Origin of the sequence: Stenotrophomonas sp. TWI602, assembly GCF_039674045.1 — a bacterium.
In the GTDB taxonomy this organism is placed as follows: domain Bacteria; phylum Pseudomonadota; class Gammaproteobacteria; order Xanthomonadales; family Xanthomonadaceae; genus Stenotrophomonas.
Genome location: NZ_JBDJMT010000008.1, coordinates 56,021 through 112,639, shown reverse-complemented (window position 1 = coordinate 112,639; position 56,619 = coordinate 56,021). Strand labels below are relative to the sequence as shown.

Annotated in this window: 52 protein-coding genes (2 of these 52 only partly in view); 12 read left to right on the top strand and 40 right to left on the bottom strand. The window is 67.0% G+C overall.

Annotated features, from left to right (window positions below; translation table 11 throughout):
* A protein-coding gene (locus tag ABE483_RS10380) for a family 20 glycosylhydrolase (RefSeq protein WP_346481622.1) crosses the window boundary here: on the top strand, positions 1-2,292 show its 3' portion. Its footprint begins 45 nt before the window's first position; 2,292 of the gene's 2,337 nt are visible here — the last part of the coding sequence; the start codon falls outside the window, past its left edge; the stop codon is at positions 2,290-2,292.
* Between the two features lie 65 nt (positions 2,293-2,357).
* On the opposite strand, the gene ABE483_RS10375 is transcribed toward ABE483_RS10380, so the two are convergent.
* Both ABE483_RS10375 and ABE483_RS10370 read right to left on the bottom strand, forming a co-directional pair.
* The gene (locus tag ABE483_RS10375) at positions 2,358-2,747 is read right to left on the bottom strand and encodes a VanZ family protein (protein ID WP_313219577.1); all 390 of its coding nucleotides are present in this window, start codon (positions 2,745-2,747) and stop codon (positions 2,358-2,360) included.
* 1 nt (position 2,748) lies between these two features.
* On the bottom strand, positions 2,749-3,933 hold the full coding sequence (locus ABE483_RS10370; protein ID WP_313211609.1) for a class I SAM-dependent methyltransferase: 1,185 nt from the start codon (positions 3,931-3,933) through the stop codon (positions 2,749-2,751).
* 56 nt (positions 3,934-3,989) lie between these two features.
* Between ABE483_RS10370 and ABE483_RS10365 the strand changes: the two genes are divergently transcribed.
* Positions 3,990-4,727 carry a pteridine reductase gene (locus ABE483_RS10365; protein WP_313211608.1) on the top strand — a complete coding sequence of 246 codons (738 nt, stop codon included), beginning with the start codon at positions 3,990-3,992 and terminating at the stop codon, positions 4,725-4,727.
* Positions 4,728-4,792: 65 nt separating this feature from the next.
* On the opposite strand, the gene folK is transcribed toward ABE483_RS10365, so the two are convergent.
* Positions 4,793-5,284 (bottom strand): 2-amino-4-hydroxy-6-hydroxymethyldihydropteridine diphosphokinase, encoded by a 492-nt coding sequence (gene folK / locus ABE483_RS10360; RefSeq protein ID WP_313211607.1) that lies wholly within the window; start codon positions 5,282-5,284, stop codon positions 4,793-4,795.
* Between the two features lie 84 nt (positions 5,285-5,368).
* Here folK and ABE483_RS10355 point away from each other — a divergent pair, with 84 nt between their 5' ends.
* Complete coding sequence (locus tag ABE483_RS10355; RefSeq protein WP_152152276.1) at positions 5,369-6,103, top strand: 20S proteasome subunit A/B; 735 nt, start codon at positions 5,369-5,371, stop codon at positions 6,101-6,103.
* Here ABE483_RS10355 and ABE483_RS10350 read toward each other — a convergent pair whose 3' ends face one another.
* The 4 genes from ABE483_RS10350 to ABE483_RS10335 form a co-directional block, all read right to left on the bottom strand.
* On the bottom strand, positions 6,104-7,618 hold the full coding sequence (locus ABE483_RS10350; RefSeq protein ID WP_313211606.1) for an ATP-binding protein: 1,515 nt from the start codon (positions 7,616-7,618) through the stop codon (positions 6,104-6,106).
* 4 nt (positions 7,619-7,622) lie between these two features.
* On the bottom strand, positions 7,623-8,063 hold the full coding sequence (locus ABE483_RS10345) for a response regulator (protein WP_313211605.1): 441 nt from the start codon (positions 8,061-8,063) through the stop codon (positions 7,623-7,625).
* Positions 8,060-9,880, bottom strand: coding sequence for an ATP-binding protein (locus ABE483_RS10340; RefSeq protein ID WP_313211604.1), 1,821 nt, complete (start codon positions 9,878-9,880; stop codon positions 8,060-8,062). Before ABE483_RS10340 ends, ABE483_RS10345 begins: the two co-directional genes overlap by 4 nt.
* A gap of 181 nt (positions 9,881-10,061) precedes the next feature.
* Positions 10,062-10,433, bottom strand: coding sequence for a BON domain-containing protein (locus tag ABE483_RS10335; protein WP_313211603.1), 372 nt, complete (start codon positions 10,431-10,433; stop codon positions 10,062-10,064).
* Between the two features lie 170 nt (positions 10,434-10,603).
* Here ABE483_RS10335 and ABE483_RS10330 point away from each other — a divergent pair, with 170 nt between their 5' ends.
* A complete protein-coding gene (locus tag ABE483_RS10330) occupies positions 10,604-11,644 on the top strand; it encodes an oxidoreductase (RefSeq protein WP_346481621.1) in 1,041 nt (346 codons plus the stop codon).
* Positions 11,645-11,729: 85 nt separating this feature from the next.
* Here ABE483_RS10330 and gnd read toward each other — a convergent pair whose 3' ends face one another.
* The 7 genes from gnd to ABE483_RS10295 all read right to left on the bottom strand — a co-directional run bounded on the left by gnd (position 11,730) and on the right by ABE483_RS10295 (position 19,122).
* Complete coding sequence (gene gnd, locus ABE483_RS10325) at positions 11,730-12,632, bottom strand: phosphogluconate dehydrogenase (NAD(+)-dependent, decarboxylating) (protein ID WP_313211600.1); 903 nt, start codon at positions 12,630-12,632, stop codon at positions 11,730-11,732.
* 3 nt (positions 12,633-12,635) lie between these two features.
* The gene (locus tag ABE483_RS10320) at positions 12,636-13,916 is read right to left on the bottom strand and encodes a hypothetical protein (protein ID WP_346481620.1); all 1,281 of its coding nucleotides are present in this window, start codon (positions 13,914-13,916) and stop codon (positions 12,636-12,638) included.
* Positions 13,917-13,938: 22 nt separating this feature from the next.
* Complete coding sequence (locus ABE483_RS10315) at positions 13,939-14,571, bottom strand: DUF2242 domain-containing protein (protein ID WP_313219574.1); 633 nt, start codon at positions 14,569-14,571, stop codon at positions 13,939-13,941.
* Positions 14,572-14,699: 128 nt separating this feature from the next.
* On the bottom strand, positions 14,700-16,877 hold the full coding sequence (locus ABE483_RS10310) for a carboxy terminal-processing peptidase (protein WP_313211597.1): 2,178 nt from the start codon (positions 16,875-16,877) through the stop codon (positions 14,700-14,702).
* 239 nt (positions 16,878-17,116) lie between these two features.
* On the bottom strand, positions 17,117-18,130 hold the full coding sequence (gene lipA / locus ABE483_RS10305) for a lipoyl synthase (RefSeq protein ID WP_313211596.1): 1,014 nt from the start codon (positions 18,128-18,130) through the stop codon (positions 17,117-17,119).
* 18 nt (positions 18,131-18,148) lie between these two features.
* Positions 18,149-18,856, bottom strand: a complete 708-nt coding sequence (gene lipB, locus ABE483_RS10300; protein WP_313211595.1) for a lipoyl(octanoyl) transferase LipB — start codon at positions 18,854-18,856, stop codon at positions 18,149-18,151.
* The gene (locus ABE483_RS10295) at positions 18,844-19,122 is read right to left on the bottom strand and encodes a DUF493 family protein (protein WP_121041243.1); all 279 of its coding nucleotides are present in this window, start codon (positions 19,120-19,122) and stop codon (positions 18,844-18,846) included. Before ABE483_RS10295 ends, lipB begins: the two co-directional genes overlap by 13 nt.
* Before the next feature lie 193 nt (positions 19,123-19,315).
* Here ABE483_RS10295 and ABE483_RS10290 point away from each other — a divergent pair, with 193 nt between their 5' ends.
* On the top strand, positions 19,316-20,380 hold the full coding sequence (locus ABE483_RS10290) for a lipid A deacylase LpxR family protein (protein WP_176988173.1): 1,065 nt from the start codon (positions 19,316-19,318) through the stop codon (positions 20,378-20,380).
* 155 nt (positions 20,381-20,535) lie between these two features.
* Here the strand turns inward: ABE483_RS10290 and ABE483_RS10285 are convergent, their stop codons facing one another.
* The 9 genes from ABE483_RS10285 to ABE483_RS10245 all read right to left on the bottom strand — a co-directional run bounded on the left by ABE483_RS10285 (position 20,536) and on the right by ABE483_RS10245 (position 32,118).
* Positions 20,536-21,753 (bottom strand): D-alanyl-D-alanine carboxypeptidase family protein, encoded by a 1,218-nt coding sequence (locus tag ABE483_RS10285; RefSeq protein ID WP_152152282.1) that lies wholly within the window; start codon positions 21,751-21,753, stop codon positions 20,536-20,538.
* Between the two features lie 105 nt (positions 21,754-21,858).
* Complete coding sequence (locus ABE483_RS10280) at positions 21,859-23,178, bottom strand: septal ring lytic transglycosylase RlpA family protein (protein ID WP_313219571.1); 1,320 nt, start codon at positions 23,176-23,178, stop codon at positions 21,859-21,861.
* Complete coding sequence (gene mltB, locus ABE483_RS10275; RefSeq protein ID WP_346463484.1) at positions 23,175-24,320, bottom strand: lytic murein transglycosylase B; 1,146 nt, start codon at positions 24,318-24,320, stop codon at positions 23,175-23,177. Before mltB ends, ABE483_RS10280 begins: the two co-directional genes overlap by 4 nt.
* A 601-nt stretch (positions 24,321-24,921) precedes the next feature.
* Complete coding sequence (rodA, locus tag ABE483_RS10270; RefSeq protein ID WP_313219570.1) at positions 24,922-26,022, bottom strand: rod shape-determining protein RodA; 1,101 nt, start codon at positions 26,020-26,022, stop codon at positions 24,922-24,924.
* 166 nt (positions 26,023-26,188) lie between these two features.
* A complete protein-coding gene (rodA, locus tag ABE483_RS10265; protein WP_313213001.1) occupies positions 26,189-27,301 on the bottom strand; it encodes a rod shape-determining protein RodA in 1,113 nt (370 codons plus the stop codon).
* Entirely contained in the window at positions 27,298-29,358 is a 2,061-nt protein-coding gene (gene mrdA / locus ABE483_RS10260; protein ID WP_313212999.1) for a penicillin-binding protein 2, read from the bottom strand. The genes rodA (ABE483_RS10265) and mrdA overlap by 4 nt, the downstream gene beginning before the upstream one ends.
* A gap of 1 nt (position 29,359) precedes the next feature.
* A complete protein-coding gene (gene mreD, locus ABE483_RS10255; protein WP_019186042.1) occupies positions 29,360-29,845 on the bottom strand; it encodes a rod shape-determining protein MreD in 486 nt (161 codons plus the stop codon).
* Positions 29,842-30,915 carry a rod shape-determining protein MreC gene (gene mreC / locus ABE483_RS10250; RefSeq protein ID WP_346481619.1) on the bottom strand — a complete coding sequence of 358 codons (1,074 nt, stop codon included), beginning with the start codon at positions 30,913-30,915 and terminating at the stop codon, positions 29,842-29,844. The genes mreD and mreC overlap by 4 nt, the downstream gene beginning before the upstream one ends.
* A gap of 156 nt (positions 30,916-31,071) precedes the next feature.
* The gene (locus ABE483_RS10245; protein ID WP_019186044.1) at positions 31,072-32,118 is read right to left on the bottom strand and encodes a rod shape-determining protein; all 1,047 of its coding nucleotides are present in this window, start codon (positions 32,116-32,118) and stop codon (positions 31,072-31,074) included.
* Between the two features lie 275 nt (positions 32,119-32,393).
* Here ABE483_RS10245 and ABE483_RS10240 point away from each other — a divergent pair, with 275 nt between their 5' ends.
* Positions 32,394-33,332: a carbohydrate kinase family protein gene (locus tag ABE483_RS10240; RefSeq protein ID WP_346463486.1), complete on the top strand. Its 939-nt coding sequence runs from the start codon at positions 32,394-32,396 to the stop codon at positions 33,330-33,332.
* 219 nt (positions 33,333-33,551) lie between these two features.
* Here the strand turns inward: ABE483_RS10240 and ABE483_RS10235 are convergent, their stop codons facing one another.
* The 3 genes from ABE483_RS10235 to ABE483_RS10225 form a co-directional block, all read right to left on the bottom strand.
* The gene (locus ABE483_RS10235) at positions 33,552-34,172 is read right to left on the bottom strand and encodes an HAD family hydrolase (protein ID WP_313219569.1); all 621 of its coding nucleotides are present in this window, start codon (positions 34,170-34,172) and stop codon (positions 33,552-33,554) included.
* Positions 34,160-34,891, bottom strand: a complete 732-nt coding sequence (locus ABE483_RS10230; protein WP_313212991.1) for a hypothetical protein — start codon at positions 34,889-34,891, stop codon at positions 34,160-34,162. Before ABE483_RS10230 ends, ABE483_RS10235 begins: the two co-directional genes overlap by 13 nt.
* 94 nt (positions 34,892-34,985) lie before the next feature.
* On the bottom strand, positions 34,986-36,032 hold the full coding sequence (locus tag ABE483_RS10225) for an MBL fold metallo-hydrolase (protein ID WP_313212989.1): 1,047 nt from the start codon (positions 36,030-36,032) through the stop codon (positions 34,986-34,988).
* Positions 36,033-36,164: 132 nt separating this feature from the next.
* On the opposite strand from ABE483_RS10225, the gene ABE483_RS10220 reads away from it, so the two are divergent.
* A complete protein-coding gene (locus tag ABE483_RS10220; RefSeq protein WP_102789389.1) occupies positions 36,165-36,785 on the top strand; it encodes a TetR/AcrR family transcriptional regulator in 621 nt (206 codons plus the stop codon).
* Positions 36,786-36,856: 71 nt separating this feature from the next.
* On the opposite strand, the gene ABE483_RS10215 is transcribed toward ABE483_RS10220, so the two are convergent.
* The 3 genes from ABE483_RS10215 to ubiE all read right to left on the bottom strand — a co-directional run bounded on the left by ABE483_RS10215 (position 36,857) and on the right by ubiE (position 40,576).
* The gene (locus tag ABE483_RS10215; RefSeq protein WP_346481618.1) at positions 36,857-38,797 is read right to left on the bottom strand and encodes a M1 family metallopeptidase; all 1,941 of its coding nucleotides are present in this window, start codon (positions 38,795-38,797) and stop codon (positions 36,857-36,859) included.
* An 82-nt stretch (positions 38,798-38,879) separates the two neighbouring features.
* Positions 38,880-39,746, bottom strand: coding sequence for a GGDEF domain-containing protein (locus ABE483_RS10210; protein WP_346481617.1), 867 nt, complete (start codon positions 39,744-39,746; stop codon positions 38,880-38,882).
* 68 nt (positions 39,747-39,814) lie between these two features.
* The gene (ubiE, locus tag ABE483_RS10205) at positions 39,815-40,576 is read right to left on the bottom strand and encodes a bifunctional demethylmenaquinone methyltransferase/2-methoxy-6-polyprenyl-1,4-benzoquinol methylase UbiE (protein WP_070471930.1); all 762 of its coding nucleotides are present in this window, start codon (positions 40,574-40,576) and stop codon (positions 39,815-39,817) included.
* Between the two features lie 79 nt (positions 40,577-40,655).
* Here ubiE and ABE483_RS10200 point away from each other — a divergent pair, with 79 nt between their 5' ends.
* The 4 genes from ABE483_RS10200 to ABE483_RS10185 all read left to right on the top strand — a co-directional run bounded on the left by ABE483_RS10200 (position 40,656) and on the right by ABE483_RS10185 (position 42,534).
* Complete coding sequence (locus ABE483_RS10200) at positions 40,656-41,108, top strand: nucleoside deaminase (RefSeq protein WP_019186053.1); 453 nt, start codon at positions 40,656-40,658, stop codon at positions 41,106-41,108.
* Positions 41,109-41,364: 256 nt separating this feature from the next.
* On the top strand, positions 41,365-41,643 hold the full coding sequence (locus ABE483_RS10195) for a hypothetical protein (protein ID WP_313212399.1): 279 nt from the start codon (positions 41,365-41,367) through the stop codon (positions 41,641-41,643).
* Between the two features lie 62 nt (positions 41,644-41,705).
* Positions 41,706-42,038, top strand: coding sequence for a hypothetical protein (locus tag ABE483_RS10190; RefSeq protein ID WP_313212400.1), 333 nt, complete (start codon positions 41,706-41,708; stop codon positions 42,036-42,038).
* A 76-nt stretch (positions 42,039-42,114) separates the two neighbouring features.
* The gene (locus ABE483_RS10185) at positions 42,115-42,534 is read left to right on the top strand and encodes a low affinity iron permease family protein (protein WP_313212401.1); all 420 of its coding nucleotides are present in this window, start codon (positions 42,115-42,117) and stop codon (positions 42,532-42,534) included.
* Between the two features lie 42 nt (positions 42,535-42,576).
* On the opposite strand, the gene ABE483_RS10180 is transcribed toward ABE483_RS10185, so the two are convergent.
* Genes ABE483_RS10180 through smeD form a run of 3 tightly spaced genes read right to left on the bottom strand, consistent with a single transcriptional unit; the run spans position 42,577 to position 48,307 of the window.
* Positions 42,577-43,977, bottom strand: a complete 1,401-nt coding sequence (locus ABE483_RS10180) for an efflux transporter outer membrane subunit (RefSeq protein WP_313219561.1) — start codon at positions 43,975-43,977, stop codon at positions 42,577-42,579.
* Positions 43,970-47,116, bottom strand: a complete 3,147-nt coding sequence (smeE, locus tag ABE483_RS10175) for a multidrug efflux RND transporter permease subunit SmeE (protein WP_313219560.1) — start codon at positions 47,114-47,116, stop codon at positions 43,970-43,972. The genes ABE483_RS10180 and smeE overlap by 8 nt, the downstream gene beginning before the upstream one ends.
* 12 nt (positions 47,117-47,128) lie before the next feature.
* Positions 47,129-48,307: a multidrug efflux RND transporter periplasmic adaptor subunit SmeD gene (gene smeD / locus ABE483_RS10170; RefSeq protein ID WP_123730148.1), complete on the bottom strand. Its 1,179-nt coding sequence runs from the start codon at positions 48,305-48,307 to the stop codon at positions 47,129-47,131.
* A gap of 231 nt (positions 48,308-48,538) precedes the next feature.
* Here smeD and ABE483_RS10165 point away from each other — a divergent pair, with 231 nt between their 5' ends.
* Complete coding sequence (locus tag ABE483_RS10165) at positions 48,539-49,207, top strand: TetR family transcriptional regulator (protein ID WP_313212404.1); 669 nt, start codon at positions 48,539-48,541, stop codon at positions 49,205-49,207.
* A gap of 61 nt (positions 49,208-49,268) precedes the next feature.
* Here ABE483_RS10165 and hslU read toward each other — a convergent pair whose 3' ends face one another.
* From hslU to ABE483_RS10125, 8 genes are all read right to left on the bottom strand, one after another.
* On the bottom strand, positions 49,269-50,642 hold the full coding sequence (gene hslU / locus ABE483_RS10160) for an ATP-dependent protease ATPase subunit HslU (protein WP_121039962.1): 1,374 nt from the start codon (positions 50,640-50,642) through the stop codon (positions 49,269-49,271).
* A 148-nt stretch (positions 50,643-50,790) separates the two neighbouring features.
* Positions 50,791-51,342 carry an ATP-dependent protease subunit HslV gene (gene hslV, locus ABE483_RS10155; protein ID WP_019183676.1) on the bottom strand — a complete coding sequence of 184 codons (552 nt, stop codon included), beginning with the start codon at positions 51,340-51,342 and terminating at the stop codon, positions 50,791-50,793.
* Between the two features lie 91 nt (positions 51,343-51,433).
* Positions 51,434-52,324: a tyrosine recombinase XerC gene (gene xerC / locus ABE483_RS10150; protein ID WP_346481616.1), complete on the bottom strand. Its 891-nt coding sequence runs from the start codon at positions 52,322-52,324 to the stop codon at positions 51,434-51,436.
* Positions 52,325-52,346: 22 nt separating this feature from the next.
* On the bottom strand, positions 52,347-53,024 hold the full coding sequence (locus tag ABE483_RS10145) for a DUF484 family protein (RefSeq protein WP_346463495.1): 678 nt from the start codon (positions 53,022-53,024) through the stop codon (positions 52,347-52,349).
* A complete protein-coding gene (gene dapF / locus ABE483_RS10140) occupies positions 53,021-53,875 on the bottom strand; it encodes a diaminopimelate epimerase (RefSeq protein WP_346481615.1) in 855 nt (284 codons plus the stop codon). Before dapF ends, ABE483_RS10145 begins: the two co-directional genes overlap by 4 nt.
* Entirely contained in the window at positions 53,868-54,113 is a 246-nt protein-coding gene (locus ABE483_RS10135; protein WP_019183672.1) for a lipoprotein, read from the bottom strand. The genes dapF and ABE483_RS10135 overlap by 8 nt, the downstream gene beginning before the upstream one ends.
* A gap of 155 nt (positions 54,114-54,268) precedes the next feature.
* Entirely contained in the window at positions 54,269-54,706 is a 438-nt protein-coding gene (locus ABE483_RS10130; protein ID WP_346481614.1) for a YbaN family protein, read from the bottom strand.
* A 112-nt stretch (positions 54,707-54,818) separates the two neighbouring features.
* On the bottom strand, positions 54,819-56,619 hold the 3' portion of the coding sequence (locus ABE483_RS10125; RefSeq protein WP_346466711.1) for a S9 family peptidase. The gene runs 317 nt beyond the window's last position; 1,801 of the gene's 2,118 nt are visible here — the last part of the coding sequence; the start codon falls outside the window, past its right edge; the stop codon is at positions 54,819-54,821.

The window sequence follows — 56,619 nt, the reverse complement described above, 5'->3', positions numbered from 1 at the left end:
GCACTGGCGCTCTCCCTCGCACCGCTGGCCCAGGCTGCCGACGCACAGGCACCGGCTGGCCCGAAGGCCCTGCCCGGTTCGCTGATGCTGATCCCCGCGCCCGCCAAGGTCGATCGCATCGACGGCGCCGGGTACACCGTGACCGCCGCCACGCCGGTCCGTGCACAGGGCCAGGCCGCCCAGCGCGTCGCCACGCAGTTCGCCACCCTGCTGCGCGACAGCGGCGGCCCGGCGGTAACGGTCAGCGAAGGACGCGGCAAGGACGGCATCCGCTTCGTGCTCGATGCCACGCTCAAGACCGGTACCGAGGGCTACCAGCTGCGTTCGGACGCGCGTGGCGCGACCGTGCAGGCCGCCACCGAAGCCGGCCTGTTCTACGGTGCGGCCACGCTCTCGCAGCTGCTCACCGGCGGCAGCGATGGCAAACTCCCGGCGCTGCGTATCGACGATGCGCCCCGTTTCAGCTGGCGCGGCCTGATGCTCGATTCGGCCCGCCACTTCCAGAGCCTGGATGAGATCAAGCAGGTCCTCGATGCGATGGCCGAGCAGAAGCTCAACACCTTCCATTGGCATCTCACCGATGACCAGGGCTGGCGCATGGAGATCAAGCGCTACCCGAAACTGACCGGCATCGGCAGCTGCCGCATTCCGGCCGGCGATGGCGGCCGTGACCCGGTCACCGGCGCCGAGCGCCCGTACTGCGGCTTCTATACGCAGGACCAGATCCGTGAGGTGATCGCGTATGCCGCCGCGCGCCATATCCAGGTCATTCCTGAAATCGACGTGCCCGGCCACGCCACCGCAGCGATCGCGGCCTACCCGGAACTCGGCACGATCGACACCCCACTCAAGCCGCTGAGCGAATGGGGCGTTTTCCCGAACCTGTTCAACACCGACGACAGCACCCTCGAGTTCCTCGAGAACGTGCTGGAAGAAGTCATCGCGTTGTTCCCGGCCACGTACGTGCACGTGGGTGGCGACGAAGCGGTCAAGGACCAGTGGGAGGCCTCCGCACGGGTGCAGGCACGCATGCGCGACGTGGGCGCCGGCGATGAGATGGAAATGCAGAGCCACATCATCAAGCGCCTGGAGACCTTCCTGGAACAACACGACCGGCGCCTGATCGGCTGGGATGAAATCCTCGAGGGCGGGCTGCCGCCGGAAGCCACGGTGATGTCCTGGCGCGGCACCGAGGGCGGCCTCAAGGCCGCCAGCGAGGGCCACGACGTGGTCATGTCGCCGGTGACCGACATGTACATGGACTACCTGCAGACCAACTCACCGAACGAACCGCCGGGCCGCCCGGCGACGATTCCGCTGGCACGTGTGTACGGCTTCGAGCCGGTGCCGGACGCGCTGGCCAAGGACAAGCAGCACCACATCCTCGGCCTGCAGGCCAACATGTTCACCGAGCACACGCGCAGCTACGCGCGTCTGCAGCACAACCTGTTCCCGCGCCTGGCCGCGGTGGCCGAGACCGGCTGGTCGCCGCGCGAGCGCCGCGACTATGCGGATTTCCTGGCGCGCCTGCCAGCGCAGCTGCAGCGTTACCAGGCGATGGGCATCGCGTATGCGCAGACGCCGTTCCAGGTGGAGCTGGACAGCACGGACGACCGCGCCGCCAGCACCGCGACGCTGGCCCTGCGCACCGCGCTCGGCTACGACATCCATTACAGCGTGGATGGCAGCGCGGTCACCGCGCAGTCACCGCGCTACACCGCCCCGCTGCAGCAGCCGCTGCCGGTGGCGCTGCAGGCGGCCACGTTCTTCAACGGCCAGGCGTTGGCCAAGGCGGCCAGCCGCTTCGATGTCACCGCCGCGTCGCTGCTGTCGCGGACCGACGAACATCTCGCGCAGTGCCCGGGCGAAGGCCAGTTGCTGCTGCGCCTGGAAGACGACGGCCCGGCCGATGGCGAGCGCGCGATCTTCAACGTGGACATCTTCAACCCGTGCTGGTTGTGGAAAGACGCGGACGTGGAGGGCATCGCCAAACTGCGCGTGCGGGCCGGGCAGATCCCGTACTACTTCCAGCTGGCCCACGACGAGCCGAACCGCCGCTTCGCGCCCAGGCGCAGCGCACACGGGGAGATGGACATCCTCGGCGGGCAGTGCGATGGCAAACCGCTGGCCAGCGTCACGCTGCCGGCCGCGCCGGGCGCCGATGGCTTCATCACGCTGGAGGCGGCATTGCCGCGGTCGCTGAAGGGTACGCAGAACCTGTGCGTGCGCTTCACCGGCGATACCCGGCCGACGATGTGGGTGCTGGATGAGATGACGCTGTTGCCGCGCTAATTCGGGCACCGGGGTGCCGGCCAGCGGCCGGCACTACCGGTCGTGCGTCGCCGACGTCACACCCATCAACCGCGCAGGCGCACCAGCAGATCGCGCAACGGGGTGAACACGATCGCCAGGCCGGCCAGCACGCCAACGCTGTTGGCCAGCGCATCCATGGGGTCGGCCATGCGGTTGACAGTCAAGGCGCCCTGCGCGAATTCGATGCCGATGCCCAGCGCGACCAGGCCGACCGCGGCCCAGACCAGCGCCGCACGCCGCTGGTAGATCTGCACGGCGGAGGCGGCCAGCAGGAAATAGGCGAGGAAATGCTCGACCTTGTCGCTGTTCTCCGGCAATGCGAGCGGCGGCGGCGGAATCAGGCAGACCACGATCGTGCCCAATACCGCCCCCCACCACAGCGCCAGCCAGAACCGCGGCCAGCGCAGCGGCTTCAACAGATCCGGGGCCGCCACGTTACAGCCGCCAGGTCAGATCGCCGAGTTCGAAGGCGGGTTCGAAATCGACATCACGCTGGAAGCCCATCACCTGGAAGCGCTCGCCCATCTCGGTCGGCAGGGTCAGCTTTTTCACCTGATCGCGCAGGCGCACGCGGCCGATCTCGTCGGTGCGCGCATCGGCTTTCTCCAGCAGCGTATCCAGCCCGTTCCCGAGCAGGAAACTGGCCTGCGTGCAGTAACCGGCCAGTTCGAATCCGGCACCGGTGCCCGACTCGGCCAACGCGGTGAAATCCACCGAGGCAGTCAGGTCCTGCAGGCCCGGCCAGCGGTACAGATCGTTGTGCACGTGATGGCGATAGAACGCGCGCACCGTGCCGTCGTCGCGGTCGTCCTGGTAATACTCGTTGCGCGGGTAGCCGTAATCGACGAACAGCATCGCGCCGCGCTTCAGGCCGCCGGCGATCGCCTGGATCCAGTACGGCAGCTGCGGCAGCAGTTCGGAACGGTAACCATCGGCGAAGGGCTTCTCGCGGTAGTGCTCGACATGCCGCACCGCTGCGGTGAGCATCGCATCGGCCGGCTGCGCGCCGCGCACGAAGGCGCCCTGTGCATCCAGCTCGACGGTTTCCTCGTACACCATGCCATCGCGCGCGAGGAAGCGCGGCGTCGGCAAGGCATCGATCACTTCATTGGCGAAGACCATGCCGTCCCAGTCGTCATCGAACGGGCCGTCCAGCCACTCCACCAGGGCGAACACGGGCGGGATCAGCGCCTTTTCCAGGCGCTCGCGCTGGCGCTCGCGCAGGTCCGCGCTGGGCTCCAGGATCGCGTAGCGCTCAGGCAGCGCGTCCAGTTCCAGCATGCGCTTGAGCAGCACTTCGGCGAACGCGCCGCTGCCGCCCCCCACTTCCATGAAACGCGCTTCCGGGCCGAGCTGCTGCATCACCGGGGCGATCGCATTGGCCAGCGTGGCGGCGAACAGCGCGCCGATTTCCGGCGAGGTGGTGAAATCGCCGGCGGCACCGAACTTGCTGGCACCGGCGCTGTAATAGCCCCAACCGGGGGTGTACAGGCTCAGCTCCATGAAACGGGAGAACGGCATCGCGCCGCCGTTGGCGAGGATTTCAGCACGCAGCGCCGCGGCCAGCTCGTCGCTGTGGGCCAGGGCGTCGGATTCGGGGGTGGGCAGTGGGGAATGCATGGCGCGGGCGATTGCGGTGACAATGCACAGCATAGCCTGAGCAGGGAGTACCCCCGATGACCGATACCGCGCCCGTGGCGCTGATCACCGGCAGCGCGCGCCGGATCGGCGCGGCCATCGCCCGCCAGTTCCACGCCTGTGGCTGGTCGGTGGTGCTGCACGCCCACACCTCCACGACCGAGCTGCAGCAGATGGCCTTCGACATGGACATGCTGCGCCCGGGCAGCGTGCTGGCGCTGCAGGCGGATCTGCGCGATGCCGATGCCCTGCCCGATCTGATCGACCAGACCGTGGCCCAGTTCGGCCGTCTGGACAGCCTGGTCAACAATGCCTCCAACTTCTACCCCACCCTGCTCGGCCAGATCACCGCCGCGCAATGGGACGACCTGTTCGCAGTCAACGCCCGCGCGCCGCTGCTGCTGGCCCAGGCCGCCGCGCCGCACCTGCGCCGCCAGCAGGGCAGCATCGTCAACCTGACCGATCTGCACGGTACCCAGCCGATGCGTGACCACCCGGTGTACGCCGCCGCCAAGGCAGCCCTGGAAATGGTCACCCGCTCGCTGGCGCTGGAACTGGCGCCCAAGGTACGGGTCAACGCGGTCGCCCCTGGCGCCATCCTGTGGCCGGAACAGGGCAAGGACGATTTCGCCCAGCAGGCGCTGCTGGCGCGCACGCCGCTGGCCCGTACCGGCACGGTGGAGGAGATCGCCGAGGCGGTGTACTGGCTGGCCACCGAGGCCGCGTTCGTCACCGGGCACACGCTGCGCGTGGATGGTGGGCGGACGTTGTCGTAGGCGGCCACCGTTGGTGGTCGCATGCGGGCCCCGTACCGACCAACGGTCGGTACCTACCGCATCGATCAGACCGGCACCAGCTCCATCGTGTCGAACGGCTCGCCGAACTGCCGATGGGCCCGCCACAGCGCCTCCAGGGTCAGCCCGCTGACCGGGTCGCGGAAGTCCGGCGCGATGTCGGCCAGCGGCTTGAGCACGAAGGCGTGCTTGAGCTCCGGGCGCGGGATGCGCAGGTGGCCGGGGCCTTCCACGATCAGGTCGCCGTAGAACACCACATCGATATCCAGGGTGCGGTCGCTGAAGCGCGGGCCGCTGCGGTCGCGGCCGTGGGCATCCTCCAGCGCGTGCAGCCAGTCATCCAGCGTCTGCAGCGGCAGATCGGTTTCGATCGCCACGGCGTTGTTGAGGAAATCCGGCCCGTCGAAGCCGACCGCGGCAGTGCGGTAGGCCGGCGATACCGCGATCGCGCCAAAACGCGCGCGCAGCGCTTCCACCGCGGCGTGAAGGTGCTGTTGCGGCTGCAGGTTGCTGCCCAGGCTCAGGAGCGCAGTGGTCATGGTATTCAGCGTACGTGGGGCGATTCCACACGGGGGCAACATGCCCAGCGCATAGAATCGGGGTGCACATCATAGGACACCGACATGACCTATTGCGTCGGCATCGAGGTGGACGAAGGCCTGGTCTTCGCCGCCGACACCCGCACCAACGCGTCGCTGGACGACGTACGCGTGCACCGCAAGCTGCACGAGTTTGAGTTTCCCGGTGAAGCCGCCTTCGTCATCATGGCCGCGGGCAACCTGGCGACCACCCAGCTGCTGATCTCACGGCTGCGCCGCGATGTGGAGGAACAACGTCCGGAAAACCTGCGCGCCTACCGGCATCTGTTCGAGGTGGCCGAGTACGTGGGCCGGGTGCTGCTCGACAGCCAGGTCAAATCCAGCACGCATGAGGCGGGCCAGGACGGCATCGTGACCCAGGCCACGCTGATCCTGGGTGGCCAGATCGGCGGCGAGCATCCGGGGCTGTACATGATCTATCCCCTCGGCAATGCGATCGCGGCCTCGCCGGAGACCCCGTTCCTGCAGATCGGCGAGTCCAAGTACGGCAAGCCGATCCTGGACCGGATCCTGCGCCCGCAGACGCGGCTGGAAGACGCTGCGCGCACCGCCATCGTCTCGCTGGATTCGACCATCCGCTCCAACCTGTCGGTCGGGCTGCCGGTGGATCTGGTGCTGATCCGCAAGGATGACCTGCGCATCACCCAGCGCATGCGCCTGGCCGGCGACAGTCCGCTCTACGCGGAAATCCACGGCAACTGGTCCTTCAAGCTCGAACAGGCCGTGGCCAGCCTCCCCCGGTTTCCCTGGGAGGCCTGATCAGGCGGTTTCCAGCGCCTCGGCGACCGAACGGAACACCTGCTGCATTTCCAGCGGCTTGCGCAGCACGTGCACATTGATGCCGGGCGGGAACACCGCCAGCGGCACGGTCACCTCGGCTTCTTCCAGCACCAGCGCCGGGCCGCGGTAGCCCAGCGTGGCCATCTCGCCCAGCAGGTGGCTGGCCGAGAGCAGCTTGGAGCCGGCATCGGCGATCACCAGGGCCGGCATGCTCTCCTGCTGCATCCAGCGCAGCGCGGCCGCACCATCGGAGGCCAGCTGCAGGTGATAGCCCTGGCTGGACAACGCATTGCCCAGCAGCGACAGCCGCGTCGCCTCACCATCCACGACCAGGATGGACTGGCCGGTACCGGCGGCGATCGGCCCATCGACCGCAGCGGCGGTGTCGGCGATCTCGCGCATCGGCAGCAGCAGATCGAAGCGGGTGCCGACACCCGGCTGGCTGTCGACGTGGATGCTGCCGTGTGCGCCTTCAATGATGCGCTTGCACGAAATCAGGCCCAGACCGGTGCCGGTGGCCTTGGTGGTGAAGAAGGGATTGAACAGATGCGACAGCGTGTCGGCATCCATGCCGATGCCTTCATCGGTCACCGAGATCCGCAACCAGTCCTCGCCATGCGTATCGGCGGCGGATGCCGCGCGCAGGGTCAACCGGCCGCCGTCCGGCATGGCCTGGATGGCATTCAACGCGAGGTTGAGCAGGACCTGCTGCAGCTCGGTGTAGTTGGCATCCACCGCCAGGCCATCGGCCACCTCCAGGTGCAGGGTGACCTTGGCCGGCAGGTTGCTGCGCAGGAGCAGCTCGACCCCTTCGAACAGGTGGACCAGGCAGATGTGCTCGCTGCTGTTGCGCGAACCGCGCACGAAGGACAGCATCGATTCGGCCATCTCATGCCCGCGCCGGCCGCACTCGGCGATGATGTCGGCCAGATGGTGCAGCTGCGGATCGTCGGTCCGCGCCTTCATCAGGTCCGGCATGATCAGCAGCGGCTGCAGGATGTTGCGCAGGTCGTGGCTCAGGCCGGCCGCCAGCAGCGACAGGCTTTCCAGACGCTGCGCGCGCATCAGCTCGGCTTCCACCCGCTGGCGGTCGATCGCGCTGCGCGCTTCGCGCACGGCACGCGCCACCGCCGAGGGCAGACGCGCCGGCTGGTGCTTGATGATGTAATCGTTGGCGCCCTGGTGCAGGGCGGCCACCGCGTTTTCCTCACCCATCGTGCCGGACACGAAGATGAAGGGCACCTCGGGCAACGCGGCGCGCACGATCTGCAGCGCTTCATTGCCGGAGAAGCCGGGCATGCTCAGGTCGGACAGCACGATATCCGGCGCGGCGCGCTCGAGCGCCTCACGCAGTTCCTGCGCGCTCTCGACCCGCTCGAAGCTCGCCTCCAGGCCAGCGTCGAGCATCTGCTCGCACATCAGTTCGGCGTCTTCCGGCGAATCCTCGATCAGCAGGATCCGCAGCGCACCCAGGGCGGGGCCGGTCAGCGGCATGGGCTTACTCGATCTCCGGTGCCTGGTTGATCAAGCCCCAGAACTTGCCCAGGGTCTGCACGGCGCCGAAGAACTGGTCCACGTCCACCGGCTTGACCACGTAGGCGTTCACGCCCATGTCCCAGCTGCGCGCCAGATCGCTTTCCTCGCGCGAGGACGACAGGATCACCACCGGCAGCCGCTTGAGCTCCTCGGTGTTGCGGATTTCCTTGAGCACTTCCAGCCCATCCATGCGCGGCATCTTGATATCCAGCAGCAGCACGGCCGGCAGGCCTTCATCGCGGTTGGCGAAGGCGCCACGGCGCAGCAGGTAATCCATCGTTTCCACGCCGTCTTCGACGTGCACGATCGGGTTGGCCAGGCGGGCCTCCTTCAATGCGTCGATGGCCATCTCGGCGTCGGCGGGGCTGTCCTCGGCAAGGAGGATGGTACGGAGAGCGGTCATGCGGCGGAGCCCTTGTTGATTGCGTCGAGCGCGGGTGGAAGAACGAAGTGGAACGTGGCGCCCTGATCGACCGCCGACTCGGCCCAGATACGGCCCCCGTGGCGGGTCAACACCCGGCGGACACTGGCCAGGCCGATGCCCGTGCCGGGGTAGTCACTGGCCTTGTGCAGCCGTTGGAACACCCCGAACAGCTTGCCGGCGTAAGCCATGTCGAACCCGGCGCCGTTGTCGCGCACGGTGAACAGATGGCTGCCGTCCGGCTGCAGTTTGTAGTCGACCTCGATCCGGGCCGGCTCGCGGTTGGAAGAATACTTGATCGCGTTGCCGAGCAGATTCAGCCAGACCTGCCGCATCATGTTTTCATCGGAAACAATGATCGGCAGCGGCGCGATCTTCCAGTCGATATGGTGCGGCACCCCGCTGCTCTCCGACTCGCTCTGCTGGTTGGCATCGAGCATGGCGCGGGTGTCGGCCACCAGCGACTGCATGTCCACGGCCTGCAGCCGCATCGCCGCCCGGCCCAGGCGCGAATAGACCAGCAGGTCGTCGATCAACGCGGCCATGCGTTTGGCCGAATTGGAAATCACGCCAAGGTAATGGAGCGACTTCTCGTCCGCGCCCTCGCCCAGGTGGCGGGTCAGCTTGTCCGAGAAGCCGGCCACGTGGCGCAGCGGCGCGCGCAGATCGTGCGAGACGGAGTAGCTGAATGCTTCCAGTTCGCGGTTGACCTCGGAGACCTGCTCTACTTTCCCTTCCAGCTGGCGATTGAGCTCTTCCACCCGCAGCTGCACGGCGCGCTGGACGGTGACATCGCTGACCGTCATCAGCACCACTTCGTCGTCCTTGTCGGGCAACGGCATGCGCCGCGCGTTGATGAGCATGATGCGCACCACGTCATCGGCGGTGCGCTGTTCGTGCTCGTAGTCCCACAGCTCGCGGCCGCGCAGCAGCACATCGGTCAGACGCTGGCGGACCACCGCATCGGCCCAGGCACCGTCGCCGATGCTGTCCAGCGGCAGCCCCTCGGGCGATGTCTCCTCGTCCAGCCCATACAGTTCGGCGAACGCGGGGTTGTGCATCTGTACCCGCAAGCTGCGGTCGAGCAGCACGATCGGTTCGCGCACGGTATGCAGCACCGAGGCCGCGCGCTCGGCCGCGCGCAGCGAGGCACGTTCGGCGGAGAGGCGATGGCGGATCTGCCGCTGCAACAGCCACAGCACCAGGCCGAGCAACAGCAACTGCACCACCAGCGCCGACCAGGAGACGAACTCGCCCTGCCGCTGCTGTGCGGCAAACAGCGTTGAGCGCTGCTTGAGCAGCTGTTCCTCGGTGGCCTGGAGTTCTTCCACCAGGCTGCGGATCGGGTAGCGCGTGGTCAGGTCGGCCACCAGCTGGCGCTGATCGGCATCGGGCGAGGAACGGGCCAACTGCTTGGCCAGTTCCATCCGGCGCTCGAGCATGGACTGGATGCGACCGATCCGGACCAGCTGATCGGGATTGTCGCGGGTCAGTTCCGCCAACCGCGCCAGCCGCCCCGGAATGTCGTCGGCCTGGGCCAACCGCTCACGCAGGCCGGGGGCATCGATGCCCTTGGACATCGTCAACGCCGCGGATTCCACATCGCGGACATCGGCCTGCAGCTGGTAGACCGCCACCCCGACATCCTGGGTATGGGTGACCCAGTTCATCGCATCGATGTTGTCATTGGCCAGCTTGCGCAGGGTGAGCCACGGCACCACGATGATGGCTACCGCCGCCAGGGCCAAGGCCGGCAGACGCCAGCGGTCCCAGATTTGATCACTGAACACCAGCGCCATAGTCCCTCTTCAGCTCGATGCCATCGACGACCCGGCCCAGGCGGCAGCGCCGGCCCGCGCAGCCCATCGGCAATGGCGAAGCGGTGAATATACTCCACCCCTTTGTGAATACGGGGCAGGCGGCCTGCAAAAAAAGAGCGCGCCCGAAGGCGCGCCCTGTTCAGCGATGCAGCGGTGGGACTCAGCGTGCGGCGGTCGCAGCCACCTTCAGGTTGGCAGCATCGACGCGCTTGACGCCCTTGATCTGCTGGGTCACGCGCACCGCCTTGTCATGTTCGGCCTGGCTGGCCACGGTCCCGGTCAGGGTGACGACGCCATTGACGGTCTCCACCTTCACTTCGGTACCCGGGACGTTCTTGCTGGTCAGCAGGTCGGTCTTGACCTTGGTGGTGATCCAGCTGTCGGTGACCGGCTCGGCCGAGTCGTGCTTGTCGGCGTGGGTCATCGCGGCATGATCGGTCTTCGGCGGATCCTTGGCCATGGCAGTCGAGGTGCCCAGCACCATGCCCAGGGCCAGCGAAGCAGCAAGCAGATTACGGGTCGTGTTGGTCATGTTCGAATTCCTTTGCGGATGTGCAGCCAGTGTCCGTGCACGGCCGTGGACAGGACGTGGGCGCCGCATAACGTTGCCGTGAACCACTCAGGTTGGCGCCGGATCGTTCAGATTTCCGCCCCGCGCGCGCAGCCGTTACGCTGTCCTGCCCCGTTATGTTGGAGCGCACCATGGCCGCCACACTTCAGGTCGCCTTGATCGGCTACGGGCTGGCCGGCAGCGTGTTCCATGCGCCGTTGATCCTGCATACGCCAGGGCTTGCACTGCACAGCATCGTCAGCTCGCAACTTGATCGCCTGCTGCGCAGCTTCACCGATGTGCGCATCTGCGATGACCCGCAGGCGGTGTTCGATGACCCGGCGGTGGACGCGGTGGTGATCGCCACGCCCAACGATGCGCATGCACCGCTGGCGCGCGCGGCACTGGCGGCGGGCAAACATGTGCTGGTCGACAAACCCTTCGCGCTGTCCGTGGCGGAAGCCGAATCGGTGGTGCAGGCCGCGCACGACGCGGAGCGTGTGGTCACGGTGTTCCAGAACCGCCGCCACGATGCCGACTTCCTCACGCTCAAGCAGGTGATCGACAGCGGCAGTATCGGCCACGTCGCCGAATGCCATTCCCACTTCGACCGCTTCCGCCCGCAGGTGCGCGAGCGCTGGCGCGAAAGCGATGCGCCCGGCAGCGGGCTGTGGATGGATCTGGGGCCGCACCTGCTGGACCAGATGCTGCAGCTGTTCGGCTGGCCCGGCGCGATCAGTGTGGACCTGATGGCGCAGCGCGAACACGCGCTCGGCAACGACTACTTCCATGCGGTGCTGCATTACCCCCGGCATCGCGCGATCCTGCATGCCGGCTCGCTGGTGGCCGCCTCCGGTCCGCGCTTCATCGTGCATGGTGATGCCGGCAGCTATCTGAAGGACGGGCTGGACGTGCAGGAGGATCAGCTGCGGCGAGGCATTGCCCCGGGCGCCCCGGGCTGGGGACTGGACCCGCAGCACGGTCATCTGGTGCGGATCGATGCCGACGGGCACACCCGGCGCAGCACCGTGGACAACATGCCCGGCGATTACCGGGCGTTCTATGCGGCCTTCCGCGATACAATGCTGGGCGTGGGCGAAGCGCCGGTCAGCACTGCGCAGGCGCTGCAGCTGATGCGCCTGCTGGATGCGGGCGCAGAGAGTGCACGCAGCGGGCGGCGGGTGACCCTTTGAATCGGTCACGCCAGCCCACGTAGCTCCACGCCATGCAGGAATGCGGGCCGGACGATGGGGTTCGGCCGGCCCGCATCGATCCGTGTTACGTGGTCTTGATCGCGTGACCGCCGAACTCGTTGCGCATCGCCGCCAGCAGGCGGTCGCTGAAGGAATTCTTCTCGCGCGAGCGCAACCGTTCGAGCAGTGACAGCGTGATCACCGGGGCCGGCACATCCAGATCGATCGCCTCGGCGACGGTCCAACGGCCTTCGCCGGAGTCTTCGACGTACGGCGCGATGCCATCCAGCTGCGGGTTGCGGCCCAGTGCATCGGCACTGAGATCGAGCAGCCACGAACGCACCACGCTGCCGTGCTGCCAGGCCTTGGCCACCTGCGCCAGATCGAGGTTGAACCCGGTCTTGTGCTGCATCAGCGCGAAGCCTTCCGCGTAGGCCTGCATCATCCCGTACTCGATGCCGTTGTGGACCATCTTGCAGAAGTGCCCTGCCCCGCTCGGCCCCACATGCGCCCAGCCACGGTCCTCGCCCGGCGCCAGGGTGCGGAAGATCGCCCCGATCCGTTCGACCGCCGCCGTGTCACCGCCGATCATCAGGCTGTAGCCCTCCTGCAGGCCCCACACGCCGCCGCTGGTGCCACAATCGATGTAGGTCACGTCCTCGCCCTGCAGCTGTTCGCTGCGGCGCATGGAGTCCTTGTAGTACGAGTTGCCACCGTCGATCACCACATCGCCCTCGGACAGATGCGGCGAGAGTGATGCCAGGGTCTGGTCGACCACGCCGGCCGGCACCATCAGCCACACCACGCGCGGGACCGGCAGCGCGGCGAGCGTCTCGGCGATCGAGGCACTGACCTCGAACCCACGCGCGGCCGCCGCGCTGCGGGCGGCCTCACCCGGATCGACGCCGATCACGTGGTGGCCGCCACGGTGCAGCCGCTCGGCCATGTTCGCGCCCATGCGGCCCAGCCCGATCATTGCAATATCCATGAATCACCTTTGCTCTGTTGTCGTGTTGTCTTGCGGGAACGCTGACGGCGGGGAATCGCACTGGCGAAGGCGTGCGTCGATCCAGCGCCGATACAGCGTGGTATGCAGGTTGTGCAGCCCCAGTTCGATCGCGAACGGTGTACGCGGATTGCGATCGAGCAGGCGTGCGATGTGGTACCCGATAGGACGTATACCCCGAGGATGCACGTAAATCAGGAACCCCTGGTAGAACGGATCGTCCAGCAAGGCATCCAGTTCCTTCAGCAGCGGTTGCTGCTCGGCCGGTACCTCGCGCCGCCAGATCGGATCGCGCTCGATCAGCAGCCGCTCGAACCGGCGCGGCCCCGGGCCCGGCATGCGCTGGGCCAGCGCCCAGATGCGCCGGTTGATCTGGTCGTAGTAGGCAAAGCCCTCGTGCTCGCGCAGCGCGCGTGCCGCCGCATCGCTGACATCGACCACTACGAAGTTCTCGGCCTGGTTGTTGATGTCGTCCAGGTACTTCCGCTCGAACACGTGCTCGATGAAACCGGGCGTGCCGACGAAGGCCTGCCGCCCGCGCAGGGCGGTCTGCTTCGCATTGCCATCGGCCAGGAACTCACCGGCGTGCCGGCCGAGCAGGATGCTGTCGGTCTCGTGCAGGGTCAGGAAGGTGCCGATGGAGAGCTCATCGGCCGAGAACTCGCGATCGAACGCGGCATCGCCGTACAGCTCGCGCTGGGTCGCCAACTGCGCGACCTGGCGGCCGACCCCGCATTCGGCCCGTACGCGGCCCTCGTAGAAGGTCTGCAGTGCCGCGCTGTTGGCCTCGGCCGGCTGATAGCCGCGACCGAAGCTGCGGAAGCGCTCCCAGCCCTTGGCCTGCGCGCCGCCTGCACCGAAACCGATCCAGCCCAGCTGCAGTGCCGAGAAGCGGAAGCCATCGTTGTCCTGCAGCGCGGTCGTCGCGCGGCGCGTGGCGGCGCCAAGCTGGAAGGCATACGCGCAGACCGTGGCCGGGTCATCGAACAATGTGGGCAGCCAGGCCTGCCGCTGCGCCGCCGACCACTGGCGCGGCAGCTGCACACGCAGGTCGCCGGAGCTCTGGGCCTGGCGCAGATCGGCACGTTCGCAGACCGGACCACCGTGCACGACCGGCGCGGCGATATCAGCGGCGTCGACCTGCCAGCCGAGATCCTCGAGCACGCCCTGCGCGCAGGAGGCGGCGCTCCACGCGCTGGTCGCCGGGATCAGCCCCAGCAGCGCGGCGAGCGCACAGCGATGCCAGCGCCGCGATCCTGCTGCCATGACCTGCCCCACCCCCGCCCGATCAGCGCAGCGATGCCGGGGTATCGCTCACCACCTCGGCAGGCGCCGACTCGACGGCCGTGGCAGGCGCCGCTGCCGGTGCTGCGGCCGCCGGCGGCGTCGGCTCGGGCACGGCCGCGGCCGGCAGGTACTGCTGCAGGCGCTCGAAGAAGCGGCGGTAGAAGGTGGCGTCCTGCACGGTGCTGCTGGCCACTTTCACCAGGGAGTCGTCGTTGCTGCCGAACGGCAGCGACACCGAGCCCAGTGCGCCCACGCCGACGCTGGCCGAGGTCGGGCTCTTCTTGAGTGCGTAGCGGTCCTGCACCGCACTGACGAACACCAGCGCCTGGTCGCCGCGCGGCGCACAGGAGATGCGCAGCACCAGTTGCTCGTGTTCTTCATCCTTGGGCTGGAAGTTCTTGTTGCCCTCCACGGCGTCATCGCCGGCGCGGGCGATCGCATAGCCCTGGCTGAGCAGGGTGCGGCGCGCGGCCTCGCAGGCCTGGGCCGGCGGGCCGGGCACGGTGCGCGAATAGGTATCGCCGGAGTCGAAGGACTCGCGGATCAGCGTGCTGTCAGCGGCGCGGCCGCCACAGGCGGTCAAGGCGGCGACCGCCGCCAGCAGCGGGATCGAACGTACACGACGAAAGCGCATGGCCGCTCCTGCGGAAATCCAGCCTGCAAGGATAGACCTGCGCACGTTGGCAGGAGGTGGAAATGCACAGGCCGCCCCGAAGGGCGGCCTGTGGAGTTGTCACCGGTTCAGCTGGGCTGCCGCGGCGGTCAGTCCGCCCAGCGGCCGACACCGGTCGACTGCGGCAGCACCTGGGCCGACAGCGGGCGGTCGGCCTCCAACAGGTTGACCGCATCGGCCAGGATCGCGGCCGACTCGCGCAGCAGCGGATCCGGACGCTTTTCGGCCGCCTTCTCACGCGCGGCATCCTTGACGATATCGCGCTCGTTGCCGGTCAGGCCGTCGTCATTGCTGTCATCGGCCAACGGATCCAGATCCAGACCCAGTTCCTTGCGGATGGCCTGGCGGTCGGTGCGTTGCTTGTCCTGCTTCTCACGCTCGGCGCGGCGCTCGGCCTCGTTGAGCGAGATGTACTTCTTGGCCTTCTCGGCGCGGAACTGCTCGACATCCTCGTTCCACCACTGGAACTCCTTGTCGGCAGCGATGCGCGTGTCGTGGCGGCTCTCCAGCTTGGGCAGCAGCGGGCCGAAGTTGCCGTACTGGGTGTGCGGCACGGCGGCGATACGGGTCCACGGCAGAGCGTTGTCGTAGGTGCTTTCGCCGTACTCGCTGGCGTCCACACTGGCCGGGAAGGCCAGATCCGGCACCACGCCCTTGTGCTGGGTGCTGCTGCCGCTGACGCGGAAGAACTGGGCGATGGTCAGCTTGACCTGGCCGAAGCGCTGGGTCTCGCCACTGGGCCAACGGTCGAGGTCGACGATGTTCTGCACGGTGCCCTTGCCGAAGGTGGTCTCACCGATCACCAGGCCACGGCCGTAATCCTGGATGGCGCCGGCGAAGATTTCCGACGCCGAAGCCGAGCCGCGGTTGATCAGCACGGCCAGCGGGCCGTCCCACGCCACCACTTCACTGCGGTCGCTGTTGACGGTGACGCGGCCACCGGACTCGCGCACCTGGACCACCGGGCCCTGTTCGATGAACAGACCGGTCAGTTCGATCGCTTCATCCAGCGAGCCACCGCCGTTGTTGCGCAGGTCCAGCACCACGCCATCGAGCTTGTCGGCCTTGAAGCCGGCCAGCAGCTTGGCCACGTCGCGGGTCGCAGAGGCATAGTCGGCGGCGTTGCGGCGGCGGCCTTCGAAGTCCTGGTAGAAGGTGGGCAACTTGATCACGCCGACCTTGCGGGCCGGCTCCCCATCCTTGGCCGGGATGGTCAGGGTCTCGCCCTTGGCGGCCTGTTCGGCCAGACGCACCTTCTGGCGGGTCAGCACCAGGGTGTGGTGCTTGCCGTCGACGCCCTCTTCGGCCGGAATGAACTCCAGGCGGACCTGGGTATCGCTCTTGCCGCGGATCTTGGCCACCACATCATCGATGCGCCAGCCGATCACGTCTTCCAGCGGACCGGACTTGCCCTGGCCCACGCCGACGATGCGGTCGCCCGGCTTCAGCGTGCCGTTGACCGCGGCCGGGCCACCGGCGATGACCTCGCGGATCACCACCATGTCGTCCTGGCGCTGCAGCTGCGCGCCGATGCCTTCCAGCGACAGCGACATCGCCTGGTTGAAGTTCTCGGCGGTGCGCGGGGTGAAGTAATCGGTGTGCGGATCCACGGCGCTGGTGTAGGCGTTGAGGAAGAACTGGAACACGTCCTCGCCCTTGAGCTCATTGACCGACTTTTCCAGCGTGGCATAACGCTTGTCCAGCGTCTTGCGGATCTCGGCCGGCTGCTTGCCGGCCAGCTTCAGGCGCAGCCAATCGTTCTTGACCGACTTGCGCCACAGATCGTCCAGTTCGGCGCTGCTCGCGGCCCACGGCACGTCCTTGCGGTCGTACTCGAACTTTTCATCGGTGCTGAAATCGAAATCGGTCTTGAGCAGCTTGCGCGCATAGCCGACACGCTCACCCACGCGCTGCTTGTAGACCGCGAACACCTGGAACGCCGGTTCCAGCTCGCCGCCGCGGATGGCGGTGGCGATGTTGGCCTCGAACGGGGCGAAGCGGGTGATGTCGGCCTGGGTGAAGAACTGCTTGCTGCTGTCGAGCGACTCCAGGTAGCGCTTGAAGACGTCCTTGGAGGTCGCCGCATCGAGTGCGCGCGGCCGGTAGGCGTATCGGCTGTCCGAGAGCAGTCCGTAGACCAGCTTGGAGGTGGTCACCTGGTCGGCCGTGGCAGCCGAAGGCAGCGCGGGCGAATCGGCGTAGGCGGCCAGTGCCATCGGCGCGGTGAGCGCCAGGGCCATCAGGAATGCGGGGGCTTTGAATTTCATGGACTAGCTCGTGGCACCTTGCCAAGGGAGAGACTGCGTGCATTACAGACACCACGACAGTGCCGAAAGTTGCCGCGTTTGTCACCGGGGCCTTCAGCCTACCGAGGCCGTTGGAGAAATTTGTGAATACCGGGGAGAACGGCGGGCAGGCACAGGCCTGCGGCCATCCGCGGTTCAGGGCCGCGGCCGGGGAAAGACGAGTGGGGATTGGCAGAACGGGCCCCGAAGGGCCCGCGGGATCAACCGGCGACGCCGGCGTCGGCCGCCTGGCGGTCGGCATGGTAGGACGAACGCACCATCGGCCCGGAAGCGACGTGGCTGAAGCCCAGCGCATTGCCGTACTCCTCCAGCGCCTTGTACTCCTCGGGGGTCCAGTAACGCAGCACCGGGTGGTGATGCGCGGTCGGCTGCAGGTACTGGCCGATCGTGATCATGTCCACGTCGTGCTCGCGCAGGTCGCGCAGCGTGGCCTGCACCTGCTCCAGGGTCTCGCCGAGGCCGAGCATGATGCCGGACTTGGTGGCGATCTCCGGGTGCTGGGCCTTGAACTTCTTGAGCAGGGTCAGCGACCACTGGTAATCCGCGCCCGGGCGCACGTTGCGGTACAGGTCCGGCACGGTTTCGATGTTGTGGTTGAACACATCCGGCGGGTTGGTCGCCAGGATCTCCAGCGCGCGCTCCATGCGGCCCTTGCCACGGAAATCCGGGGTCAGCACTTCGATCTTGGTCTTGGGCGACCTGGCACGGATGGCACCGATGCAGTCGGCGAAGTGCTGGGCACCGCCGTCGCGCAGGTCATCGCGATCGACGCTGGTCACCACCACATACTTCAGGCCCATGTCGGCCACGGTCTGGGACAGGCTGGCCGGTTCATTGGCGTCCGGCGGCTTGGGCCGGCCGTGGGCGACGTCGCAGAACGAGCAACGACGGGTGCAGACCTCGCCGAGGATCATGAAGGTCGCGGTGCCGTGGCTGAAGCACTCGTGGATGTTGGGGCAGCTGGCTTCCTCGCAGACCGTGACCAGGCGGTTCTCACGCAGCTTGGCCTTGAGGTTCTGCACGGCGTTGCCGGAGGGAATCCGCACGCGGATCCACGACGGCTTGCGCAGCACCGGCACGTCGGCGAACTGCACCGGCGAGCGGCCGATCTTGTCACCGCCGATCTGTTTGACGCCCGTCTGCAACGGGGCGGCGGACGGCGTGTCGCCCTGCACAACCTGCAGGGGAATGAGGCGAGCGGTGGTTTCAGTCATGGCCTTGGTCGGCGGCGTTCACGCCGCGTCAGTCAAATCGGGTAGTTCAGCGGCCGGCTCGAGGTCCAGGCCGAACTGGCGGGCCAGATGGCCCAGCAGCACCGGCGTGACGGCCGCCATGCCGGACGGTCCCCCCAAGTCTACCACCGAGGTCACCTGCAGCCCTTGATAGCCACAGGGGTTGATCCGGCGGAACGGTTCCAGGTCCATGGCCACATTGAAGGACAGGCCATGGAAAGTGCAGCCACGGCGGACGCGGATGCCGAGCGCGGCCACCTTGGCCCCGCCCACGTAGACCCCGGGCGCGCCATCCAGGCGCTCGGCGCCGATGTTCCAGTCGCCCAGGGTGTCGATGATGGCCTGTTCGATCCGGCACACGTAGTCGCGCACGCCGATCCCCAGTCGCCGCAACTGCAGCAGCGGGTAGATCACCAGCTGGCCGGGGCCGTGGTAGGTCACCTGGCCGCCACGGTCGACATGCAGAACGGGAATATCGCCCGGGGCGAGCACGTGCTCGTCCTTGCCGGCCTGGCCCAGGGTGAACACCGGGTCGTGCTCGACCACCCACAGTTCATCGCGGGTGGCATCGGTGCGGGCATCGGTGAAACGCTGCATGGCGTGCCAGACCGGGGCATAGGGCTGGCGGCCGAGGTCACGCACGAGGGCCGGTTGCGGCGCCCGGTCGCCCGGGGCCGCGGCAGTGGCGCAGCTGGCTACAGCGTCCACTTCACTTCCGGGTGGTCGCGCAGCGCGTTGTGGGCGGCATCGTACTGTTCGCGGTTGTCGGCCTTGAACACCAGTCGCACGGACACGTACTTGCCGTTGGACGAGTGTTTCCAGCTGACCCGTTCGGTCAGCACTTCCAGGCCGGCGAGCTCGAGCAGGCGCGGCAGTTCGCGTTCCAGGTCGTTGCCGGCCGCGCCCATGGCGCTGAGTTCGAACTGGCCGGGGAACTGGAAGCCGTGGTCGGGGTTGTCAGACTTGATCTCCATGACCCGGATTATGGGGATGCCCGCGCCCGAACCCAAGCACTGCTTGATCGTGCGCACAGCGGTACCGAACGGCACGTGAAAACGCCTGTATCGCCACTGATACGCAGCAGTGCGTGCGCAGCCCTGTTCACAGGATCACGCTCTGACTACGCTGTACCAGCTTAAGAAAGAATAAATCCCTGTCTGGTATCCCATGTCCTTGAAGCCCTTCGCGCTGCCGGCCGCGCTTGCCGGTGTCCTCGCCCTGGCGGCGCCTGCCGCCCAGGCTGCCTCCCAATGCGGGCCCGATGCGATGCGCGAGCATCCGCCGCAGGTCAATTTCCGCGTTGACAACGATCTGTTCGGCGGCAAGGACCAGGATCAGGGCTATACCAACGGGGCCCAGATCACCTTCGTGTCGCCGAATCTGGTCGACTACACCGACGACCCATGCCTGCCGCGCCTGGCGCGCTGGGTCAACAGCCACCTGGAGCGGCTGCACCCGGGCGAGTTCGAACAGCAGAACATGATCTTCAGCCTGGCCCAGGGAATTTTCACCCCGACCGATTTCACCCGGAAGGACCTGATCGAAGATGACCGCCCGTATGCGGGCGTGCTGATCGGCAGCTTCGGGTACAACGCGCGCCGCGGCGACCGGCTGCAGACAACGCAGCTGGCGTTGGGCGTGGTCGGGCCCTGGGCACAGGGCGAAGAAGTGCAGAACGCGGTGCACGAGCTGCTGGGCGATGAGAAGTTCCAGGGCTGGGACAACCAGCTGCACAACGAGCCGGTGTTCATGCTGACCCACGAGCGGATGCGCCGGTGGCCGGCCGATGCCACGGAGAACCTGGGCGGCTGGGGCTGGGATGCGATCAGCCATTACGGTGGCGCGGTGGGCAACCTGGCCACGCACCTCAATGCCGGTGGCGAAGTGCGCTTCGGCTGGAAGCTGCCGGACGATTTCGGCAGTACCCCCCTGCGCCCGGCCGGTGAGAACACGGCGCCGACGCGCGGTGGCAAGCCGAGCGGGTGGTCGTGGCATCTGTTCGCCACGACCGATGCGGCGTGGGTGATCCGCGATATCACGCTGGACGGCAACACGTTCCGCAACAGCCACAGTGTCGACAAGCGACATGTGGTCGGCCAGGCCGGGTACGGGCTGGCGGTGATGCGTGGGCGCTGGAAGTTCGCGCTGGCGCGCTACCACAGCACGCGCGAGTTCGATGGGCAGCGCGAGGCGCCGGTGTTTGGCAGCTTCACGATCAGCCGGTCGCTGTAAGTGCGAGGAGCCGGCCAGCGGCCGGCACTACCCGGATCCGCACCGGTTCACGTGGTAGCTGCCGACCATTGGTCGGCACACCCCCACACGGCCCATCGCCCACCCAAAAAAAAGACCGGCATGCGCCGGTCTTTTTTCACTGCGGTCGAACCGGATTACTCCGATTCCCACCACATCCAGAAGCTGTCCCACAGACGCTTGAAGAAGCCGGCTTCTTCCACGGCGGCCACGGCCACCAGCGGCGCCTGGGCGACGACCTGGTTGTCCAGCATCACCTTCAGCGTGCCGACCTGCTGGCCAGCGGTGAACGGGGCCTCGAGGGTCTTGGGAACATCGATGCTCGGCTTGAGATCGTTGTAGCGGCCGCGCGGGACGCTGACCAGCATCGGCTGGGCCACGCCCAGCTGCAGCGTGGCGGTCTTGCCCTTCCACACCTTGTGCTCGGCCACGACCTTGCCCGGCTCGTACATGCGGTGGGTTTCGAAGAAGCGGAAGCCCCAGTTGAGCAGCGCCAGGCTGTCATCGGCGCGCTGCTTTTCCGAACCGCCACCGAGGACCACCGCCACCAGACGCTGGTCGCCGCGCTGGGCCGAACTCATCAGGCAGTAGCCGGCTTCGGAGGTATGGCCGGTCTTGATGCCGTCCACGCTCTGGTCGCGCCACAGCAGCAGGTTGCGGTTGGGCTGGGTGATGTTGCCCACGGTGAATTCCTTCACCTTGTTGTAGGCGTAGGTCTCCGGGTAGTCACGCACCATCGCGCGGCCCAGCAGCGCCAGGTCATAGGCGGTGGTGTGGTGGCCCGGGGCGCTCAGACCATGGGCGTTGACGAAGTGGGAGTCCTTCATGCCGATCTTGGCGGCGTAGCTGTTCATCAGCGAGGCGAAGGCTTCTTCGCTGCCGGCGACGTGCTCGGCCAGGGCGATCGCGGCATCGTTGCCGGACTGGATCGCCATGCCCTTTTCCATGTCTTCCAGGCGCGCGGTCTGGTTGACCGGGAAGCCGCTGTAGCTGCCGTCGGTACCGGCGCCGCCCTCGCGCCAGGCGCGCTCGCTCATCATCACCTGGTCGTCGGTACGGACCTTGCCGTTCTTGACCTCGGCGGCCACGACATACGAGGTCATCACCTTGGTGATGCTGGCCGGGGCCAGTTGTTCGTGCACGTTTTCACCGGCCAGGACCTGCCCGGTGGCGTAATCCATCAGGATCCAGGCCTTGGAGACGCTGGGCTTCGGGGCCGGCGGCGTGGCCACGGTGGCCGGTGCGGCGGCGGCGGGAGCAGGCGCCGGTGCCGGGGTCGGCAAGGGGGTCTGGGCGGAAACCATGCCCACGAACAGGGTCGTGGCCATGGCAGCGGCGGCAAAGCGGAATTTCATCGGACAGCAAGCTCCTGGAGGGCGCCAAGGGGGGATGAGGGATAAGGGGCATTGTAGGCCCAAGGAGCGGCGGCACGCGCTGGCGTGCCGCGGGCAGCGGAAGGCTCAGTCCTTCACGATCTGCGGCGCCCCGAAGCCCAGACCGGCAATCCGGCCGGCAAGTTCCGAGGCACTGGCATGGTCGGGGGCCGGCACGCGCAGGCGCCACAGGGTGCGCCCGCCACTGACGATGTCACTGATGCTGGCCCCGGCGATCCCCGCCGAGGACAACTGGCCGAGCGCACGGGTGGCGTTGTCGCGGCTGGCAAAGCTGGCGACCTGCAGCAGCACGCTGCCGAGCACCTGCTGGGAGAGCGTCGCGCTGGGCGCCGGTGCCGGGCGCGCTGCAGGTGCGGCGGCGGGCAACGCGGCCACCGCGACCGGGGCGCTGTTGACGCTGGCGGCCTGGGTGGTGGCGGGCTTGCCGGTCGCCACGCGCACGCCGTTGTCGCGCATCCAGTGATCGAAGTTGTCGGCGTTGCCCGGCTTGGCCGAGTCGGCCACGCGGTAGCGGTACTGCTCGCCGGCCGGCTTGGCGGCGGCTGCCGTGGCCGTGGCGGCCGGCAGCTTGCCGACCAGGGCATCCATGTCGCTGGCGCGGCGTGCCGCGGCAGCGCTGGCCGTGGTGGCGGCCGCCGCAGCGGCGGCAACCTCGCGGCGCTCGCGACGGCTGGGCTTGTCGGCCAGCAGGTTGTCATCCCCCGGGGCCAGCGCGCGTACTTCCACGTTGCCGGTGCCGCGCTGGGTGATGCCCAGGCGCACCGCAGCGGCATAACTGAGGTCGACCACGCGGCCATCGTGGAACGGGCCACGATCGTTGACCCGCACGATCACCGATTCGCCGTTGTCCAGGTTGGTGACGCGGGCGAAGCTCGGCAACGGCAGCGTCTTGTGCGCGGCGGTGAAGGCGTACATGTCGTACACCTCGCGGTTGGAGGTCAGGCGGCCATGGAACTTGGCGCCGTAATACGAGGCCGTGCCCTTCTCGGCATAGCCGCGGGTCTTGTCCATCACCTGGTACTGCTTGCCCAGCACCACGTACGGCGATTTGTTGCCGATCGCGGAGCGCGGCAGATCGACCACTTCCGGCTCCGGGATGCAGGCCACGTTGGGGATGTAGGTGGGGGTGCTGTCATTCACGCCGGGCTTGTACAGGCCGCCGGCGCGGTAGTCACCGCGCGTGCTCGGATCTTCCGCCGCCGCCTTGTAGGGCGACCCGTCAGGACAATGCGCCGGGCGTCCGCCCTTGCCCTGCACCACCGCGCCGGACGGTTTGCTGCTGCCGGCAGTGCTGCCACCCGGTTTTTTCGGCGCACTGCTGCAGGCGGCCAGTGCCAGTATCAACAGACCCGGGATCAGCCATCTGGAGCGTGCGATCGTGTTCATGCCGGCGGCAACTCCTGTCCGGCGATGGCCTGGGACAACTGGTACACGGCCATCGCGTACATTTTCGAGAGGTTGTAGCGGGTAATGGCGTAGTAATTCTGGAAGCCCAGCCAGTACTGCTTGCCGGTGCTGCCTTCCAGCGTGATCGGGGTGGCGGTCAGGCCGGCCGCGACCGGGACGCTGGGCTGGTAACCGCGCTGGGCCAACTGGGACAAGGTCCAGGTCGGTGCCCATTCGGTCGGATTGAATTCTTCGCGACCGGCCTGCAGCGTGGCCGGCACGGCGACCGGGCCACCGCGCACCCAACCGCCCTTCTTGACGAAGTAATTGGCGATCGACGAGAAGACGTCATCGTAGCTGTTGAACAGATCGCGACGGCCATCGCCGTTGCCATCCACCGCATAGTCGAGATAGCTGGACGGCATGAACTGGCCCATGCCCATCGCGCCGGCGTAGCTGCCCTTGATCGCGGTGATGTCGAGCTTCTCGTCGCGGGTCAGCGCGAACAGGCGCGCCAACTCGTCGCGGAAGAACAGCTCACGGCGCACTTCGCGCTCCAGCTTGGCCGGATCGCCGCTGCGCGGGTATTTGAAGGCCAGCGTGTACAGCGCATCGAGCACGCGGTAACTACCGGTGTTGCCGCCGTAGCTGGTTTCCACGCCGATGATCGCCACGATCACTTCGGCCGGCACGCCGGTGCGCTGCTGCACGCGCATCAGCTCCTCGCGGTGCTGGGCGAGGAATTTCTTTCCCCCCTCGATCCGCGCCTGGCTGATGAACATCGGCCGGTATTCGTTCCACGGTTTAACCCGCTCGGCCGGGCGCGACATCGCGGCGATGATCGGATCACGGATCTGCGCCTGGGCGAGGGTTGCCTGGATCTGCGCGGCGGGAATCCCGTAGCGGGCGGCGGTGTCACGCACGAAGTTGGCGCGGGCCACCTCGAAGGGCACCGGGGTCAGATCGACCGGGGCGGCATTGGCACCGGCGGCTTCGGGGGCGGCTTCGGCGGGCCCCTTGTTGCCGGCGGCCGGCGTGACCGGGACACCCGAGGCCTGCGGCGTCGGTGAAGGAGTCTGCGGCTGGGTCGCACAAGCGACCAAACCGAGCGTGAGCATGCAGGCCAGGGAGCGTCGAATCATCGCGGCAGGTTAGCAGGTCATGGATGAATTAAAACCCCTAAGACCATGAATCTCAACGGATTGCCTGAGTTTCTTTGCGGCCGTTAAGCCCGTGTGTAGACAGGCCCTGCCTCCCCCGCCCATTCATAGTCTGACGAAGACGCCGTCGCCGTCTCGAACGCGCGGCAATGCGGCCAGGCGCATGTCCGGCTCACCGCAGCCGCCCGGCGAAGGGCCATCGAGCAACGCACGTCTCACTTTTGAGAAAGATGCAGAAGGCACAAGAGGTTCGCCGGTTGCGTCCCCATCCCCGCAGACGCAACCGGCCAAACCGGACCCGATCGGCAGCGGCGCGGCGCGCATCTCCCCAGCGCGCGCCTCGCCCTTCTGCCTGTTGGGTCAACTACTCCCCGCCAGACTCCCCATCCGCGATGCTTGGCTCAGCGCGTCGTTGTTGGCGGGCCGCCATTGTGCAGGCCGTTTACGACAAGTCCATTGATCGAGATCAAGTCACTCCATATCTGTGCGCCACTTCTCACTTTTATCTCCAGGCGTTGACAACGTTTGCACCTGAAACCGTTTTCGTGTGCTGGGCATGCGCAATCGCGGTCGCGCCGACAGCTCATGTCGCATGGACGGGCTGATGCTGCCGCGCCGCCATCACCAGCCCGAAGCTGGCCAGCAGTGAGACCGCCGAAGTGCCGCCATAACTGATCAGCGGCATTGGCACGCCCACCACCGGCAACAGGCCGGAGATCATGCCGCCGTTGACCAGCACATAGACGAAGAAGACCAGGCCGGTGGTGCCCACCAGCAGGCGCGAATAACCACAACGCGACTGGCTGGCGATCCACAGGCAGCGCGCGGTGACGAACAGGAACAGGCTGAGCACCACCGCCACGCCGACCCAGCCGAATTCCTCGGCCAGCACCGAGAAGGCGAAATCCGTGGTGTATTCGGGCAGGAAATCCAGCGTGGCCTGGGTGCCCTGCCCCCAGCCTTTGCCATGCATGCCGCCCGAGCCGATCGCGATCTTGGACTGGATGATGTTCCAGCCGGTGCCCAGCGGATCGTTCTCCGGATACAGGAAGGTCAGCACGCGATCCTTCTGGTATTGCCGCAGCAGGCCGAACCAGGCCAGCGGCGCGGCCACCGACAACCCACCCAGCGCGACGGCCATCCACCACCAGCGCAGGCCGGCCAGCAACAGCGCGAATACCCCGCTCGCGGTCACCAGCGTGGCCGTGCCCAGGTTGGGCTGCAGCAGGATCAGCACCGCCGGGCCACCGATCAGCAACGCGGCGGTCAGCACCGCGCGCGGCCGTGGTGGCAACGGCTGCTTGTGCAGGTACCAGGCCATCATCATCGGCAGACTGAGCTTGAGCAGCTCGGAAGGCTGCAGGTAGAACACGCCCAGGTTCAACCAGCGCTGGCCGTACTTGCCGGTGCCGACCACATAGACGGCCAGCAGTGGCAGCAAGGACAACGTGTAGATCCAGGGTGACCACGCGCGCAGCGTCACCACCGGCAGCCGCGACAGCCCCCACAGTGCGGCAAGCCCGGCGCCGTAGCGCATCGCCTGTGCATGCACGGGCCCGTCCACGCTGTGCAGGACGGCCAGGCCGGCCACCATCAGCAGGCACAGCGCGCCCACCAGGGGCAGATCCAGGGTGCGGAAAAAGAAATGGAACACGGCGCGTGCGCGCTGCAGTAGTTCGACCATGCGGACGACTCCTGTGGATGACGCGACGCACAGCGGGAGGCGACACGGCGAACAGAAAGCGGGCCCGTCAGGCAGGCCGGCGCGAGCGCAGGACCGTAACACGCGCGGGCGCCGCAATCCTTAGCCGATGCGTACCGCCGGGCCACGGCGCACGCATCGCGTCTGCTCAGCCGTAGCCGCCGTGCACCGGATTGTGGCGACGCACCGCCATCACCAGCCCGAAGCCGGCCAACAGCGAGACCGCCGAGGTACCGCCGTAACTGATCAACGGCATCGGCACACCGACCACCGGCAGCAGGCCGGAAATCATGCCGCCGTTGACCAGCACATAGACGAAGAACGCCAGCCCGGTCGCGCCGGCCAGCAGCCGCGAATAGGTATCGCGCGACTGCGAGGCGATCCACAGGCAACGCCCGATCACCACCAGGTACAACGCGAGCACGATCGCCACGCCGATCCAGCCGAATTCTTCGCTCAGCACCGAGAAGGCGAAATCGGTGGTCTGCTCGGGAATGAAGTTCAGGTGCGACTGCGAGCCCTGCCCCCAACCCTTGCCATCGAAGCCGCCCGAGCCGATCGCGATCTTGGACTGGATGATGTTCCAGCCGGCGCCGAGCGCATCGCTTTCCGGGTCCATGAACATCATGATGCGGTCTTTCTGGTACGGCCGCAGCAGCCAGAACCAGGCCACCGGCGCGGCCGCGGCCACACCGCCGACCGCCACACCTACCCACCACCAGGGCAGGCCGGCCAGCAGCAGCACGAACGCGCCGCTGGCAGCGATCAGCACACCGGTGCCGAAGTCCGGCTGCAGCATCACCAGCCCGGTCGGCACGCCGATGATCACCGCACTGGTCAGCACGGTGGAGAAGCGCGGCGGCAGCGGCATGCGATGCAGATACCAGGCCACCATCATCGGCAGGCTGACCTTGAGAAGCTCGGCCGGCTGCAGGTAGAACAGCTTCAGATCCAGCCACTGGCGGCCGTACTTGCCGGTGCCCAGCACGAACACGGCCAGCAGCGGGATCATGGAGACTGCGTAGATCAGCGGCGTGGCCGAACGGATGCGCAGGATCGAGATCCGCGAAATCGCCCACATCGCGCCCAGCCCAACCGCGAAGCGCGCCCCCTGGGCGAACACCAGGCCGTCACCTCCAGCGCTCTTGAGCACGGCCAGGCCCATCAACATCAGCGCGGCCAGGGCCAGGCACAGCACCCAGTCCAGCGAGCTGCTGAAGCGGACGGCCATGTCGACCGCCCAGCGCAGGAAGACCTTCATCGTGGCCGCTCCGGTGCGGTCGGGGGTGGGGTGGCACTGGGAACGGGTGCACCGGGGTCCGGCGCGGGCGCGGGCGCAGGCAGGCCCACCACCACCGGCATCAGCTCCAGCGCAGCCACGGCGGCGTCGCCCGCCTCGCGCACGGCGCCATCGCCGCCATCGAAGGCGGTGATCCCGATCGCGGTGGTGCCGCGCTCGCTGTCCAGCGGTTCCAGACCATCGGGCATTTTGCCGAGCAGCCAGGCGTCGAAAATCTTGCGTGCGATGGGCGCCGCGGCGGAGCCGCCGTAGCCGCCGCCCTCGACCGCGATCGCCACGGCGATCACCGGATGGTCGGCCGGCGCGAAACCCACGAACAGCGCGCGATGGCGCAGATGCAGTGGCAGGCTGCGCGGGTTGACCGCCGCCGTACCGCGCCGGCTGATCACCTGTGCCGTACCGGTCTTGCCCGCCATCACGTACGGCGCGCCTGCGGCCGCACGCGCGCCGCTGCCGCCGGGCTGCATGGTGCCCATCATGCCCTCGCGCACCGCCTGCAGATTGCTCGGCGTGGGGCTGATCGGCTTGCTCTCGCCCGGCGGCGTGGCCGTCCAGTCCGCATCGAAACCGGCGCGCTGCTGCATCACCAGATGCGGCTGGCGCAGCTGGCCATCGGCGATGCCGGCCACGCCGTGCACCAGCTGCAGCGGGGTGACCTTCCAGTCGCCCTGGCCGATGCTGACGTTGACCGTATCACCGGGATACCAGCGCTCTTTGCGTGCCTTGAACTTGGCCGCCGGCGAGGGCAGGATGCCGCCGATCTCGCCGGTCAGATCGATGCCGGTCGGTGCGCCGAACCCGTAGTAGCCCATGTAGTGGTCGAAGCGATCGATGCCCAGATCCAGCGCCAGCTTGTAGTAGTACGTGTTGACCGACTGGGTGATCGACTTGCGCAGATCGGTCCAGCCATGCCCGCCACGGTTGGCATCGCCCCAACCGCGGGAGGTGCCCGGCAGATAGAACATGCCGGTGGACAGGATCTTGTCTTCCGGTCTGCGCACGCCACTGTCCAGGCCGGCCAGGCCGATCAGCGGCTTGATCGTCGAGCCGGGCGCGACGCCGCCCAGCACCAGGCGGTTGAACTGCGGCCGCGAGGGGTTGTCGTTGAGCGCCTTGAAATCGGCATGCGAGATGCCGTTGACGAACAGGTTGGGGTCGTAGGACGGCAGGCTGACCATCGCCAGCACTTCGCCGGTGCGCGGGTCCATCGCCACCGCCGCCCCTTCGAACTCGCCGAAGGCGGCGACCATCGCGCGCTGCAGATCGGCATCGATGGACAGGCGCAGATCGCTGCCCGACTGCGCCGCGACCCGGCCGATGGTGCGGATCGCCCGGCCCTGCACGTTGGTCTCGACCTGCTCGTAGCCGACCTTGCCGCGCAGCTGCTGCTCGTAATAGCGCTCCAGCCCGGACTTGCCGATGTGGGTCAGCGCGGCATTGCCCTCACCCAGCATCTCCAGATCCTTGTCATCGACCCGGCCGACGTAGCCGATGATGTGCGCGAACAGATCGCCGTACGGATAGCGACGGGTCAGGTACGGCTCCAGCTCCACGCCGGGGAAGCGCCAGCGGTCCACCGCGAAGCGCGCCATCTCCTCATCGGTGACACGCAGCTTCAGGGTGACCGGCAGGAAACTGCGACGGGCCTTGCGCGACTTGTTGAAGGTCTCGATGTCTTCCGGGCTCAGCGCGAGGATCTTCGACAGGCCCGCCAGGGTGGCGTCCATGTCCTTGACCTTGTCCGGGGTGATGTCCAGGCGGAACGCCGGCACGTTCTCGGCCAGCAGCCGGCCGTTGCGGTCATAGATCATCCCGCGCCCCGGCACCACCGGCCGCGGCTTGATCCGGTTGGCCTCCGAGCGCGTGGCGTAGATGTCGTGGTCCATCACCTGCAGCTTGAAGTACCACCCCCCCAGGCCGAACAGGCACACCAGCACGCCAAGGAAGCCCAGCGCGGCACGGCGCCGGAACTGTTCTGCCTCGGCATGCGGATTCTTGGCCTGGCGGCGCATGTACATGTCAGCGCCCGCGTCGCCCGAAGCGCAGCGCGTCCAGCAGCACGAACACCAGCGGCCACAGCGCCATGCCCAGCAGCGGCGCCCACCAGTACGACCACGGCAGGGTCGGCTCGCCGACCACGATGTGCACCACCGCGCTGACGATGCGGTCGTTGAACAGCAGGCCGCCGATCGCCAGGATCTGCTGGGACATCGGGAAGAAGCGGATCCGCGCGCGGAAGCGCTGCAGGATGAAGGTCAGGATCACCAGCCGCAGCGCCTGCTCGCCGAGCACGCCGCCATAGAGCAGATCGGCGATGACGCCGCTGGCGAAGGCGATGCCCAGCCCGACCCGGTCCGGTGTCTCGATCACCCAGTACGCCAGCACCAGTGCCAGCCAGTACGGACGCAGCGGCTGCAGCAGCGCCGGCAACGGCAACAGGCCCAGCAGCAGCGCCACGACCAGACTCACCGGCAGCACCCAGGGTTTGTCGCGCAGGCGGCTCATCGTTGTTCCTCCGGCGGCGCGGCGCCGGTTTCGGGCGCGGGCGCGGGCGCAGGCGCGGCTGCGGCACGACGCGGCGTCACCGGTACCGGCGCGGACGGACCGGGCCGGTTGGCCTGCGGTGCATTGGCGGGCGCCGTCGCAGGTGCCGTGGTGGCGGGGGATGAACTCAGCGGCGCCGCAGCCGGGCCACCGGCCTCGCCCGCGTCGCGACGCAGGTTCGGCGGAATGCGGATCGCCTCGCCCGGGCGCAGCAGCAACACGTCGCGACCGCGGTCGAGCTGGGCGGCCGGCTTCAGCTCGCCAACCAGGAAGGCATGCGTGTCATCCGGCCGCAGCGCGGTGATGCTGCCGACCGGGAACCCGGCCGGGAAGCGCCCACCCAGCCCTGAGGTCACGATCTCATCGCCCACTTCCACCCCGGCACTGAGCGGAATGTCGCGCAGCTCCAGGGTGTCGCCGCGACCGTAGACGATCAGACGCACGCCGTTGCGGGCCACGGTAACCGGCACGGCATGGTCGGGGTCGGTGAGCAGCAGCACGGTCGCGCTGTTGCCGGTGGTGGCGATCACCTGGCCCATCAGGCCGCCGGCATCGATCACCGCCTGGCCGACATGCACGCCATCGCGGGTGCCGGCGGCCAGCACCAGCCGCTGGCGCACCGGGTCCAGGTCGATATCCAGGATCGGGGCGAGCTGTACGTCCAGTCCGCTGCGTTCGGCCACGTTGAGCAGCTCGCGCAGCTGGGCGTTGTCCAGCGCGGCGGTCTGCAGGCGGGTCAACCGCGCATTGGCGATCAGCAACTGGTTGCGCAGTTCGCGGTTCTCGGTGACGAGCTGGCCGTGGCTGGCGGCGTTGTCCTTGACCTGCGTGCCCAGGCGCCCCGGCAGGCCGGCCAGCGCCCATACCGGCTGCACCAGCACGTTGGCCTGCGCGCGCAGGCGCGACAGCCAGCCCGCCTGGTCATCGAGCACGATCAAGGTGATGGCCAACGCCAGGTAAGCGAGCAGGCGCAGCGGACTGGCGGCATCGCCCTGGCGGGAGGCTACGGGAGGACCGGCGTAAGGCGGCACAGGCGTCGACTGGAAATAATGTGGATGAAGCGCGCGGAACAAGAGCGCAGCGGGAACAGCATGCGACAACGCCCCGGCGAGGTGACGCCCGGCAAGCGACGCTTGCCGGAGGCATCACGCCGCAGAGGCGCGTCTACGATACACGGCCGGTACGGCTCACTCCGGCGCAAAGAACTCGTTGCCGTGCATGTCCACCAGCTCCAGCGCACGACCACCACCGCGGGCCACGCAGGTCAGCGGGTCATCGGCCACCTGCACGTGCAGGCCGGTTTCCTCGGAGATCAGGCGGTCCATGTCGCGCAGCAGGGCGCCACCACCGGTCAGCACGATGCCGCGCTCGGCGACGTCGGCACACAGTTCCGGCGGGGTCTGTTCCAGCGCCAGCTTGACCGCGCTGACGATGCCCGAGAGCGGCTCATGCAGGGCTTCAAGCACTTCGTTGGAGTTGATCTTGATCATCTTCGGCACGCCCTCGGCGAGGTTGCGGCCGGAGATTTCCATCTCGATCACTTCCGCCTGCGGGTAGGCGCAGCCCAGCTCGACCTTGATCCGCTCGGCGGTCGCTTCACCGATCAGCATGCCGTGGTTGCGGCGCACGTAGTTGGTGATCGATTCGTCGAAGCGGTCGCCGCCGATACGCACGGAGGCCGAGTAGACGATGCCGTTGAGGGAGATCACGGCCACTTCGGTGGTGCCGCCGCCGATGTCGATGACCATCGAGCCGCGCGCCTCGGTGACCGGCATGCCGGCGCCGATCGCAGCGGCCATGGGCTCTTCGATCAGGAACACATCACGCGCACCGGCCTCTTCGGCCGATTCCTTGATCGCGCGGCGCTCGACCTGGGTCGAGCCGGCCGGCACGCAGACCAGCACGCGCGGGCTCGGGCGCAGGAAGCGCGACTTGTGGACCTTCTTGATGAAGTGCTTGAGCATCGCCTCGGTGTAGGTGAAGTCGGCGATGACGCCATCCTTCATCGGGCGGATGGTGGTGATATGACCCGGGGTACGGCCCAGCATCTGCTTGGCCTCGGCGCCCACGGCAGCCACGGAACGGGTACCACCGATGGCACGGTCCTGGCGCACGGCCACGACCGACGGCTCGTTCAGCACGATCCCCTGCCCACGCACGTAGATGAGGGTGTTGGCCGTGCCCAGGTCGATGGACAGGTCATTGGAGAACATGCCACGCAGTTTCTTGAACATCTGGGAGTTGATCCTGAGGGGTGTCGCGCCCAACGCGGGATGGCGAAAAAATGGGCAGAATTCGAGGCCGACAAGCCTAGCAATCCCCCTGTGCGCGAGCAAGGACAAATCTGGCCGAAAGCCAGCCTTCACGGCCATTCAGGCCAATCCGGACAGCCCGGGTTCTGGCCCAAAGCCGCCCTACCCGTTAACCTTTGCGCCGCAGGGCGCCGCAGGGCGCCGTTTCGTTGCCCGCCCAACGGGCCTCAAACCCCCTTCCGCATAGGCCTTACTCGATGTCCGCTTTGATCTGTGGTTCTCTTGCCTTCGACACCATCATGGTGTTCCCGGACCAGTTCAAGAATCACATCCTGCCGGACAAGGTGCACATCCTGAATGTGTCGTTCCTGGTGCCGCGCATGCGTCGTGAATTCGGCGGTTGCGCCGGCAACATCGCCTACAACCTGTACCTGCTGGGTGGCGAGCCGATCCCGATGGGCACGGTGGGTTCGGATTTCGGCCCGTACCGCGAGTACTTCCAGGGCCTGGGCATCGACCTGAGCCGGGTCAAGGTGATCGATGAGCTGTTCACCCCGCAGGCGTTCATCACCACCGATCACGACAACAACCAGATCACCGCCTTCCACCCGGGCGCGATGATGCGGTCCTACGAGAACCACGTGAAAGACGTGCCGGGCGTGACCCTGGGCCTGGTCGGCCCGGATGGGCGCGAGGGCATGATCCAGAACTCGCAGGAATTCTTCGAGGCCGGCGTGCCGTTCATCTTCGACCCGGGCCAGGCCATGCCGCTGTTCAACGGCCCGGAGCTGCGCACCTTCATCGAGCAGGCCGACTACGTCGTCGTCAACGACTACGAGTCCAACCTGCTGCAGGAGCGCACCGGCTGGGATGAACAGGCGATCGTGAGCCGGGTCAAGGCCTACATCACCACCCGTGGCCCCAAGGGCGCCGTCATCCACACCCCGGAAAAGACCTATGACATCCCGCCGGCGCACGAGCGCCGCGTGGTCGATCCGACCGGCTGCGGCGATGCGTTCCGCGCCGGCCTGATCTACGGCATCGAGAAGGGCTACGACTGGCTGACCATCGGCCGCATGGGCAACCTGATGGGCGCGCTGAAGGTCGAGCACCCGGGCACCCAGAACCAGCGCTTCACGTTCGATGAGTTCAATGAGCAGTTCAAGCAGCAGTTTGGTTACGCGTTGAACGTTTGATCGCAGTGCGATCAAACGCGGCCCACGATTCGCCGTAGCGAATCGCGGGTCCCAATTGCATGCCACCTTATCCCCCCGCCTTCGGCGCGCCCCCTTGAACATCAAGGGGGCTCTCCACCAGACGGGAATCAGGGGGGGATGAGGGTAGAGCCAGGCCATGCCTGGCTGCTTTCCGGGTCCACCGCCTGCCGATCATGGGCAGGAACTTGTCCGGCGCGGTCAGGCCGACATCTGGTTGCCTTCCCATGCCGCCAGCACCTGCCCGCAATCGGCCAGGTGCCAGCAGGCCATGCCCGGCCAGGGGTTGTCCGGGGTGTTGACCAGCACGGTGCGGGTGCCGGCGGCACGGCCGCATTCCAGGTCGAAGCGGTAGTCGCCGACCATCACCACCTGGGCAGGATCCACCTGCCAACGCTCAACGAAATAGCGCAGGCCCGCCGGTGACGGTTTGGGCTCGGCTTCGTCGCGGCCGATGATGTCCTCTCGGGCGAACACGTCCCCGACACCGATCGCCTGCAGGGTCACCTCGGCGAGTTCGCGTGCGTTGCGGGTCAGGATGCCCAGCCGGCAGCCCGCAGCGTGCAGCGCGCGGATCAGGGCGACGGCGCCGGGGGCGGGCTGCGCCGCCCCGGCCAGCGCACGTTCGTGTGCGAGCAACCACGCATGCTTGGCCGCGGCCTCCTCGGCCGGCAGCGCGGCCAGATGGGTGAGGATGTCGTCGTCCGGGGGAATCGCAAGGTCACGTTTGATGCGCTGGAAATCGTGCACCGCCACGGTCAGCGTACCGTCCATGTCGAACACCCAGTGACGGATCGCCGGCAGGCCGCTCACTTCCACCACTGCGGCATGCGGCTGGCATCCACACCACCGGTTTCGAACACGGCCGTGCGCGTACCACCGGCCTTGACCGGGAACTCGATGCTGATCACCTTGGCCTTGCGCGCCAGGTTCCACAGCGCTTTCTGGTCGGTGATGAACATCGCGATCGCTTCATCGGTATCCGGCCGCCAGGCGGCCATGGACACCGGCTTGCCATCGTCGACGGTCACCTTGACCTGGCACTTCGGGCAGCGGAAATCGCCGGCCTGCAGCACGAGGTACGCATGGCGCTTCCATTCGGGATGATCGCGGAACACGAGCTGCACCGGCTTGGCACCGCTGCCATCCACGTCCACGCGCTCCTTGCTGTAGATCTGCGCCGAGGACTGGATGCCCTTGGTGCCCACCGGGATCTGGTTGTACTGCCACAGGGCCTGCAGACGGCGCGTCTCGCGCGCGGCCTCGGCCTTGGCCTTGACCTCGGCATAGCCCGGTTCGATCCGGGCGGCGACGTCGGTGTCCTTGTACTGGTCCAGCAGCGAGCCACCGTGGATGCGGGCACGCTCCCAATCCTGCGCGGCGACCGCCATGTCGTACTGCTTGGCTACGCCTTCGGCCTTTTCTTCCTGCTGCGCCTTGGCGGCAGCCGCGGCGGCTTCCTGCGCCTGGCGCTCGGCCTCGGGGTTGCTGCAGGCCGCCAGCGCGAAGGCGCAGGCCGCTACCAGGATCAGTCGTTTCATTGCGTGCTCCGTGTTGGACGATGACGCGCCGGGCGCCTGAGCCTACTTTATCGCCAAGCGCGTCATGCCGGTGCGGAGCCGCACGGTGCCGATCTCACTTCGTTGTCGGCTGTCCTTCGCGCCACCACTGGGTCGACGGTGCCGGCCTGCGGATATCCAGGCGTTCGCCCATGTGCGGCGCGGTCAGCGCCACGTCCTGTTCCTGCGCCAGCGCGGTGATGCGTTCGAACGGTTCGGTCCACGGATGCAACGCGAGGTCGAAGGTACCGTTGTGGATCGGCATCATTACCTTGCCACGCACGTCCAGATGCGCCTGCAGGCTCTGTTCGGGCTGCATGTGCACATCCGGCCACTGCGCATCGTAGGCACCGGTCTCGATCATGGTCAGGTCGAACGGGCCGTAGCGCTCGCCGATGCGGGCAAAGCCGTCGAAGTAGCCGGTGTCGCCGCTGAAGAAGATCCGGGTACGCCCGGTGTCGATCACCCACGACGCCCACAGCGTGCGGTTGCCGTCGGCGAGGGTGCGGCCGGAGAAGTGCTGGGCCGGGGTCGCGACGATTTTCAGGCCCTCCACGCGGGTGTCCTGCCACCAGTCCAGCTGCACGACCTTCGCGGCCGGTACGCCCCACCCGATCAGGCGGTCGCCAACGCCGAGCGCGGTGACGAAGTGCTGCACCTTGGGCGCGAGCGCGAGGATGGCATCGTGGTCGAGGTGATCGTAGTGGTCGTGGGAGATGATCACGCCGGTGATGGGCGGCAGTTCGGCGATGGTGAGCGGCGGCGCATGGAAGCGCTTGGGGCCCATGAACGACATCGGCGAGGCACGTTCGGCGAAGACCGGGTCGGTCAGCCAGAAATGGCCGTCCAGCTTCATCAGCATCGTCGAGTGACCCAGTCGCCACAGGCTGTCGTCGGGCGCGTCGAGCAGGGCCTGGCGGCTCAGCGCCTGCACCGGAATCGGGGCCAGCGGAGTGGCGTCGGCGGGCTTTTCGAACAGCATTTTCCACATCACGCCCAGCGTGCCGACGAAGCCCAGCGCGCTCTTGCCTGCGGGATTGTGGAAGTGCCCGTCGCCGAATTGCGGCGACTGGTCATAGGCGGCCGCCGGGCGGGCACCGCAGGTCAACAGGCCAATGGACATGGCGATCAACACCGTCAGAAGGAGGAGGAATCGAGGCAGGCGACGTTTCATGCGGGGCTTGCCCTGGAAAGTACACCGGCGAGTTTACTTGCCTTTTCCGAAAAGTAAACTGAACGGTGTAAAATAATCCGCATGACCGCCCCCGACCGTCCCAGCCGCCTCACCGACCGTAAACGCGAGGCCATCCTCCGCGCCGCGGTGGCCGAGTTCCGCGAATTCGGCTTTGCCGGCACCAGCATGGATCGCATCGCGGCCACGGCCGAGGTGTCCAAGCGCACCGTGTACAACCACTTCGCCAGCAAGGACGAGTTGTTCACCGCCATCCTGTGGCAGCTGTTCGAGGCCAGCCAGGCGCTGGCTGTCGTGCCCTACGACCCGGCACGGCCGCTGCGCGATCAACTGTTGCTGTTCGCGGCGCGCAAGATGCACCTGCTCGACGACCCAGGCTTCATCGATCTGTCCCGGGTCGCGATGGCCGAACTGGTCCATGCCCCCGAGCGCGCGCGCGCGATGATGGACAAGCTGGCCGAGAAGGAAGAAGGCCTGACCGGCTGGATCCGCGCGGCCCAGGCCGATGGCCGGCTGCGCACGGACATGCCGCCGGCCGAGGCCGCGCACCAGTTGCAGGCGATGCTCAAGGCCTTTGCGTTCTGGCCGCAGATCACCTTCGGGCAGCCACCGCTCACGCCGGCACAGCAGCAGCAGGTGATGCACGACTGCGTGGACATGTTCCTGGCGGTCCGCGCGGTGTGAGCGCCGGCGCCCAGGCATAAAAAAACGGCGGGTTTCCCCGCCGTTTTTCGTTCAACCGATGCGTCTGGCGATTACGGCTTGGCCGTGCCCGCCTCGGCCTTGTCCAGCATGTCCTGCACCGAGCCCGTGGTGATCGGGTGGTAGCCCGGCTTGGCCTTGGCGAAGGCGGCCTTGGCGAAGGCCAGGCCTTCCGGTGTCTTCACCAGTTCGGCGTAGATCGGCATGATCAGCTTGCGACGGCCGACGCGCTCGATGAACGCACCGGCGGCTTCGTTCGCTTCGCTGTAGCCGCTGCGGATCGTCAACGGATACCAGCGCATCGCGATCTCGCCGTTGGCGGTACCGGTGAAGTGGTAGGCCTTGTCCAGCGCGGCCAGCTTCTCCACCGGCAGGGTCTTGCCCAGGCCGTCAATGAAGTGCACCCATTCCTGGGTGCCCCACTCGCCGGTGACCTGCGCGTTGGGCAGCGTGTTGCTGCCCTGCCAGGCGATGCGGGCGGTATCGACGATGGAGAAGTTGCGCGAGCGGGCCTTGGTCGCGAACGACGGAATGCCCGGCTCGTCCAGCCATGCCTTCAGCTCGGCGTCGCTGACGGCGCCGGGCTTCTTGGACAGCAGGTTCTTCTTCAGGTACTCGACGAACTGGTCGGTGTTCGCGCTCTGGAAGGCATGGTCATCGAACCAGCCCCGCAGGAACGGATCGAAGGTTTCGCGGCCGAAGCGCTGTTCCAGGAACTGCAGGAACCAGGCGCCCTTGACGTAGGCGACCTGGCTCAATGCCTCGTCCGGGTCACGCTCGCTCAGCGGCGGCAGGGCGAGGGCCTGGTCGGCCGCGCTCATGTCCTTCACTTCGGCGAGCAGATCGTTCTGGTCGATCTCGCGCTCCATCTCGGCCATTTCCTGGCCGTACAGCGCCTCGGTGATGCGGCCCTGCACGTAGGTGGTGAAGCCCTCGTTGAGCCAGATGTCCTTCCAGCTGGCGTTGGTCACCAGGTTGCCCGACCAGCTGTGTGCCAGTTCGTGGGCCACCAGCGAGACCAGCGACTTGTCGCCGACGATCACGGTCGGGGTAGCGAAGGTCAGGCGCGGGTTTTCCATGCCACCGAACGGGAACGACGGCGGCAGCACCAGCATGTCGTAGCGGCCCCAACGGTATTCGCCGTAGAGCTTCTCGGCAGCGCCGATCATCTTCTCGGTGTCTTCGAACTCCTTGGCGGCCTTGCCGACCATGGTCGGTTCGGCCCACACGCCGGAGCGGCCGGAGATCGGCTCGAACACCAGGTCGCCGGCGGCAATGGCCAGCAGGTAGGACGGGATCGGCTGCGGCATCTTGAAGGTGTAATCACCATCACGCGCGGCCTTGGGATCGTTGTCGGCGCTCATCAGCACCATCACGTCCGGGCGCGAGGTGACATGCGCGCTGTAGGTGAAGCGCACGCTCGGCGTGTCCTGCAGCGGCACCCAGGAACGGGCGTGGATGGCCTGGGACTGGCTGAACATGAAGGGCAGCTTCTTGCCCTCTGTCATCGACGGCTCCAGCCACTGCAGGCCCGAGGCGGTCGGTGCGGTGTGATAGGTGATCACGACCTTGGCCGGCTGATCCGGCGTCTCGATGCTCAGCTTGCTGCCGAACACCTTGTCGGCCGGTGCCAGCACGAACGGCAGCGGTGCAGCCTTGCCGTCGGCGGCGATCGCCTCGACCTTCTCCACGGTGAGCTCGCGGGTGTCCAGCACCAGCTGCTTGGCGGCCTTGTCCTTCCACTCCAGCGTGTAGGTCGCGGTGCCGCCGATCTGCTTGCTGTCGAAATCCAGCTTCAGGTCCAGCGCGATGTCCTTGACGACGACCTTGTCCGGCTCGGCGTACGAACTTTCATCGTGGCTGCGGCTGTCGGCTTTCATGGCAGTGCTCGCCGGGGCGGTGGCAGTGGGATCGACGGTCGGAGCCGCCGGTTCTTTGGAGCAGCCGGACGCCAGGGCGACGGCCAGGGGAATCAACAGGAACGGAGATCGCATGAACGGGACCGATCAGGGTGAAACGACCAGTTTACCCCCTGTCCCCGACGCCCGCGCAGGCCATGCGTGGCGGTTCGCGCATTCAGTCCTCGGCGCGCAACAGGCGCCCGCCCCCGGCGTACTTGGCCCGGTACATCGCCGCATCGGCACGCCGGTAGGCCTCGCGCAGGTCATCGCCGGGGCGATACGCGGCCGCGCCGGCGCTGGCGCGTACCGGCGGGTCGCCGGCACGCGCGGGCGCGGCCAGCTGCGCCAGCCAACGCGCCACCCGCTCGCCGGCCTCGTTGCCATCGGCGTGTACGGCCAGCAGGAACTCATCGCCGCCCCAGCGCCCGATCCAGTCCGGGCCGCGCAGCCACTGTCGCGCGGTCTCCACCAGCCGCACCAGCACCTGGTCGCCGGCCAGATGGCCGTGGGCGTCGTTGATCGGCTTGAGGTTGTCCAGATCGACCACGAACAGGGTCAGCGGACGGGCCTTCTCGCTGGCCCAGGCGGCGGAATCGGCCAGCGCCTGCTCGCAGCCGCGCCGGTTCAGGGCCTGGGTGAGCGGATCGAGCAGCACACTGCGACGCAGATCACGCAGGCCGGCGTCCACGCCATGCAGGTTGCGGTTGATGCTGCGCAGCAGCCGGCCGATCTCATCGTGGCCCAGATCGGGCAGATGCGGCAGGCGCTGCTCGTCGTAGTAGGCCTCCAGCGCATCGGCGGCCTGGCGCAGCGGCGCCATCAGGCGGTACAGCGCCATCATCGCGATCGCCGTGCCGAGCAGCGTGGCCAGCAGGACCACGCCGACCACGGTCCACATCACGCCGCGCGCGTAATGGCCGGTGGCAGCCATCCACACCAGCAGGACCAGCAGCGGCACGTGCAGGCCAAGGAAGACCACCGCCATCAGCTTGGCGGTGAACGAGCGGGGAAACACACGGGCAAGCCCGCGGTACAGACGCATGGCAGGCCCTCTTCGACAGCCTGCCTGCAGTGTGGCCGAGCTCCCTCAGCGGGAACCGGACCTCTGTCTCAAAGTTTGTAGCCGGAGTGAATCGAAACGATGCCGCCGGTCAGGTTCTTGTAATGGCAGCGCTCGAAACCGGCCTCGGCCATCATGGTTTTGAGCTGCTCCTGCGGCGGATGCTTGCGGATGCTCTCGGCCAGGTACTGGTAGCTGTCGCCATCACGCGCGAACAGCTGGCCCAGCTTGGGCAGGATCTTGAACGAGTGGAAATCGTAGATCGGCTTGAACCAGTCGGCGGTGACTTCCGAGAACTCCAGCACGCGCGCCTGGCCGCCCACCTTGAGCACGCGATGCATCTCGCGCAGGCCGGCTTCCTTGTCGGTGACGTTGCGCAGCCCGAAGGCGATCGTGACCAGATCGAAGCTCGCATCCGGGAACGGCAGCGCCTCGGCGTTGCACTGCACGTAGTTCAGGCCTGCGACCAGGCCGCGGTTGGTCAGCCGGTCACGGCCGACGGAGAGCATGCCGGCGTTGATATCGCCCAGCACCACCTCACCCTCGTCACCCACCCGCTCCTTGATCAGCGCGGCGATATCGCCGGTGCCGCCGGCCAGATCCAGCACGCGGTCGCCCGGCTTCACCTGCGCGGTGGCCACGTAGTAGCGCTTCCACGCCCGGTGGATGCCCAGGCTCATCAGATCATTCATCAGGTCGTAGCTGCGCGCGACCGAGGTGAACACTTCGCCCACCAGCTTCTGCTTGTCCTTCGCAGCGACATCGCGGAAGCCGAAATGGGTGGTGCCAGTCTTGTAGGGGGATTCGCTCATGGGGACGATTATCGCACCGCCGGCGCCGTTGCGGCAGGCCGCCCACTATCATGGGGGCCTTCACGTTCCTGGATTGCGCATGATCACCACCCCCGACTACGCCGCCCTGCTCGAAACCGCCATCGCCGAAGCCCGCCAGGGCCTGGCCGAAGGCGGCATCCCGATCGGCGCCGCGCTGTACCACAACGACGGCCGCCTGCTCGGCTGCGGCCACAACCGCCGCGTCCAGGAAGGCGACCCCTCGGTGCACGGCGAAACCGATGCCTTCCGCAAGGCCGGCCGCCAGCGCCGCTACCAGGACACCATCATGGTCACCACCCTGGCCCCGTGCTGGTACTGCAGCGGGCTGGTGCGCCAGTTCAACATCGGCACCGTGGTGGTGGGCGAGTCGGTCACCTTCCAGGGCGGCATCGAGTGGCTGCGCGAGAATGGGGTCAAGGTGATCGACATGCAGAGCCAGGCATGCATCGATCTGCTTGGCGGCTTCATCAGCGCCCATCCCGAGGTCTGGAACGAAGACATCGGCGAATAAGAAACACCACCGTTCCGCGCGGATGCGCGCGGAACCTGCCCGCGTGATGCCAATACGCAGCGCGCGGGTGCTGCAACGTTCTGAATGCTTCAGTGAGCAAGGCGGCACGCAAGGCCCTGTGCCATGGGTGTATGCACGTGACACCGTCACGCGCCGCACACCGCCGTGGGACATCGCGAACACGCCGCACTAACAACCGCGCTGCATGAACGTCTTAAGGTGGTTGCACAGGGGGCACCATCGTCGAGGAGACGTCATGCATGCCCAAACCCGCCGCACCTCCTCCGTCGAACCTGCGTTGATGGACGCGTGGGAAAGACTGCAGGTGCACTACGCACGCCACCAAAACGCCGCGCCTTTCTGGGATGCCTACCAGGCCATCCAGGAAGAGTTGACGCGGTCCCATCCTCATCATCGCGTCGCCGTCTGCAACCGGCTGGCGACGCTGGCCGAACGCCTGGGCGTGGTCCACCACGCGCATCTGCTGGGCGAACAACGGGGCGAACGCCGCCACACCGGCTCCACATCGCCATGACATCACATGCACCGCGCCCTACGCCATCATCCAGATTCCCTTCTTCCCATATTGAAGTGACCATGTCCTCCGCCCAGATCTCCATCCCTGCCGTCATCGATGTCGACGCCGAAGTCAGCTACTGGCGCCAGCGTCACGCCGACGGCAACCTCGGGACGGGCTCATTCGGCCATTACGTGCCGTGGATCAAATTCGCCTGCGATTCGCTGATCACGCAACCGCGTGCCAGTGATGAGGAGCGCGATGAAATGTTCCAGACTCATTACGCGCTGCAGATCATGCCGCGCCTGTCCGAAGACCAGGCCCGTCAGTTCGTTGACCAGTGCTGGGAACACGTTTACCTCGCCGGTCGCCAGGACCAGGCATCGCGCCCGCGGCTGCATGCCCGCGTCTGACCTGCGCCGGCTGCACAGCGCCTGCACGGCGCCCCACCAATGATGCAGGCACCTCGGCTCCCACCTGTCGTGCCTCATGAAACTGCGCAGTCTCTTCAATCTTGTCGCCAAGAAGGCGTCCTATGCGGCAGGAACGCCGTGGACCTTCCTGGCGGCGGTGACGATCGTGGTCATCTGGGCCTTGAGCGGCCCGATCTTCCGGTTCAATGACACCTGGCAGCTGGTGATCAACACCGGCACCACCATCATCACCTTCCTGATGGTGTTCCTGATCCAGCACAGCCAGAACGCGGATACCGCTGCGATCCAGATCAAGCTCGATGAGCTGATCCGCGCGACGAAAGAGGCCAACAACGAACTGCTCGATCTCGAAGAGCTGGACGAAGAGCGCCTGGAAGAAATCCGCCGCGAATACGAACGGATGGCCCGCGAAGCAGGCAGCGCATTGGATCGCGCGCGCCGCTGCCACGGCGATGGCCGGGCAGACGATCCCTGAGCGGCGCAGGTGCGGCAACGTGGCCGCACCCGCGTGGATCATTCACCCGCGCTCGTGCCAACCGCCGCCGAGCACCTTGTACAACGCGACCTGATTGGATTGCCGGGCCAGCTGCGTGCTGACCAGCGACTGCCGTGCGGTGTACGCCGTACGGCGTGCATCCAGCAGGGTCAGGAAGCTGTCCAGGCCGGCGTCATAGCGTGCCTGCGACAACCGCTGCGCCTGCTCCGCCGCCGCCACCAGCGCCTGCTGCGACGACAACTGCGCATCCAGACTCTCGTTGAGCGCCAGTGCATCGGCCGCCTCGCGGAAACCGACCTGGATCGCCTTCTCATACTGCGCCAGCGCGATATCGCGATCCGCCGTGGCCATGCCCAGATTGGCGCGCAGCTTGCCGCCCTGGAAGATGGGCAGGTTGAGCTTGGGAATGAAGCTCCACACGCGCGTGCCGCCGTCGAACAGCCCCGACAGCTCCGACGAGGCCGACCCGATGTTGCCGGTCAGGCTGATCGACGGGAAGAACGCCGCGCGCGCCGCACCGATGTTGGCGTTGGCCGAGAGCAACACGTGCTCGGCCGCCATCACGTCCGGCCGCTGCAGCAGCACATCGCCCGGCATCCCGGCCGGCAGCGGCCGCACGCTGGCGACCTCGGTCACCTCCGCCTGCGGCAGCAGCGAGGCATCGATCGGCCCACCGGCCAGCAGCACCAGCGCGTTGCGATCCTGCGCGACCTGCCCGGCAAAGCGCGCCACATCGGTGCGCGCGGTTTCCACCAGGGTACGGGTCTGGCTCAGTTCCAGCGCCGAGGCGCCACCGAGCTGACGGCGGGCCTCGGTCAGGCGCAGCGAATCCTCATAGGTGGCCAACGTCGCCTGCGCGATCCGCAGCTGCTCGCTGTCCGCGCCCAGGGTCAGCCACGCATTGGCCACCTCGGCCACCAGCGACAGCTGCGCACTGCGGCGGTTGGCCGCTTCGGCGAAGTACTGCTGCAGCGCCGCCTGGCTGAGGTTGCGCACGCGGCCGAACAGATCCAGTTCGAACTCGACCACGCCGAGGTTGGCACTGAACTGCTCGGTCACCGGGGCATCGCCGCCACTGCGGGTCATCTGCCCCTGCACACCGACCGCCGGCACGCGGTCAGCGCGCTGGATGCGGTACTGCGCCCGGGCACGCTCGACATTGAGCACGGCCACGCGCAGGTCGCGGTTGTTCTCCAGGGCGTGGGTGATCACCGTCTGCAGGCGCGGATCGACGAAGAAATCGCGCCAGCCGATGTCGGCCACCTCCATCGGTGCGGTGGTCACCGCCCCTGCGGTGGCCGTGCCCGGCCACTGCGCGGGAATCGCCGGGGCGACTTCGGTGCTGCGCGGCTCCAGCGTCGAGCAGCCGGACAGCACCAGGCTCACGGCCAGCGCCAGGCTGGCCATCATGGGCTTACGCATCGGAACCTCCGGCGTTCTTGCCGTACTTCTTGCGATTGAACACGCGCTGCACCACCACGAAGAACAGCGGGATGAAGAACACACCCAGCACCGTGCCGACCAGCATGCCGCCGAGCACACCGGTACCGATGGCCTGCTGTGCACCGGAACCGGCACCAGAGGCGATCGCCAGCGGCAGCACGCCCAGGCCGAAGGCCAGCGAAGTCATGATGATCGGGCGCAGACGGTCACGCACGGCGTGCATCGTCGCCTCGATCAGGCCGGCGCCCTTCTCCAGGTTTTCCTTGGCGAACTCCACGATCAGGATCGCGTTCTTACTGGTCAGACCGACCGTGGTCAGCATCGCCACCTGGAAGTAGATATCGCGCTCCATGCCACGCATGGTGTTGGCCAGCACCGCGCCGAGGATGCCCAGCGGGGCCACCAGCAGCACCGAGGTCGGCACGCTCCAGCTTTCATACAGCGCGGCCAGGCACAGGAACACGATCAGCAGCGACAGCGTGTACAGCAGCGGCGTCTGCGAACCGGCCTGGCGCTCCTGGTAGGACAGCGCGGTCCACTCGATGTCAAAACCGGCCGGCAACTGCTTGGCGAGCTTCTCCACTTCGTTCATCGCATCGCCCGAGGCCACGCCCGGGGCCGGCTCACCCTGGATTTCCATGGCGGACACACCGTTGTAGCGCTCCAGGCGCGGCGAACCGTAGTCCCAGCGCTGGCTGGCGAAGGCCGAGAACGGCACCATCTCACCGGCGGTGTTCTTGACCGACCACAGGTTGAAGTCTTCCGGGTTCATGCGGAACGGCGCATCGGACTGCACGTACACGCGCTTGACCCGGCCACGGTCGATGAAGTCATCGATGTAGCTGCTGCCCCAGGCCGCGGCGAGCGTGGTGTTGACCGCCTCCAGCGACAGGCCCAGCGCACTGGCCTTGCCGACGTCGATGTCGATGCGCAGCTGTGGGGTGTCTTCCTGGCCGTTGGGGCGCACGTTGGCCAGCAACTTGCTCTGCCCGGCCATGCCGAGCAGCTGGTTGCGTGCGTCCAGCAGCGCCTGGTGACCAGCACCGCTGGTGTCCTTCAGGAAGAAGGTGTAACCCGAGCCGATACCCAGTTCCGGCATCGCCGGCGGCGGGAAGGCAAAAATGAAGGCGTCCTTGATCCCACCCAGCGCGGCCATTGCACGGCCGGTGACCGGCATCGCGCCCTGGTCGGCATCACGGTCCTTCCAGTCCTTGAGCTTGACGAAGGCCATGCCCGCGTTCTGGCCCATGCCGGCGAAGCTGAAGCCCTGCACCGAGAAGATCGACTCGATCGCGTCGGCCTCGTTCTCCATGAAGTGCTTTTCAAGCTTGTCGATCGATTCCAGGGTGCGTTCCTGGGTGGCGCCGACCGGGGTCTGCACCAGCGCCATCAGGATGCCCTGGTCTTCATTGGGCAGGAACGAACTGGGCAGGCGCATGAACAGCAGGCCCATCACCAGCGCGAGCGCAGCGAACACGCCCATGAAGCGCCACGGACGGCCAAGAATGCCGCGCACGCCACGCTGATAGCCATTGCTGGAACGGTCGAAACCCCGGTTGAACGCGTTGAAGAAACGCCCCGACCAGCCCTTGTGGGCCACGTGGTGCTCGCCCTTCTTGAGCGGCTTGAGCATGGTGGCGCACAGCGCCGGGGTCAGCACGATCGCGACCAGCACCGACAGGGCCATCGCCGAGACGATCGTGGCCGAGAACTGGCGGTAGATGACGCCGGTGGCCCCGCTCATGAAGGCCATCGGCACGAACACCGCCGACAGCACCAGGCCGATGCCGACCAGCGCGCCGGTGATCTGGCTCATCGATTTGCGCGTGGCTTCCAGCGGCGAGAGTCCTTCCTCGGACATGATCCGCTCGACGTTCTCCACCACCACGATCGCGTCATCGACCAACAGGCCGATCGCCAGCACCATCGCGAACATGGTCAGCATGTTCACCGAGAAGCCCAGCGCGGCGAGGATGCCGAACGTGCCCAGCAGCACCACCGGCACCGCGATCGTGGGGATCAGGGTCGCGCGGAAGTTCTGCAGGAACAGGTACATCACCAGGAACACCAGCACGATGGCTTCGATCAGGGTCTTGATGACGCCCTTGATCGAGACCTGCACGAACGGCGTGGTGTCATACGGCACCACCGCCTTCAGGCCGGCCGGGAAGTTCGGCTCCATCTCATCCAGCGCCGCACGCACGCCATTGGCGGTGTCCAGCGCATTGGCGCCGGTCGCCAGCGTGATCGCGATACCCGACGACGGCTTGCCGTTGTAACGGGTCACGAAGTCGTACGACTCCGCACCCAGCTCGACGCGGGCAACATCGGACAGGCGCAGTTCGGCACCGTCCTGCGCGCTGCGCACGATGATGTTGCGGAACTGCTCCGGGGTCTGCAGGCGGTCCTGTGCGTTGATGGTCGCGTTGAGCTGCTGGCCTTTGATCGACGGCGCGCCGCCGAGCTGGCCGATGGCGACCTGCGCGTTCTGCGCGGTGATCGCGGCGATCACTTCGGCAGTGGACAACTTGTAGGTGTGCAGCTTGTTGGGGTCCAGCCAGATACGCATGGCGTACTTGCCACCGAACACCTGGATGTTGCCCACGCCTGGCACGCGGCTCAGCGGATCGACGATGTTGGAGCCGACGTAATCGGAGATGTCGTTGGCATCCATGCTGCCGTCTTCAGAGACGAAGCCGAGCACCTGCAGGAAGCCACTGCTCGACTTCGCGACGTTGATGCCCTGGCGCTGCACTTCCTGCGGCAGCAGCGGCATGGCCAGCTGCAGCTTGTTCTGCACCTGCACCTGCGCGATATCCGGGTTGGTCCCGCTCTCGAAGGTGAGGGTGATGGTCGCCTGGCCGTTGGCCGAGCTGTTGGACGAGAAGTAGATCAGGCCATCCAGGCCTTTCATGTTCTGCTCGATGATCTGCGTCACCGAGTCCTCGACCACCTTGGCCGATGCACCCGGGTAGCTGGCGCTGATCTCGACGGCCGGCGGTGCCACTTCCGGATACATCGACACCGGCAGCTTGAGCACCGCCAGGCCACCGGCGAGCATGATGATGATCGCAATCACCCACGCGAAGATGGGGCGATCAATGAAGAAACGTGCCATGGAATTCTCCGGTTACTGCTGGGCGGCGGGAGCCGCCGGCGCGGCGGCCGGCTTGGCCGGGGCCGCGCCCATTTCGGTGGCCTGCACGGGCATGCCCGGCTGGATCTTCTGCAAGCCTTCGACGATGACCTTGTCACCTGCCTTCAACCCGTCTTCGACCAGCCACTTGTCGCCGAGCGAACGGCTGACCTTGACCTGCCGCACTTCGACCTTGTCGTCCTTGCCGACCACCATGGCGCTGGTATCGCCCTTGGGATCGCGGGCGATGCCCTGCATCGGCACCAGGATCGCGTTGTCGCGCACGCCGCTGCCCACCTGCGCACGCACGTACATGCCCGGCATCAGCACCTGGTCCGGGTTCTCGACCTTGACCCGCAGCGCGTAGCTGCCGGTGGTCGGATCCACGCTGACTTCGGAGAATTCCAGCGTGCCCTTGTGGTCGAACTCGGTGCCGTCATCGAGCAGGATCGTCACCGGCAGGGTCTGGTTGTCCTGCAGGCGGCCGCTGGCCAGTTCGCGGCGCAGCTGCAGCAGCTCGCTGGCGGACTGGGTCAGATCGACATAGATCGGGTTCAACTGCTGCACGGTGGCCAGCGCTTCGGCCTGACCGGCACTGACCAGCGCGCCCTGGGTAACCGAGGACTTGCCGATGCGGCCGCTGATCGGCGCGGTGATGCGCGCATACCCCAGCGTCACGTTGGCCGCGTCCAGCGAGGCACGCGCGGCGCCGACATCGGCTTCGGCCTGCTTCAGCGCGGCGATCGCGTTTTCGTTGTCCTGGGTGCTGACCGCCTCGACCTTGGCCAGCTCGCCGATGCGCTTGGCGCTCAGGCGTGCGGCATTGGCGGTGGCTTCGGCGCGCGCCAGCTGGGCACGGGCGCTGTTGGCCTGGGCGCGATAGCTGGCGTCATCGAGCTGATACAGCGGCTGCCCGGCAGTGACCAGGCCGCCTTCGGTGAACAACCGCTTGGCCACGATGCCGTTGACCTGCGGGCGCACTTCGGCCACCAGGAAGGCATTGGTGCGGCCCGGCAGCTCGCGGGTCAGCCCGACCTGCTCGGCTTTCAGGGTGGCCACGGTCACCTGGCCGGGGCCGCCCTGCGGACCCTCCTGCTCACCACCGCCACAGGCGGACACGGTCAGGGCGATCGCGAGGGACAGCGCGAGAAGACGGTACGGGGTTCTGGACATGGCGGTAGGGGCTCGCAGACGGAAAAGGGCGCGCCTGCAGCCCAACTTCCGATAAAAGCGAAGAATGACGACAAACAGGCAGCAAATGACGGCAAATATCCGAAACGAGACCCGCCGGCGTGCGCAGGCAGTCCTCGCTGAGGATCAGTGGGGCGCAAATATACATACATGCATGTTTGTTTGTAAAGCGGTACAATTCAGGCCGGTTTCATCCAGCAACTGCACAGCGCAATGGCCAGAAAAACCAAAGAAGAGGCGCAGGCCACCCGCGAGGGCATCCTCGATGCGGCCCAGGTCTGTTTCCATGAATACGGGGTCGCCGGCACCAGCCTGGCGATGATCGGGGCGCGCGCCGGATTCACCCGCGGCGCGGTGTACTGGCATTTCAAGAACAAGACCGAAGTGCTGACCGCGATGATCGATCGCGAGCGCGTCCCGTTCATCGAGCGGCTACGACGCACCACCTCGGCCAAGCGCACTACACCGATCCTGGACCTGCGCTCGGCACTGCTGGTCTCGTTCCGGGAGCTGGCCGAAGACGAACGCCTGCGCAACATGATGGAAATCATGCTGCGCAATGATCTGTCGGTGGAAAGCCAGGCGATGCAGGTGCTGCAGCTGGAGGCATCGCGCGAGGAGCTGGGTATCTTCGCGGCCGCGTTCCAGCGCGCGCGCGAGTTGGGGCAGCTGCGCGAGGGGGTGGACGTGGACACGGTGGCACGCATCGTGAGCACCAGCCTGACCGGGGTGCTGTATAGCGCGATGCTGGAACCGGAGCTGTTCGAGATCCAGCGCGATGGCGCGCAGACGCTGGATGCGATCCTCAGCGCATTCGTGCAGCCGGGTGTATTCACCCCGGGCGCACCGCCGACCGCCCTGCCAACCGACGACGACGCCTGAGAAAAAAAACGGCGACACCGAAGTGCCGCCGTTCTTCCTACCACCCGATCGTTGCGTGCCGTTACAGGATGTAGCGGCTCAAGTCCGGATCCTGCACCAGCTCACCCAGGTGCGCGTCGACGTAAGCCTGGTCGATGCTGATGGTCTCGCCATCGCGGTCCGGGGCTTCATAGCTCAGCGTATCCAGCAAGCGCTCCAGCACCGTGTGCAGGCGCCGCGCGCCGATGTTTTCCTGGCGCTCGTTCACCTGGAAGGCGATCTCGGCCAGGCGGTCCACCGCATCGACCGTGAACTTCATCGAGACGCCTTCAGTCTGCAGCAGCGCTTCGTACTGCTTGGTCAGCGCGGCCTTCGGCTCGGTCAGGATGCGCACGAAGTCCTGCTTGCTCAGCGCGCCCAGTTCCACGCGGATCGGGAAACGACCCTGCAGTTCCGGGATCAGATCGCTGGGCTTGGCCAGGTGGAACGCACCGGAGGCGATGAACAGGATGTGGTCGGTCTTGATGGTGCCGTACTTGGTGGACACGTTGGAGCCTTCCACCAGCGGCAGCAGATCGCGCTGGACGCCTTCGCGCGACACATCGCCACCACCGACGTTGTCACCGCGCTTGGCGACCTTGTCGATCTCATCGATGAACACGATGCCGTGCTGCTCGCAGGCTTCGATCGCCGCGCTGCGGATATCGTCTTCGTTGACCAGCTTGCCGGCCTCTTCCTCGATCAGCAGCGGACGCGCGGCCTTGATCGACAGCGTGCGCTTCTGCGCCTTCGCACCGCCCATGCTGGAGAACATCTGGCGCAGCTGCTGCCCCATTTCCTCCATGCCTGGCGGGGTCATGATGTCCATGCTGACGTTGGCCGACACTTCCAGTTCGATCTCGCGCTCGTCCAGTTCACCGTTGCGCAGCATGCGGCGGAACTTGATGCGGGTCTCGTTGTCCTGCGCGGATGGTTCGTTGCGCGCGGCCTCGGCATCGAAGCCGATACCGGTGCTGCGGCGCGGCAGCAATGCATCCAGGATGCGGTCTTCGGCGCGCTCTTCGGCCTGGGTGCGCACGCGTACCTTGGCCTGCTCGCGGTACAGCTTGACCGCGGTGTCGGCCAGGTCGCGGATGATCTGCTCCACGTCCTTGCCGACATAGCCGACCTCGGTAAACCGAGTGGCTTCAACCTTGACGAACGGCGCATTGGCCAGCGTGGCCAGGCGACGCGCGATCTCGGTCTTGCCGACGCCGGTCGGGCCGATCATCAGGATGTTCTTGGGCATGACTTCGTTGCGCAGCTCGGCCGGCAGCTGCATGCGGCGCCAGCGGTTGCGCAGCGCGATGGCGACCGCGCGCTTGGCGTCGTGCTGGCCGACGATGTGCCGGTCCAGTTCCTGCACGATCTCGCGCGGGGTCATGGTGGCGGAAGAAACTTCAATCTTGTGCGGCATGGGTGTGCTCACGAGGATATGGGGTGGAATGACGTATCACCGGCCTGCCTGGCAGCGACGTAACGCTGATGTAGAGCCACGCCATGCGTGGCTGACCGGATACCGCAGCCACGCATGGCGTGGCGCTACCGAGCGTTGACCCTCCGGGTCAAAGCTCTTCGACCACCACGTTGCGATTGGTGTAGATGCAGATGTCACCGGCGATGTTGATCGACTCGGTGGCGATCGTGCGGGCATCCAGTTCGGTATGCGCCATCAGCGCGCGGGCGGCAGACAGCGCATAGGAGCCACCGGAACCGATCGCGATGATGCCGTCTTCCGGCTCGATCACATCACCGGTGCCGCTGATGATCAGCGAGGTGTCCTTGTCGGCGACGGCGAGCAGCGCTTCGAGCTTGCCCAGGCGGCGCTCGGTGCGCCAATCCTTGGCCAGTTCCACTGCGGCGCGCTGCAGCTGACCGTGCTTTTCCAGCTTGGCCTCGAACAGCTCGAACAGGGTGAAGGCATCGGCGGCGGCACCGGCGAAACCGGCCAGCACCTGGCCCTCCCGACCCAGACGGCGCACCTTGCGGGCGTTGCCCTTCATCACCGTGTGGCCGAGCGTGACCTGACCATCGCCGGCGACGGCGACATGCCCGTTGCGCCGCACCGAGATGATGGTGGTGGCATGAAATACGTTGGGGTTCTGACTGGGGTCCATGGAGCCTCCGGGGTGACAAAGACTGAGGTGGGGTCTCTGCCCGACGCTTCAACCCGTCCTGCCCTGCGCCCGGATGCCGCAGCGGATCGATTCAGCTTTCGTTGCCGCTCTTGCGCCGCTTGGCACGCGGGTGCGCAGCGTCGTAGACCTTGGCCAGATGCTGGAAATCCAGATGGGTATAGATCTGTGTGGTGGCGATATCGGCATGCCCAAGCAACTCCTGCACACCGCGCAGATCACCGGAGGACTCCAGGATGTGGCTGGCGAAGCTGTGCCGCAGCATATGCGGGTGCACGTGCTTGAACAGGCCCTGGCGCTGGGCGAGCTGGCGGATGCGGATCTGCACGGCGCGCTGGGTGATGGGCCCGCCCTTGCGCCCGGGAAATACCGGTGCGGTTGCCGCGCCGCCGCTGTCGGCGCGCCAGCCCTGCAGCGCGGTGCGTGCATGCGAACCGAACGGCACGCGGCGCTCGCGGTTGCCCTTGCCCAGTACGTTGACCAGCCCGGTGTCGAAATCCAGGTCGCGCCAGATCAGCGCGCACAGTTCGCTCAGGCGCAGCCCGGAGGAATAGAACAGCTCCAGCAGCGCGCGATCGCGCAGGCCGAGCGGTGCATCGGTGGGCAGTTCGACCAGCTGCACGGCTTCATCGGCGTCGAGCACCTGCGGCAGTTTGCGTGGTGCCTTGGGTGCTTTCAGGCCGGTCGCGGGATTGGCCTCGATGCGATGGTGCTTGAGCAACCAGGCATAAAAACTGCGGCAGGCAGAGAGTCGGCGCTGCAGCGACGTCGGTGACAGCCCACGGCGGTGTTCGGCAGCAATGAACTGGCGCAGCTGCGCACTGTCGAGCGTGTCGATCACCGCACTCTGCCCCTCAGCCCACGCCGCGAGTGCGTCCAGGTCGCGACGGTAGGCATCCAGCGTGTGCGCCGACATGCGGCGCTCCACCTGCAGGTGCGACAGGAAGTCCTGCGCGGTACTCACGGCGACTCCGCTCAACGGGCAGTCAGGGGGACGGGAAACGCTGCAGCGCAACGACCAGCGATTCACCCATCATGCGCAGGAACAGCGTGCCCATGCCCGGGTAGAACCGATTGCCGTCATGGCTGCCGACCGCGATCAGGCCGACACCCGGCAGCGGCAGCAGCGCGCTGGACTGCACTTCCTCGGCGCGCCCGGCGTACAGCACGGTGCTCTTTTCCGGCTGCAGGCGGCCGCAGATCGGTTCGCCGTCCTTGAGGCAATCGCGGAACACACCCAGCAGCGGGCTGCTCTCCTCGATCACCTGCAGCCACGGCGCCTGTTCCAGCCCGGAAACCGGATGCAGCACGATCAGCCGCACCAGATCCCCGGCGAAATCCTCTTCCAGCGAGGCGGCCATCGCCCGCAGGGTGTCCGCCGCCGAGTCCTGTTTCATCAGTGCCAGGGTCAGCTGGTGCGTGCGCACGGCCAAGCGCTCGTTGATCTGTGCGTTGGCGGCCAGATCGGCCAGCCGTCGCGACAGCTCACGGTTCTTGTCGCGCAGCACCTCCAGCTGGTAGCTGGCCAGTGACGCGGTGGGGCCGTCATCGCGCGGCACCACCAGGGTCAGGGCCAGATCCGGGAACTGCTTCAGGAAGGTCGGATGCCGACGCAGCCAGGCGGCTACTTCGTGCGACCCGATTTTCTCGGCGGTCTCGCTCATGCGTTCCACTCTCCATCAAAGACGAAGGCTGCGGGTCCAGACATCACGATCTGTGCATCGTCGGCCGGCCAGCGGATGCGCAGGTCGCCGCCGGGCAGCGACATCGTGGCATCGCGCTGCAGGCGGCCGCGCTGCATCATCACTACAGCCGCGGCGCACGCGCCACTGCCGCAGGCCAGGGTTTCGCCGGCGCCGCGCTCATACACGCGCAGGCGCGCATGCTGCGGACTGAGCACCTGCACGAAACCGACGTTGACCGATTTCGGGAACGAGGCGTGCTGCTGCAGCAGCGGCCCCAAACGTTCGACCGGCGCGGCATCGACCAGGCCCACTTCGATCACGGCATGCGGGTTGCCCATCGAGACCGCGCCGAAGCGCACCGTGTCGCCCTGCAGCGGCAGCAGGTATTCCTCGCGGGCGCGGGCGAAGCCGATCAGCGGCACGTTCTCCGGCTCGAAACGCGGCACGCCCATGGCCACGGCGTACTGGTCTTCGCCCAGCCGTTCGACTGCATGGGTGGTGACCGGGCTATCGATCGCGAAGGTGCTGCCGGTAGCCGCGCCATCACGCACCAGCCAGGCCGCCACGCAGCGCGCACCGTTGCCACATTGCTCGGAACGGCTGCCATCGGCATTCCAGATCCGATACGAGGCGACCGAGCCTTCCGCCTTGGGCGGCTCGATGGTCAGGATCTGGTCGCACCCCACGCCGGTGTGGCGATCGGCCAGCCGCGCGGCCAGCGCAGCATCCGGCGGTGCGCTGCCATCGCGCAGGTCCAACACCACGAAATCATTGCCGGCGCCATGCATCTTGGTGAAGCGCAGCGCCGCGGAGGTGTTCGACTTACTCATTCCCGTCATTGGCCTTCAGCGCCGGCGCTTCAACGGGATCGGGAACCACCGGGGAATCGGTATCGGCATCGGCGGCCGGCGGCGTGGCGTCGTCGGCGGCCGGTTCAACCAGCTGTTCTTCGACCGGGACCGGCTTCTGCGGCAGGACCAGCGGGCCCTTGTTGCCACAGGCCGACAGCACCAGCAGCGCCGAGGCGGCCAGCGTCAGGGAGATGAGGGTACGGGGGGATGTCTTCATCCTCCGAGTATAGCCGCGGTGTTTGGGCGCTTGGGTGCCGGCTGGATGAACGGGCAGCGCGGACATCACACCCGTGGAGGCACCCTGGTAGTGCCGGCCGCTGGCCGGCTCCCCGCACATCCTGACGGCTCATGGGTGCCGGCCAGCGGCCGACACTACCGGGGTCGGTGTGCATCCCCAGGCGGCAGCGGCCGGGTCCACAGCCACAGCGCCACGCAGGCCATGCTGCCGATGGAGAGCCATTTCACCCAGGCGACCGGCACGCACCACAACATGATGCCCGCGCACACGGCCATGGTCAGGCTCGCCATCCATTTGCCGCGGCGGCTGACCGCGCCATGCGCCCGCCAGTTGCGGATCGCCGGACCGAACTGTGGGTGTGCCAGCAGGCGGTTGTGCAGGCGCTCGGAACCGCGCGAGGCGGCCCAGGCCGAGATCAGGATGAACACCGTGGTGGGCAGGCCCGGCACGAAGATGCCGACGATGCCGGTGCCCAGGCTGACATAGGCCAGCAGCCACCACGCCCAGCGGAAACGCACCCGTCCCCGCTCAGCCGGCGCTTCGGAAACCACGGGGTGTTCGGGCCGGGACATGCCCCCAGCATAGCGACCCGGCCGGGCTGCCGCGATGGGCACCGCCTGCGGCAGCCGACGACACGGGGTCGTCGGCGTACAGCGTGCAGCGTGCAGCGTGCAGCGGCCAGCGTTACGGGGTCTGGGTGACGCCGAGCTGGTCGAGCACGAACGCGTACGACTCGGCCAGCTCGTGGTAACGCTGGAAGCGGCCGGACTTGCCGCCGTGGCCGGCTTCCATGTTGGTACGGAACACGATCGGGAAGTGGCCGGTGTTGTCATCGCGCAGCTTGGCCACCCACTTGGCAGGCTCCCAGTACTGCACCTGCGAATCCCACAGGCCGGTGCCGACGAACAGGGCCGGGTACGCCTGCCTGCTGACGTTGTCGTAGGGCGAGTACGTGAGCATGTAGTCGTAATACTCGCGCTGCTCCGGGTTGCCCCACTCGTCATACTCGTTGGTGGTCAGCGGGATGCTGGCGTCGAGCATGGTGGTGACCACATCGACGAACGGCACCTGGGCGACCATCACGCGATAGTCCTGCGGCGCCTGGTTGGCCACCGCGCCCATCAGCAGACCACCGGCGCTGCCACCGGAGGCGGCGACGCGATCCTTGGCGGCATAGCCCTGGCGGACCAGCTCGCGGGTGACATCGACGAAATCGTTGAACGTGTTCTGCTTCTTGAGCAGCTTGCCGTCCTCGTACCACGCACGGCCCATTTCCTGGCCGCCGCGGATGTGGGCGATGGCATACACCACGCCGCGATCGAGCAGGCTGACCACGGTCTGGTTGAAGCCCGGATCCATCGACATGCCGTAGCTGCCGTAGGCGTACTGGTACAGCGCGCCGGTGCCGTCCTTCTTGAAACCGTTGCGGTAGACCAGCGACACCGGCACCTTGACGCCATCGCGGGCCGTCACCCACACGCGCTCGGTGGTGTACTGCGACGGGTCATAGCCGATCACCGGCTGCTGCTTGAGCTGGCGGCGTTCACCGGTGACGGTATTGAGCTCGTAGGTGGTGGTCGGCGTGGTCAGCGAGGTGTAGGCGTAACGCAGCCACGGGGTGTCATGCTCGCTGTTGGCGGCCAACCCCATCGAGTAGGCGGGCTCATCCGCCTTGACGTAATCCTGGCGGCCATCCGGGAACAGCAGGCGCACGCGTTCCAGGCCATTGGAGCGCTCGGCGATCGCGGTGAAGCCGTCGAACAGTTCGAAGCCTTCGATCAGCACGGCGTCATCGTGCGCGACCCAGTCTTTCCATTGGCTGCGCGCGGTGGCATCGCTGGGCGCGGTGACGATCTTGAAGTTCTTCGCGTCCGCCGCGTTGGTGCGGATCACCCAACGGCCATTGAAGTGGTCGGCGTCGTATTCCACATCGCGCGCACGCGGCGCCAGTACCTTGAACGCCTGCGGGTCGGCAGCCGGGGCGTAGCGCGTTTCCGAGCTCACCGTGCTGTGCAGCTCGATGGTCAGGAAACGATCATCGCGGGTGCGGCCCACGCCCATGTAGAAGCTGTCGTCCTTCTCTTCATACACGAGCACGTCGCTGCTGGCCGGGGTGCCCAGCACGTGCTTCTTGACGCGCACGGTGAGCAGGGTTTCCGGATCATTCTCGACATAGAACAGGGTGCGGTTGTCATCGGCCCAGACCACATTGGGCGAGACGTTCTCGATGCGATCCGGCAGCACCTCACCGGTGCGCAGGTCCTTGAAGCGGATCACGTACTGGCGGCGGCCGACGTCGTCTTCGGCCCAGGCCAGCAGGTGGTTGTCCTGGCTGACATCGGCATCGCCCACGTTGAAGTAGCCCTTGCCCTCGGCCATCGTGTTGATGTCGAGCAGGATTTCTTCCGGCGCCTCCATGCTGCCCTTGCGGCGCGCCTGGATCGGGTAGTCCTTGCCGGTTTCGAAGCGGGTGTAATACCAGTAG

Coding starts and splice junctions, on each gene's coding strand:
- ABE483_RS10370 (WP_313211609.1), bottom strand. CDS start 3,933: ATGCATTCCCCACTGCCCACCCCCGAATCCGACGCCCTGGCCCACAGC.
- ABE483_RS10365 (WP_313211608.1), top strand. CDS start 3,990: ATGACCGATACCGCGCCCGTGGCGCTGATCACCGGCAGCGCGCGCCGG.
- folK (WP_313211607.1), bottom strand. CDS start 5,284: ATGACCACTGCGCTCCTGAGCCTGGGCAGCAACCTGCAGCCGCAACAG.
- ABE483_RS10355 (WP_152152276.1), top strand. CDS start 5,369: ATGACCTATTGCGTCGGCATCGAGGTGGACGAAGGCCTGGTCTTCGCC.
- ABE483_RS10350 (WP_313211606.1), bottom strand. CDS start 7,618: ATGCCGCTGACCGGCCCCGCCCTGGGTGCGCTGCGGATCCTGCTGATC.
- ABE483_RS10345 (WP_313211605.1), bottom strand. CDS start 8,063: ATGACCGCTCTCCGTACCATCCTCCTTGCCGAGGACAGCCCCGCCGAC.
- ABE483_RS10340 (WP_313211604.1), bottom strand. CDS start 9,880: ATGGCGCTGGTGTTCAGTGATCAAATCTGGGACCGCTGGCGTCTGCCG.
- ABE483_RS10335 (WP_313211603.1), bottom strand. CDS start 10,433: ATGACCAACACGACCCGTAATCTGCTTGCTGCTTCGCTGGCCCTGGGC.
- ABE483_RS10330 (WP_346481621.1), top strand. CDS start 10,604: ATGGCCGCCACACTTCAGGTCGCCTTGATCGGCTACGGGCTGGCCGGC.
- gnd (WP_313211600.1), bottom strand. CDS start 12,632: ATGGATATTGCAATGATCGGGCTGGGCCGCATGGGCGCGAACATGGCC.
- ABE483_RS10320 (WP_346481620.1), bottom strand. CDS start 13,916: ATGGCAGCAGGATCGCGGCGCTGGCATCGCTGTGCGCTCGCCGCGCTG.
- ABE483_RS10315 (WP_313219574.1), bottom strand. CDS start 14,571: ATGCGCTTTCGTCGTGTACGTTCGATCCCGCTGCTGGCGGCGGTCGCC.
- ABE483_RS10310 (WP_313211597.1), bottom strand. CDS start 16,877: ATGAAATTCAAAGCCCCCGCATTCCTGATGGCCCTGGCGCTCACCGCG.
- lipA (WP_313211596.1), bottom strand. CDS start 18,130: ATGACTGAAACCACCGCTCGCCTCATTCCCCTGCAGGTTGTGCAGGGC.
- ABE483_RS10295 (WP_121041243.1), bottom strand. CDS start 19,122: ATGGAGATCAAGTCTGACAACCCCGACCACGGCTTCCAGTTCCCCGGC.
- ABE483_RS10290 (WP_176988173.1), top strand. CDS start 19,316: ATGTCCTTGAAGCCCTTCGCGCTGCCGGCCGCGCTTGCCGGTGTCCTC.
- ABE483_RS10285 (WP_152152282.1), bottom strand. CDS start 21,753: ATGAAATTCCGCTTTGCCGCCGCTGCCATGGCCACGACCCTGTTCGTG.
- ABE483_RS10280 (WP_313219571.1), bottom strand. CDS start 23,178: ATGAACACGATCGCACGCTCCAGATGGCTGATCCCGGGTCTGTTGATA.
- mltB (WP_346463484.1), bottom strand. CDS start 24,320: ATGATTCGACGCTCCCTGGCCTGCATGCTCACGCTCGGTTTGGTCGCT.
- rodA (WP_313219570.1), bottom strand. CDS start 26,022: ATGGTCGAACTACTGCAGCGCGCACGCGCCGTGTTCCATTTCTTTTTC.
- rodA (WP_313213001.1), bottom strand. CDS start 27,301: ATGAAGGTCTTCCTGCGCTGGGCGGTCGACATGGCCGTCCGCTTCAGC.
- mrdA (WP_313212999.1), bottom strand. CDS start 29,358: ATGTACATGCGCCGCCAGGCCAAGAATCCGCATGCCGAGGCAGAACAG.
- mreD (WP_019186042.1), bottom strand. CDS start 29,845: ATGAGCCGCCTGCGCGACAAACCCTGGGTGCTGCCGGTGAGTCTGGTC.
- ABE483_RS10245 (WP_019186044.1), bottom strand. CDS start 32,118: ATGTTCAAGAAACTGCGTGGCATGTTCTCCAATGACCTGTCCATCGAC.
- ABE483_RS10240 (WP_346463486.1), top strand. CDS start 32,394: ATGTCCGCTTTGATCTGTGGTTCTCTTGCCTTCGACACCATCATGGTG.
- ABE483_RS10230 (WP_313212991.1), bottom strand. CDS start 34,891: ATGAAACGACTGATCCTGGTAGCGGCCTGCGCCTTCGCGCTGGCGGCC.
- ABE483_RS10225 (WP_313212989.1), bottom strand. CDS start 36,032: ATGTCCATTGGCCTGTTGACCTGCGGTGCCCGCCCGGCGGCCGCCTAT.
- ABE483_RS10220 (WP_102789389.1), top strand. CDS start 36,165: ATGACCGCCCCCGACCGTCCCAGCCGCCTCACCGACCGTAAACGCGAG.
- ABE483_RS10215 (WP_346481618.1), bottom strand. CDS start 38,797: ATGCGATCTCCGTTCCTGTTGATTCCCCTGGCCGTCGCCCTGGCGTCC.
- ABE483_RS10210 (WP_346481617.1), bottom strand. CDS start 39,746: ATGCGTCTGTACCGCGGGCTTGCCCGTGTGTTTCCCCGCTCGTTCACC.
- ubiE (WP_070471930.1), bottom strand. CDS start 40,576: ATGAGCGAATCCCCCTACAAGACTGGCACCACCCATTTCGGCTTCCGC.
- ABE483_RS10200 (WP_019186053.1), top strand. CDS start 40,656: ATGATCACCACCCCCGACTACGCCGCCCTGCTCGAAACCGCCATCGCC.
- ABE483_RS10195 (WP_313212399.1), top strand. CDS start 41,365: ATGCATGCCCAAACCCGCCGCACCTCCTCCGTCGAACCTGCGTTGATG.
- ABE483_RS10190 (WP_313212400.1), top strand. CDS start 41,706: ATGTCCTCCGCCCAGATCTCCATCCCTGCCGTCATCGATGTCGACGCC.
- ABE483_RS10185 (WP_313212401.1), top strand. CDS start 42,115: ATGAAACTGCGCAGTCTCTTCAATCTTGTCGCCAAGAAGGCGTCCTAT.
- ABE483_RS10180 (WP_313219561.1), bottom strand. CDS start 43,977: ATGCGTAAGCCCATGATGGCCAGCCTGGCGCTGGCCGTGAGCCTGGTG.
- smeE (WP_313219560.1), bottom strand. CDS start 47,116: ATGGCACGTTTCTTCATTGATCGCCCCATCTTCGCGTGGGTGATTGCG.
- smeD (WP_123730148.1), bottom strand. CDS start 48,307: ATGTCCAGAACCCCGTACCGTCTTCTCGCGCTGTCCCTCGCGATCGCC.
- ABE483_RS10165 (WP_313212404.1), top strand. CDS start 48,539: ATGGCCAGAAAAACCAAAGAAGAGGCGCAGGCCACCCGCGAGGGCATC.
- hslU (WP_121039962.1), bottom strand. CDS start 50,642: ATGCCGCACAAGATTGAAGTTTCTTCCGCCACCATGACCCCGCGCGAG.
- hslV (WP_019183676.1), bottom strand. CDS start 51,342: ATGGACCCCAGTCAGAACCCCAACGTATTTCATGCCACCACCATCATC.
- ABE483_RS10145 (WP_346463495.1), bottom strand. CDS start 53,024: ATGAGCGAGACCGCCGAGAAAATCGGGTCGCACGAAGTAGCCGCCTGG.
- dapF (WP_346481615.1), bottom strand. CDS start 53,875: ATGAGTAAGTCGAACACCTCCGCGGCGCTGCGCTTCACCAAGATGCAT.
- ABE483_RS10135 (WP_019183672.1), bottom strand. CDS start 54,113: ATGAAGACATCCCCCCGTACCCTCATCTCCCTGACGCTGGCCGCCTCG.
- ABE483_RS10130 (WP_346481614.1), bottom strand. CDS start 54,706: ATGTCCCGGCCCGAACACCCCGTGGTTTCCGAAGCGCCGGCTGAGCGG.